This window comes from Listeria cornellensis FSL F6-0969 (assembly GCF_000525855.1).
Classification (GTDB): domain Bacteria; phylum Bacillota; class Bacilli; order Lactobacillales; family Listeriaceae; genus Listeria_A; species Listeria_A cornellensis.
Genome location: NZ_AODE01000047.1, coordinates 1 through 55892 on the forward strand (window position 1 = coordinate 1; position 55892 = coordinate 55892).

Annotated in this window: 47 protein-coding genes and 8 pseudogenes; 48 read left to right on the forward strand and 7 right to left on the reverse strand. The window is 40.2% G+C overall.

Translation table 11 applies throughout. The annotated features are described in order from the left end of the window. Positions 1-165: 165 nt before the first annotated feature. The 5 genes from xylA (at position 166) to PCORN_RS15695 (ending at position 6744) form a co-directional block, all read left to right on the forward strand. The gene (gene xylA, locus PCORN_RS15675; RefSeq protein ID WP_036082326.1) at positions 166-1479 is read left to right on the forward strand and encodes a xylose isomerase; all 1314 of its coding nucleotides are present in this window, start codon (positions 166-168) and stop codon (positions 1477-1479) included. Positions 1480-1497: 18 nt separating this feature from the next. Further along, entirely contained in the window at positions 1498-3000 is a 1503-nt protein-coding gene (gene xylB / locus PCORN_RS15680) for a xylulokinase (RefSeq protein ID WP_036082328.1), read from the forward strand. A 204-nt stretch (positions 3001-3204) separates the two neighbouring features. Next, positions 3205-5481, forward strand: a complete 2277-nt coding sequence (locus PCORN_RS15685) for a glycosyl hydrolase family 18 protein (protein ID WP_051999550.1) — start codon at positions 3205-3207, stop codon at positions 5479-5481. A 96-nt stretch (positions 5482-5577) separates the two neighbouring features. Further along, the gene (locus tag PCORN_RS15690) at positions 5578-5964 is read left to right on the forward strand and encodes a hypothetical protein (RefSeq protein ID WP_036082330.1); all 387 of its coding nucleotides are present in this window, start codon (positions 5578-5580) and stop codon (positions 5962-5964) included. A gap of 45 nt (positions 5965-6009) precedes the next feature. Further along, the gene (locus tag PCORN_RS15695; RefSeq protein ID WP_036082332.1) at positions 6010-6744 is read left to right on the forward strand and encodes a class I SAM-dependent methyltransferase; all 735 of its coding nucleotides are present in this window, start codon (positions 6010-6012) and stop codon (positions 6742-6744) included. Between the two features lie 4 nt (positions 6745-6748). Here PCORN_RS15695 and PCORN_RS15700 read toward each other — a convergent pair whose 3' ends face one another. Beyond that, positions 6749-7669 (reverse strand): helix-turn-helix transcriptional regulator, encoded by a 921-nt coding sequence (locus tag PCORN_RS15700; RefSeq protein ID WP_036082333.1) that lies wholly within the window; start codon positions 7667-7669, stop codon positions 6749-6751. A 104-nt stretch (positions 7670-7773) separates the two neighbouring features. Between PCORN_RS15700 and PCORN_RS15705 the strand changes: the two genes are divergently transcribed. Then, positions 7774-8193, forward strand: coding sequence for an effector binding domain-containing protein (locus PCORN_RS15705; protein WP_036082334.1), 420 nt, complete (start codon positions 7774-7776; stop codon positions 8191-8193). A 97-nt stretch (positions 8194-8290) separates the two neighbouring features. On the opposite strand, the gene PCORN_RS15710 is transcribed toward PCORN_RS15705, so the two are convergent. The 3 genes and pseudogenes from PCORN_RS15710 to PCORN_RS15720 form a co-directional block, all read right to left on the reverse strand. Then, positions 8291-9130, reverse strand: a complete 840-nt coding sequence (locus tag PCORN_RS15710) for a DUF3307 domain-containing protein (protein WP_036082335.1) — start codon at positions 9128-9130, stop codon at positions 8291-8293. Then, the gene (locus PCORN_RS15715) at positions 9123-9941 is read right to left on the reverse strand and encodes a hypothetical protein (RefSeq protein ID WP_036082336.1); all 819 of its coding nucleotides are present in this window, start codon (positions 9939-9941) and stop codon (positions 9123-9125) included. The genes PCORN_RS15710 and PCORN_RS15715 overlap by 8 nt, the downstream gene beginning before the upstream one ends. Positions 9942-10128: 187 nt before the next feature. Further along, a pseudogene (locus PCORN_RS15720) lies at positions 10129-10740 on the reverse strand (lytic polysaccharide monooxygenase). Between the two features lie 572 nt (positions 10741-11312). On the opposite strand from PCORN_RS15720, the gene qoxA reads away from it, so the two are divergent. The 19 genes and pseudogenes from qoxA (at position 11313) to PCORN_RS15820 (ending at position 26908) form a co-directional block, all read left to right on the forward strand. Beyond that, on the forward strand, positions 11313-12413 hold the full coding sequence (qoxA, locus tag PCORN_RS15725; protein ID WP_036082391.1) for a cytochrome aa3 quinol oxidase subunit II: 1101 nt from the start codon (positions 11313-11315) through the stop codon (positions 12411-12413). Next, positions 12401-14411, forward strand: a pseudogene (gene qoxB, locus PCORN_RS15730) (cytochrome aa3 quinol oxidase subunit I). Before qoxA ends, qoxB begins: the two are co-directional and overlap by 13 nt. Beyond that, entirely contained in the window at positions 14399-15010 is a 612-nt protein-coding gene (qoxC, locus tag PCORN_RS15740) for a cytochrome aa3 quinol oxidase subunit III (RefSeq protein WP_036060961.1), read from the forward strand. The pseudogene qoxB and the gene qoxC overlap by 13 nt, the downstream one beginning before the upstream one ends. Before the next feature lies 1 nt (position 15011). Next, complete coding sequence (gene qoxD, locus PCORN_RS15745) at positions 15012-15341, forward strand: cytochrome aa3 quinol oxidase subunit IV (RefSeq protein WP_036082339.1); 330 nt, start codon at positions 15012-15014, stop codon at positions 15339-15341. Positions 15342-15770: 429 nt separating this feature from the next. Further along, entirely contained in the window at positions 15771-16202 is a 432-nt protein-coding gene (locus PCORN_RS15750) for a VanZ family protein (protein ID WP_036082341.1), read from the forward strand. A 150-nt stretch (positions 16203-16352) separates the two neighbouring features. Further along, a complete protein-coding gene (locus tag PCORN_RS15755; RefSeq protein WP_036082343.1) occupies positions 16353-16664 on the forward strand; it encodes an ArsR/SmtB family transcription factor in 312 nt (103 codons plus the stop codon). Continuing rightward, positions 16661-17596, forward strand: a complete 936-nt coding sequence (locus PCORN_RS15760) for an ABC transporter ATP-binding protein (RefSeq protein ID WP_036082345.1) — start codon at positions 16661-16663, stop codon at positions 17594-17596. The genes PCORN_RS15755 and PCORN_RS15760 overlap by 4 nt, the downstream gene beginning before the upstream one ends. Beyond that, positions 17589-18359: an ABC transporter permease gene (locus PCORN_RS15765; protein ID WP_036082346.1), complete on the forward strand. Its 771-nt coding sequence runs from the start codon at positions 17589-17591 to the stop codon at positions 18357-18359. The genes PCORN_RS15760 and PCORN_RS15765 overlap by 8 nt, the downstream gene beginning before the upstream one ends. Before the next feature lie 292 nt (positions 18360-18651). After that, a complete protein-coding gene (locus tag PCORN_RS15770) occupies positions 18652-19428 on the forward strand; it encodes an LD-carboxypeptidase (protein ID WP_159102623.1) in 777 nt (258 codons plus the stop codon). A 394-nt stretch (positions 19429-19822) separates the two neighbouring features. Further along, a complete protein-coding gene (locus PCORN_RS15775; protein WP_036082347.1) occupies positions 19823-20386 on the forward strand; it encodes a YdeI/OmpD-associated family protein in 564 nt (187 codons plus the stop codon). Between the two features lie 15 nt (positions 20387-20401). After that, positions 20402-20704 (forward strand): hypothetical protein, encoded by a 303-nt coding sequence (locus PCORN_RS15780; protein WP_036082348.1) that lies wholly within the window; start codon positions 20402-20404, stop codon positions 20702-20704. 961 nt (positions 20705-21665) lie between these two features. Beyond that, entirely contained in the window at positions 21666-21908 is a 243-nt protein-coding gene (locus PCORN_RS15785) for an AbrB/MazE/SpoVT family DNA-binding domain-containing protein (protein ID WP_036082349.1), read from the forward strand. After that, positions 21902-22306, forward strand: a complete 405-nt coding sequence (locus PCORN_RS15790; RefSeq protein WP_077913948.1) for a type II toxin-antitoxin system PemK/MazF family toxin — start codon at positions 21902-21904, stop codon at positions 22304-22306. Before PCORN_RS15785 ends, PCORN_RS15790 begins: the two co-directional genes overlap by 7 nt. Positions 22307-22616: 310 nt before the next feature. Continuing rightward, positions 22617-23726 (forward strand): nitric oxide synthase oxygenase, encoded by a 1110-nt coding sequence (locus tag PCORN_RS15795; protein ID WP_036082350.1) that lies wholly within the window; start codon positions 22617-22619, stop codon positions 23724-23726. 104 nt (positions 23727-23830) lie between these two features. Next, positions 23831-24169: a hypothetical protein gene (locus PCORN_RS15800; protein WP_036067100.1), complete on the forward strand. Its 339-nt coding sequence runs from the start codon at positions 23831-23833 to the stop codon at positions 24167-24169. A 179-nt stretch (positions 24170-24348) separates the two neighbouring features. After that, complete coding sequence (locus PCORN_RS15805; protein ID WP_036082352.1) at positions 24349-25005, forward strand: DedA family protein; 657 nt, start codon at positions 24349-24351, stop codon at positions 25003-25005. A 458-nt stretch (positions 25006-25463) separates the two neighbouring features. Next, a complete protein-coding gene (locus tag PCORN_RS15810) occupies positions 25464-25931 on the forward strand; it encodes a helix-turn-helix domain-containing protein (RefSeq protein WP_036082353.1) in 468 nt (155 codons plus the stop codon). Further along, positions 25909-26343: a hypothetical protein gene (locus PCORN_RS15815; protein ID WP_036082355.1), complete on the forward strand. Its 435-nt coding sequence runs from the start codon at positions 25909-25911 to the stop codon at positions 26341-26343. The genes PCORN_RS15810 and PCORN_RS15815 overlap by 23 nt, the downstream gene beginning before the upstream one ends. A gap of 13 nt (positions 26344-26356) precedes the next feature. Further along, positions 26357-26908: a hypothetical protein gene (locus PCORN_RS15820; protein WP_036082357.1), complete on the forward strand. Its 552-nt coding sequence runs from the start codon at positions 26357-26359 to the stop codon at positions 26906-26908. A gap of 84 nt (positions 26909-26992) precedes the next feature. On the opposite strand, the pseudogene PCORN_RS18770 reads toward PCORN_RS15820, so the two are convergent. The 3 pseudogenes from PCORN_RS18770 to PCORN_RS15825 all read right to left on the reverse strand — a co-directional run. Further along, positions 26993-27214: pseudogene (locus tag PCORN_RS18770) on the reverse strand (IS3 family transposase); the annotation flags it as partial. A gap of 83 nt (positions 27215-27297) precedes the next feature. Then, positions 27298-27483, reverse strand: a pseudogene (locus PCORN_RS21440) (IS3 family transposase). 728 nt (positions 27484-28211) lie between these two features. Beyond that, positions 28212-28610: pseudogene (locus PCORN_RS15825) on the reverse strand (transposase); the annotation flags it as partial. A gap of 622 nt (positions 28611-29232) precedes the next feature. On the opposite strand from PCORN_RS15825, the gene PCORN_RS15835 reads away from it, so the two are divergent. The 23 genes and pseudogenes from PCORN_RS15835 to PCORN_RS15945 form a co-directional block, all read left to right on the forward strand. Further along, positions 29233-29880 carry a Crp/Fnr family transcriptional regulator gene (locus PCORN_RS15835; protein WP_036082361.1) on the forward strand — a complete coding sequence of 216 codons (648 nt, stop codon included), beginning with the start codon at positions 29233-29235 and terminating at the stop codon, positions 29878-29880. A gap of 249 nt (positions 29881-30129) precedes the next feature. After that, on the forward strand, positions 30130-30987 hold the full coding sequence (locus PCORN_RS15840) for an Ig-like domain-containing protein (RefSeq protein WP_036082364.1): 858 nt from the start codon (positions 30130-30132) through the stop codon (positions 30985-30987). A gap of 136 nt (positions 30988-31123) precedes the next feature. Continuing rightward, a complete protein-coding gene (locus PCORN_RS17655; protein WP_051999552.1) occupies positions 31124-33322 on the forward strand; it encodes an Ig-like domain-containing protein in 2199 nt (732 codons plus the stop codon). A 13-nt stretch (positions 33323-33335) separates the two neighbouring features. Then, complete coding sequence (locus PCORN_RS19755; protein ID WP_277620226.1) at positions 33336-39719, forward strand: Ig-like domain-containing protein; 6384 nt, start codon at positions 33336-33338, stop codon at positions 39717-39719. A gap of 258 nt (positions 39720-39977) precedes the next feature. Further along, positions 39978-40565, forward strand: coding sequence for a nucleoside-diphosphate sugar epimerase/dehydratase (locus PCORN_RS20985; RefSeq protein WP_051999554.1), 588 nt, complete (start codon positions 39978-39980; stop codon positions 40563-40565). Between the two features lie 10 nt (positions 40566-40575). Then, a pseudogene (locus PCORN_RS17670) lies at positions 40576-41409 on the forward strand (polysaccharide biosynthesis protein); the annotation flags it as partial. Then, positions 41406-42587, forward strand: a complete 1182-nt coding sequence (locus PCORN_RS15870) for a glycosyltransferase (protein ID WP_036082365.1) — start codon at positions 41406-41408, stop codon at positions 42585-42587. The pseudogene PCORN_RS17670 and the gene PCORN_RS15870, both read left to right, overlap by 4 nt. Positions 42588-42599: 12 nt before the next feature. Then, positions 42600-43620: pseudogene (locus tag PCORN_RS15875) on the forward strand (NAD-dependent epimerase). Next, positions 43621-44904, forward strand: a complete 1284-nt coding sequence (locus tag PCORN_RS15880) for a nucleotide sugar dehydrogenase (RefSeq protein ID WP_036082367.1) — start codon at positions 43621-43623, stop codon at positions 44902-44904. Between the two features lie 2 nt (positions 44905-44906). Further along, complete coding sequence (locus PCORN_RS15885) at positions 44907-45323, forward strand: glycosyltransferase (RefSeq protein WP_036082368.1); 417 nt, start codon at positions 44907-44909, stop codon at positions 45321-45323. A 13-nt stretch (positions 45324-45336) separates the two neighbouring features. Next, positions 45337-46023, forward strand: a complete 687-nt coding sequence (locus PCORN_RS19115; protein WP_206537459.1) for a glycosyltransferase — start codon at positions 45337-45339, stop codon at positions 46021-46023. Positions 46024-46038: 15 nt separating this feature from the next. Continuing rightward, a complete protein-coding gene (locus PCORN_RS19120) occupies positions 46039-46635 on the forward strand; it encodes a sugar transferase (RefSeq protein ID WP_277620225.1) in 597 nt (198 codons plus the stop codon). Between the two features lie 16 nt (positions 46636-46651). Next, positions 46652-47810, forward strand: a pseudogene (locus PCORN_RS15895) (DegT/DnrJ/EryC1/StrS family aminotransferase). Then, positions 47807-48211: a hypothetical protein gene (locus PCORN_RS15900; RefSeq protein WP_036082369.1), complete on the forward strand. Its 405-nt coding sequence runs from the start codon at positions 47807-47809 to the stop codon at positions 48209-48211. Before PCORN_RS15895 ends, PCORN_RS15900 begins: the two are co-directional and overlap by 4 nt. A gap of 46 nt (positions 48212-48257) precedes the next feature. Then, positions 48258-49211: a hypothetical protein gene (locus PCORN_RS15905; RefSeq protein ID WP_149024393.1), complete on the forward strand. Its 954-nt coding sequence runs from the start codon at positions 48258-48260 to the stop codon at positions 49209-49211. A 159-nt stretch (positions 49212-49370) separates the two neighbouring features. After that, positions 49371-49676, forward strand: coding sequence for a hypothetical protein (locus tag PCORN_RS15910; RefSeq protein ID WP_149024394.1), 306 nt, complete (start codon positions 49371-49373; stop codon positions 49674-49676). Further along, positions 49654-50511 (forward strand): MATE family efflux transporter, encoded by an 858-nt coding sequence (locus PCORN_RS15915; protein WP_149024395.1) that lies wholly within the window; start codon positions 49654-49656, stop codon positions 50509-50511. Before PCORN_RS15910 ends, PCORN_RS15915 begins: the two co-directional genes overlap by 23 nt. A gap of 23 nt (positions 50512-50534) precedes the next feature. Beyond that, a complete protein-coding gene (locus PCORN_RS15920) occupies positions 50535-51266 on the forward strand; it encodes a YveK family protein (RefSeq protein ID WP_159102626.1) in 732 nt (243 codons plus the stop codon). After that, the gene (locus tag PCORN_RS15925; RefSeq protein ID WP_036082378.1) at positions 51263-51946 is read left to right on the forward strand and encodes a CpsD/CapB family tyrosine-protein kinase; all 684 of its coding nucleotides are present in this window, start codon (positions 51263-51265) and stop codon (positions 51944-51946) included. Before PCORN_RS15920 ends, PCORN_RS15925 begins: the two co-directional genes overlap by 4 nt. Before the next feature lie 21 nt (positions 51947-51967). Next, complete coding sequence (locus PCORN_RS15930; RefSeq protein WP_036082380.1) at positions 51968-52618, forward strand: acetyltransferase; 651 nt, start codon at positions 51968-51970, stop codon at positions 52616-52618. Positions 52619-52781: 163 nt separating this feature from the next. Beyond that, complete coding sequence (locus PCORN_RS15935; RefSeq protein WP_036082382.1) at positions 52782-54368, forward strand: immunoglobulin-like domain-containing protein; 1587 nt, start codon at positions 52782-52784, stop codon at positions 54366-54368. Positions 54369-54525: 157 nt separating this feature from the next. After that, positions 54526-55239: a WxL domain-containing protein gene (locus PCORN_RS15940; RefSeq protein WP_036082384.1), complete on the forward strand. Its 714-nt coding sequence runs from the start codon at positions 54526-54528 to the stop codon at positions 55237-55239. Positions 55240-55323: 84 nt separating this feature from the next. Further along, a partial coding sequence (locus PCORN_RS15945; protein WP_036082386.1) for a DUF916 domain-containing protein occupies positions 55324-55892 on the forward strand: 569 nt, incomplete at its 3' end.

Consider the following 55892-nt stretch of genomic DNA (forward strand, 5'->3'; position numbering starts at 1 on the left):
ACCAAAACTACGAGCAACCCTGCCCGTAAGTTTTTAATTTACGAAAAAAACTAAATGAAAACCGCTTTACAAACGAACTCAAAAAAGGTATGATATCTGTATAGTTAGTTCGATGCACAAACTAATTAAAATCAGCGTGTTAATTTTATGAGGAGGCTATATATTATGAGTTATTTTCCACAAGTAGAGAAGATTCAATTTGAAGGTAAGGAAACGAAAAATCGGTTTGCGTTTCGTCATTATAAGGCGGATGAGGTTGTACTCGGGAAGCCGATGAAGGAGCATTTGCGTTTTGCTGTGGCGTATTGGCACACAATGACTCAAGATGGTAGTGATCCGTTTGGAATGCCTACGAATGAGCGTACTTGGATTGGCACAACGGAGATGGATACGGCTAAAAATCGTGTCGAGGCGTTTTTTGAAATCCTTGAAAAACTGGGTGTGGAGTATTTCTGTTTCCACGATATCGATGTGGCTCCAGCTGGTAATTCGATTGAGGAGTTTATGAATAATCTGGATGAAATTACGGATTTGATTAAAGTGAAAATGGATCAGACGGGTATCAAATTGCTTTGGAATACGGCGAATATGTTCTCTCATCCGCGTTTTAATAATGGTGCGGGTTCGACGAATGATCCGGAAGTGTTCGCTTATGCGGCGGCGCAAGTGAAGAAGGGTCTGGATATTTCTAAGAAACTGGGCGGCGCGAACTATGTATTCTGGGGCGGCCGTGAGGGTTATGAGACGCTTTTAAATACGGATATGAAATTCGAACAGGATAATATTGCGCGTTTATTCAAAATGGCGATTGCTTATGGTGAGAAAATTGGTCACAAACCGCAATTCCTTATTGAGCCGAAACCGAAAGAGCCTTCAAAACATCAATATGATTTTGATGCAGCGACAACGATGGCGTTCATTAAGAATTATGGCTTAGAGGGTGACTTTAAGCTGAACTTGGAGGCGAATCACGCGACGCTTGCTGGGCATACTTTTGAGCATGAATTGCGTGTGGCTCGTGATTATGATGCATTGGGTTCGATTGATGCGAACCAAGGGGATATGTTGCTTGGTTGGGATACGGATGAGTTTCCAACGAACGTGATGGATGTGACGCTGGCGATGTATGAAATTTTGCAAAATGGTGGTATTGCTCCGGGTGGTATTAATTTTGATGCGAAGGTTCGTCGTTCTTCTTTTGCAATGGAAGACTTGATACTTGCGCACATCGCGGGGATGGATACGTTTGCTCGCGGGCTGAAAGTGGCTGCGAAATTGATCGAGGACAAGTTTATTTCTGATTTGCTTGCTGAGCGTTATGGTAAGTGGACGAATACGGAGATTGGGAAGTCCATTTTGGCTGGGAAAGAGGATTTGGAGTCGCTTTCTAGCTATGCGTATAAACATGGTGACACGATTAAACTGGAATCGAGCCATATCGAATATGTGAAATCTGTTTTGAATGATTACGTATTTTAAGCGAAGGAGTTTAGACTGATGGGCTATGTATTAGGTATTGATCTTGGAACGAGTTCGTTAAAAGGAATCGTCATGGATAAGGCAGGGCAAGTGATTGCGGAGGCGTCGGCGGAGTATGAGATTGATTCTCCGGCGCCTGGCTTTTCTGAGCAGCATCCGGAATATTGGGTGGTTGCTTGTGAAGAGGTGTTGACGCGGCTGAATATTGAAGTGGCGGATTTTAACGCGGAGCTTGAGGCTATCAGTTTTTCTGGGCAGATGCATTCGCTGGTGACGCTTGGCGATGAGGATGCGATTGTTTATCCGGCGATTTTGTGGAATGATGTGCGGACGACGAAGCAATGTGCGCAAATTATGGCGGATTTCGGCGATTCGATGATTGAAATTACGAAGAACATTGTGCTGGAAGGCTTTACGTTGCCAAAAATTTTATGGTTACAGCAGAATAAACCGGAAGTCTGGGAAAAAGTTCGGAAAATTATGTTGCCAAAGGATTATTTGGCGTTCGTTTTGACGGGAAATATGCATTGTGAGTATTCGGATGCTGCGGGAACGTCGTTATTCGATATTGAAAAGCAGGATTGGTCGGCGGAAATTTGCGGGAAGTTTGGAGTTGATATGGCTATTTTGCCGGATGTTGTGTCCTCGATGACGCAAGTTGGTGTGGTGAAAGCGAGTTATGCCAAGCGATTCGGCTTGAAACAGGAAGTGAAGGTATTTGCTGGTGGCGCAGATAATGCGTGTGCTGCACTCGGAGCGGGTGCGGTAAATGAGGACTATGCGCTCGTTTCGTTAGGTACCAGTGGTGTTTTTAGTTCGTTTGAGGCGAAAATATCGAATTATGAAGGAAAGCTGCATTTCTTTAATCATGTGATTCCGGATGCGAATTATTCGATGGGCGTGACGCTTGCCGCGGGAAACTCGTTGAACTGGTTTAAGAACACGTTTGGCAAGGGCCTCAGTTTTGCGGAGTTGTTGGCGGACGTTTATACGGTTGCGCCGGGCAGCGAAGGTCTGCTGTTTACGCCATATATTGTTGGTGAGCGGACGCCGCATATTGATTCGAAAATTCGTGGTAGTTTTGTCGGGATTGATACGCGCCATGAACTGAAGCATTTTGCGCGCGCGGTGCTTGAGGGTATCACGTTTAGCCTGAAGGATGCGCAGATATTGATGGAAGAGGCTAAAAATAAGAAGTTTAAGCAGATTATCAGTGTTGGTGGCGGTGCTAAAAATGCTGATTGGATGCAGATGCAGGCGGATATTTTCAATGCGGAAATAATTCGTTTAGAGGTGGAACAGGGGCCGGGCGTTGGTGCGTGTATGCTGGCGGCTGTCGGTAATGGCTGGTTTGCGGATTTTGAGGCTTGCCGTGATGTCTTTGTACATTATAAGGATGCGACTTTTACCCCTCGTGCGGAAAACGTGGAAAAATACGAAAAACTGTATGAGATTTATACGCAGGTTTATCCGGCTACGAAGAATATTTGTGGTGCGTTGACGGATTTGCAAGAGGTTTGAGAATAGGGACAGATGAGAGTGGTGTGAGTGCTCTCGTTTGTTCTTTTTTATTTTGGATGTAAATTTCTGATTAGATATGATATGATGGAAGAGATTGGGGATGTGATTTTAGTCGTTTTTATGTAAGCGTTTTACGTGTTGGCTAACCACATAAAAAAATGGTGTTTACTTGGGATAATTACAAACAGAGTGGGAGGAAGAAGAATGAAAAAGGGAAGAAAACGGGTTTTTGGAAGTTTGGTAGTAGTTTTGCTTGGTTTATCACTTGTTTTATCAGGGCTGCTAGGTTCGCCGAAAGTGACTGCCGCTGAGTCGAAATCGCCGTATCGGAATGTGATGTATTACGGGGATTGGTCGATTACGGAATCGGAGGGTAAGTTTTATCCGAAAGATATTCCGGCGGACAAGTTGACGCATTTGAATTTCGCGTTTATGGATTTTGATAGCGCGGGAAATTTGGAGTTTACGGATAAGGATGCTGCGGTGAGTGCGGCTGTTGGGCAGAAGGCTGCGATGGGCGGTATTTTGAATGCGCTTCAGGACTTGCGTGCGGCGAATCCGAATTTGAAAATTGGTGTTTCGTTAGGTGGTTGGTCGAAGTCGGGAGATTTTTCGGTGATGGCGGCTGATGATACGGCGCGTGCGAATTTTGTGGAGAATGTGTTGAAGTTTGTGAAATATACGAATATGGATTTCGTGGATGTGGATTGGGAGTATCCGAATTCGCCGCGGGATGGTGATTTGTTGGATAATAAGGAGGATGAAGGGACGCCGAATGCGGGGCCTGCGGATAAGGAGAATTATGTGAAATTGCTGCAGGATTTGCGGACAGGGCTTGATGCGCAGGGCAAAACGCTGAACCGGACGTACGAGTTGTCGGTGGCTTTGCCGGCTTCGCAGTGGACGATGAGCCAAGGGATTGATGTGGCGCGCGTTTTCGATATTATTGATTTTGGGAACATGATGACGTACGATATGCATGGGGCTTGGGATGGTGTCACAGGGCATCAGACGGCGCTTTATGATAATCCGAATGATCCGTATGCGAGCTATGGGTTATCGATTGATGGTGTGACGAAGTATCTGAAGAGTAAGGGTGTGCCATCGGAGAAAATTGTTGTTGGCGCAGCGTTTTATACTCGTGGATGGGATACGGTTGCGGAAGGGCCGAATGCGAGTCAGCCGGGCTTATTTCAGCCAGTGGAGCGCACGAATAAAAATGCGGATGGTTCCACGAGTAATGGCGCGGACAATGAGAAGCCGCTTGTTGCTGGGGACGGCGGAACGGTTGGCGGAATTTGGGCATATCGCAGTATTGATACGTTGAAAGCGGTGACGCCGGGCTTGACGGAATATTGGGATGATGCGGCTAAGGCGCCGTATTTGTATAGTCGGGAAACGGGTGCATTTTTCACATATGATAATGTGCGTTCGGTGACGGCTAAGGCGAACTATGTGAAGGATAATGGCTTGGGCGGAATGATTTCGTGGATGCAATCGCAGGATAAACCGACGACTTCGGCGAAACGTGAGGAACTGACAACCGCGATTAAAACCGGGATGTTTGGAACTGGAAAATTGGTCGGAAACGTGTTGCCATATCAGGATTTAGCGATTGAAATGACAGTGACGCCGTACACGAATGATGGTACGGGGTATGAAATTACGATTTTGAATAAAGAGGTTGCGAACGAGACGAGTGATGTTTTGAAAGCAACGGAAAAGGCGGCTGAAACGATTAAGTTACCGAGACTTTACATTCCAATTCGGGATGGGGAGAAGTTGATTGCTGCGGATGATAAAACAGGCATTGTGAAATCGGCAAATGGCTATACGACCGTGGATTTGGCTTCTTCGGATGCGCGACTTATTTCGCAAGGTGAGAGCTACAAGTTCCGCTTGAAATCGAACGTGACGCCGACGGATTTGAAAACGGTAACTTTGGCGCAGCGGATGACGGCTTCGGGTCAGGAATTAGGCCAACAGCTGGTTTATGAAGGTGCGGAAGTTCCAGCGAAAGTTGAGGATATTGCCGCGCCAAGTGTGCCAAGTAATTTGCGCGTGACGAAAGTGACTGGTGATGGAGTTGTTCTGAATTGGGCGGTTTCTAAGGATAACGTCGGGGTGACGGGCTATAAAGTGTATCGTGATGGTAAAGAAATCGCGACGGTTACAAAACCGACTTATACGGATAAAAACGTGACGCCTGGCGAGTCTTATAGTTATAAAATTAAGGCGTTTGATGCGGCGGGAAATATTTCGGCGGATAGCAATAAGGTGACGGCGAAAATACCGGTCAGCACGACGCCAAATAAAGGAACAGACAAAGCGCCAGTTGCCAATCCGGTAGTGCAAACTGATACAAAGACACCAGAAAAAACGGGCAATTTACCACAAACTGGCGATACATTCCCGCTTGGTTTAGTTTTGCTTGGAAGTATGCTTGCCGGGACGACTGTAGTTTATTTAAGAAGACGTTAATGAAATAATGAAAATAGGCATGATATGACGCATTTGAGGATGGTTCGTGAATGTATCTGGCATGCCTATTTTCTTTTGTGAGGTAGGAGGCGGAAAATGAAAAATAGTATGATAGTGGCGATTATGTTTTCATTGGTTTTGATGTTGGGCTGTCAGAAAGCGGATGATGTGGTGAGGGAGGAGGTTTCGGCCAATCCGACGGCGGAGGAGCTTTTGAAGGAAAATCGGGATTTGGATATTTTTCAATGGGATGGTGTTATTTATCAGGCGGATATTGATTGGGTCGATGCATTGGAGCCGACGAAAAAGGAGCAAATTGGTGAGATTAGGCGTACTTTTTCAGAGGTGAAAGGTTTCGGCAATGGGGATGCTACACGCTTATCTGCGGGTGCTGAAATTTTTAATGTGAATGGGCGCGGTGATGTGCTGATTGTGGATGTCGGCGGGGAAACGAAGAATTATTTGGCGCTTATCGAGGGCTAGATTTTTTTGTTATACTATGTACATAAATGAAAGAGGTGTATGAAAATGAAAGAAAATAAATATGATAATCCTGCTTTTTTTGAGCAGTATAGTAAGATGAATCGCTCTGTTGCTGGCTTGAAGGGTGCTGGGGAATGGCATGAGTTTCAGAAAATGATGCCTGATTTCGCGGGGAAGCGGGTGCTTGATCTCGGATGTGGCTTTGGTTGGCATTGCCTTTATGCGGTTGAAAATGGCGCGGAATCTGCGGTTGGTGTAGATATATCGGAAAATATGCTCGCGGAAGCACGTAGGAAAACGGATTCGCCTAAAATTACGTATATTCGGGAGGCATTGGAGGATATCGATTTCCCAGCTGGGAGTTTTGATGTGGTGATTAGTTCGTTGGCGCTGCATTATATTGAGTCGTTTCAGGCGATTTGTGAGAAGGTGAATCAGAGTTTGACGCCGGGTGGTGTTTTTGTGTTTTCTGTGGAACATCCGGTTTTTACGGCGCAAGGCACGCAAGATTGGTATTATGACGCGGATGGAAATAAATTGCATTGGCCGGTGGATCGGTATTTCACGGAAGGTTTGCGGACGGCGAATTTTCTTGGGGAAGATGTCACGAAATACCACAAAACGTTGACGACTTATGTGAATTCGCTGCTTGAAACGGGTTTTGAGTTGATGCGTTTGGTGGAGCCAGAGCCTGATGCGGCAATGTTGGCGAGTCACCCGGATATGCCTGATGAGTTGCGCCGACCGATGATGTTACTCGTTTCGGCGCGGAAAAAGTAGCCGTTTATGTGTATTTATCTTGAATTGCCTTCAAATATGCGACGAAACCATCGTAAAAATCACCATGTTTGCGGACGGTGACGTGTGTGCCTAATTGCAACAGAAAGCGGTAGCCAGCTTCGTGATTTGGCAAGGTCACTTTTGCTGAAAAATGGGATTCGTCCAGTGGTTCTATTGTTGTGACTCCGAAGCGCAGGGCGATTTGTTCGCGGGCTATTTTGTCGACGATTAGACTTACTTCCTTCATCTCGAATGGTGGTTGTATCGCGGATGAGCGGAATGGTTTCAGTACAAATGGGCGCGATTCAAATGTTTCGGCGGATACTTCTAATTCGAGGACTCGCGATAACTTGAATGTGCGGAAGTCTTCGCGCTCTATGCTATACCCCTGTAAGTACCATGATCGATTGCGAAAAAGTAAATGGTACGGTTCGACTTTTCGCGTGGTTTGGTTGCCATCGCGATCAATATAGGTCAGGGCTACCAATTGTTGCTTTTTAATCGCTAAATGTAGCTGTTCCACGTTCTCGTTAAATTCTTGTTTCATCGCCAAATTCGAAAAATCCAGTGAAATGGACGTGGCGGGAAGCTCGTTTTCATGACCGAGCATGTTTTTCATTTTTTGCAGTGTTTTTTTAATATCGCTAGAGGATAAAAGTTGTTCAAAACCGCTTAAACCAGTGATGATTGCGGTTAGGTCCTCGACGGTGAGCAGTTTCTTATCTACTTTATAAGTAGGCATAATACCGATTCCGCCTTTTACGCCAGGCATCGTATAAATCGGGATATTCGCCATAGAAAGCGAGTCGATATCGCGATAAATGGTCCGTTTCGTCACTTCGAACATCGCCGCCATTTCAGAAGCGCTGACAAGTTCGCGTTGAAGAAGTAACATAATAATTCCGATGAGCCGCTCAATTTTCATAATTTTTTTCTCCTTAAAATCGGAATGATGACATACATCTGTCAGCATTCGCGTGTTATAGTTACATCATAACAAATTTACAGTAACTTTTGGAGGGAAATAGAATGGCATTTGAAATTGTAAAATTAGATAAAGAAGTTTTTTCTGGAAGTAGAGTTGAGATTCCGGCATTTAATCCACAAGAAGGTTTCGCGGTTATGAGCGGTGTGAAAGAGACGGCAATAGCGGATTTCGCGAAAACAGCGGAAGATTTTGTTGGTATTAATGCGAACATCGATGGCGTGCAAACCTACCTAGTAGCAAAAACTGGCACGGATAACGGCGATACATCATTCGAAATTACAGAAGGTCAATACGCTAAATTCGTAACGAAAGAAACAGAGCGCACAGCAATCGACCAGTTCATTGGCCAATCATACGGCGAGGTAATGAACAGCGAAACAATTGGCGTTGCAGGTACATTTAATTTAGAGGACTTGCGTGAAGCAGATTTCACGTTGTACATCCCAGTTGTAGCTAAATAATATAAAAATGGAGCCCCGCAAAGCAGCGTGAAAAACTGTTTTGTGAGAGCTCCTTTTTTTGTTGTTTATTGTGTATGGGTGCAAATAAATACAACGCTTACAAATGTAAAATATAAATAAAGACAAGAGAAATTAACACACCGAATATCATGCTCAGGAAGTTACCAATTAAATAATATTCCGCAAAAGTTCGATTGTTTTCCAGTTCTTTGAAACGAGCTAATGTTTTCAGGGCAATGATGATTGGAATTGCTGAATAGATTTGTAATACCATGAAAATGAGTAACAGCAAGCGTTCCAAGCCACCGATATATCGCCCAGCTTTCAATTCTTTATTAGATACGACTGGTATTTCCTGGTTTTTTGTTAAAATTATTTTACCATTTTGTTTCGTGACCGATATCGATTTCCTTTCCAAGTTGAACCCAGGCATTAGCACCTCGAGTATGTATGGAATCAAATAGCCGACAAAATAAACAATGATGATAACAAGTGAGGCCAGTGCGCAGAATTTTGAATAGTTGTTTAACTGTGTGGGAAGCAGTGTGGCCTGTTCGCCTAAAACTAGCCATACTGCGATATAAATTGTGGTAATGTGCAGGATTTGGTCGATAATATAGGTGAATAAATGAACAAAATTGGTATCACGAAATCGCTTTTCTACTGGAGCTTTTGCTAAATCAATGATGAAATGAACGATTGTGATTCCTAAAACCATGAGTAGTAGCGCCCAAAAACTGATTTTGCTATCAAACCAACAGAAATACACAACAATAGCAAGTAAGTCCAGACAGAAATGCGTGAAGACGTGCCATCCCAACTGCCGCATTTTATGATAGGAGAAGTGCTCTTTTTTGACGCTAGCCATTTTGTCCGTTTGCAGCACGAAATCGGCTAGAAAGTGGCACAGGAGTAGTGGGAAAAGCAGATTATCCATGACTAGCGCCTCCCATCATTTTTTGCAAATCGGCTAAGTAGGCTACGATATCCAATCGAATTTTTTTGTATAGAAAGTAGTCGGAATTCGCAATAAGAACGCTGATTCGGGAGGAAATATCGGCCTTACTGAGAGCGCCATAACCGAGCGCTGTGCCGATTTCAATGTTGCTATAATCAGGATAACTATCTTTTATGCGAAAAAGGTCGCGCTGTTTGTCACTTTTAATCAGCTTCTCAAAAGCAAGAAAGAACATCGCGTTAACCGCATTACCAAACGACCTGGGCTCCGCGATACAGTAGAATTTAAATGGCTGCTTATCGAAAAAATAGTCCTCATCATTGTTAATTGCGCTAGGCCTTTGATTTTGCTGTGATTTCATGATTTTTTTGGCTCGTTCAGAAGCTTCAATCGCATTAATGATGCTAGTCCCATTGACAATATTGATGTTCTTTAGATCTTCGGCAGCTGGTGTATCGATATAGCCAATCCCAACTCCAAAGTAGAAATTAAGCTTTTCATCCACGACGGCTGGAATCGCGCTAAAATGAGCCTTGAAATGGCCTGAATAATACAACGTTAGACAATGGATGTAAATATCTGGTAACAACTGAAAATCAGAGACGCCCCCAACAATTGCATCGCCATCTTTAATTGTAAATGGCGTCAACAACTGTTCTTGATAAGTCGTATTAATGCTGTCCGCGATATATGTGAGTATTTTTGTCCCGTAATGTAGTGTAGAAAAGACGTGCCGGCTGCGACTGATATCGATATACATATAGATAGCCTCGAATTTTAACGATTCCACTAAAAAAGACCTCCTTTTATATAATGATAACTATATATTAGCATGTTTATATAATGATTACTATATATTTTGTGAGATTCTTTTTTACGAAATTGCATAATAAAAAGCCTCAAACCAGAAGCATAGCGGATAGCAAAAAATTTTGCCAAGCACTGCTAGCTTTTAATTTGAGGCTGTATTTAATGGTTTATTGCAACGTCATTGTTCCATTATTAATCAAGTTCACATCGACTGCTTGATAGAAGGCATTCCCAGTATCCGCGATTTCCCAAACGCCAAGCACAACATAATAACCGTTACGGTCAGTTGGAAGTGGCACTTGATGGTTCACAGTTGTAGAAGTAGGAACCTCGTTATGCGCATCAATCGTAGTTAGCAATTCTAGGTCACCACGAGTCAATGGACTATTTGGATTCCAGCCTTTTTTTCGTAATGTAATATTTGTATTCTTTCGTTCTATGAAGCGCAGTAAGCGTCCAAGTGAAATTGTTTTGTCCACCTAAAAGGTCCACGTGGTGCCAACGATCAGGAGTTTGTGCATCCATTTCTGGAAACTTGCCTCCGCCCGCGATGGTACCGTCAGAAGGTCCGCCAAGTGGGAAATTTCCTGTTGCTTCAACACTTTGCGGCTCCCATTGAACCGCGCCAGCATTTTGGTTAATCCCCAATTTCGCCAAATATGCCCGACTTTCTGGTTTTGAAATGTAACCATGTGCTGATGCCCCCGGCGCAAAAGTCGCGAACAACAATGCAAACGCCACCAAAAAATAAAAACTGATTTACCCAAGAACTTCTTCATCTAATTTAACACCCCTCGATTTTTTTTGAGCCATCTTCCACACTCGATATCTTGTTTACCCATCGGATTTAGAAACGAATCGTAAATATGTGAAAATGAAGCAATGTGCGCATGGACTAGACCAATTTTTGTTTTTGGTAGTAGATACAAAGAGCTGAATCACTGATAAGAAAGCGCTTTTCCGGATAATTCGAGTAGGCAATTTGGTTCTAATTGTGACATTCCAAACAAGCCGAAATGGGCGCCCTCCTCATGCCCATTTCAAGAGACATTACTAACAAGGAATCATTTTTAAGAGAGAGATATGCTCATATAGTAACGCTTAATATTGTGAAAAAAAATAACTTGTCTCGATGCTTTGAATATACATACCAAATAAGCTATAATAGTATACGAGTATGCACATGCAGTTTCAAATTCATAATTTCACGAATCGAAACTTTGTGATATTGTGAGAAATCTACACTATCTAGTTGGCTATATTTCATTATATTATCAATTAGGGGAGTCAGGTTGTATTTTTGCGCAAAAATACACAGCAACAAACATCAAAAGGAAAGAAGGGGATTCGGGTGTCAAAAATGCTTAAGTCATTGTTACTTACAGTATCGCTGGTCTTTGTTGGACTTCTTAGCGGCTGTGGTGATTTGACGGTACTAGATCCAAAAGGTCCAGTAGCGCAAAGTCAAAGCGATCTAATCATTTATTCGATTATTTTCATGCTTATCATTGTACTCACGATCTTCGTGTTATTCGTTATCATGATTACGAAATATCGCGAGAGAAAAGATCATTCCAACTACGAACCAAACATGCACGGTAGTACGAAATTAGAAATTTTATGGACGTTGATTCCGGTTGCAATCGTTATTGCATTAGCTATTCCAACAGTGCAAACGATTTACGCGAACGAAAAAGCGCCAGAGGTTACGTCACACAAGGATCCAATTGTTATTTATGCGACTAGCGCAAACTGGAAATGGTTCTTTAGTTATCCAGATCAGTCGATTGAAACTGTAAACTATGTACATATTCCAACTGATCGACCGGTGTTATTCAAGCTTACAGCGGCAGACTCGATGACGAGTTTCTGGGTACCACAACTTGGTGGACAGAAGTACGCGATGAGTGGCATGACGATGGATTTGTATTTGCAAGCGGACGAAACAGGTACGTTTAAAGGCCGTAACTCGAACTTTAACGGAGAGGGTTTTGCTGGACAAGTATTTGATGTTGTCGCACAAAAACCAGCCGATTTCGAAAAATGGGCGCTGAAAACGAAAGCAGATTCACCGACTTTATCGCAAGACCGCTATGATAAATTATTATTACCAGGCAACGTGAAACCACAATCTTATGCAGGCACACATATGGCGTTTGTTGATCCGGCCGCAGATCCAGAGTACGTTTTCTATGCGTACAAACGTTTCGGCTTTGAACTAACAAATCCACATAATCCAAATGCAAAAGATACAAGAACGAAAGAGCCGATTTTGCCAGCACGTCCGATGACGATTACGAACCCGCGTTTTGAGCAAATGGACATGAAACCAATGATTATTCCAAATGGTACTGGTTACAAGAAAGATAAGCATTACGATGAAGAAATGGAAAAAATGGGTAAAGAAATTAAAACCGATGAGGCAACAGATCACGATCAATCGGGAAACTAAAAAAGGGGGTATTTCAACATGAGTTAGATGAATTTATCATCACCGGCGACCCGCTGATTTTAGGAGCCCAAATTTCGATCGCTCTTGTCAGCATTGGTATCGTCGTGTTACTAACTTATACAAAGAAATGGAAGTGGCTATTCACGGAATGGATCGCTTCTGTTGACCACAAACGCCTTGGGATCATGTATCTCTTGGCAGCAGTACTAATGTTTTTCCGTGGTGGGGTCGATGCACTCATGATTCGTACCCAACTTGCAATGCCGGGGATGGAGTTCCTAGACGCCCAGCATTACAATGAGGTATTTACGACTCACGGAACTATTATGATTTTATTTATGGCGATGCCGTTCGTTATTGGTTTAATGAACATCGTTGTGCCGCTTCAAATCGGGGCGCGTGACGTAGCATTCCCATTCTTGAACAACTTGAGTTTTTGGACATTCTTTATGGGGGCAATGTTATTCAATATTTCCTTCGTAATCGGTGGTAGCCCAGCAGCTGGTTGGACAAACTACGCACCGCTCGCCGAGGAATTTAGTCCAGGTTATGGGATTAACTTCTACTTACTCGGAGTCCAGATTGCCGGTATTGGTACACTGATGACCGGGATTAACTTCATGGTCACGATTCTACGTATGCGAACGAAAGGCATGACACTTATGAAAATGCCAATGTTCACGTGGACGTCGCTGATTACGTGTTTAATTATCGTATTCGCGTTCCCAGTACTTACTGTGGCGCTAGCTTTAATGACGTTTGACCGCCTATTTGGGACGGCATTCTTCACACTCGCAAATGGTGGGATTCCGATGATGTGGGCCAACCTGTTCTGGGTTTGGGGGCATCCGGAAGTATATATCGTTATTTTGCCGGCATTCGGTATTTTCTCCGAGATTATTTCAACCTTCTCGAAGAAAAAACTATTTGGTTACCCAGCAATGGTAGCAGCGGTTGTTGTTATTTCCTTGCTAAGTTTCCTAGTTTGGGTCCATCACTTCTTTACAATGGGCTCCGGGGCAGCAGTTAACTCGTTCTTCTCCATTACGACGATGATGATTGCGATACCGACCGGAATCAAGATATTCAACTGGCTCTTTACCATGTACAAAGGGCGAATATCCTTCACCACACCGATGCTTTGGTCACTGGCTTTCATACCGAACTTTGTTATTGGTGGGGTTACAGGGGTTATGCTTGCGATGGCAGCAGCCGATTATCAATATCACAACACGTATTTCCTAGTATCGCATTTCCATTACGTACTAATCGCCGGAACTGTATTCTCCTGTTTTGCAGGCTTGATTTACTGGTATCCAAAAATGGTCGGTTATCGTTTGAATGAAAAAATTGGTAAGTGGTTCTTCTGGGTATTTGTGATTGGATTTAACGTATGTTTCTTCCCACAATATTTCCTAGGGCTTGATGGTATGCCACGTCGTATTAGCACGTATGTGGAAGGCGATGGCTGGGGTACATTGAACTTGATTTCATCTATTGGTGCGTTCCTAATGGGAGCAGCATTCCTAATTCTTTGTTGGAATATCGTTTACAGTTACAAACACTCTAAACGCGAAACAACCGGTGATCCGTGGGATGCGCGTACGCTTGAGTGGGCAACTTCTTCTGCTGTACCGCCAAAATATAACTTCGCTAAATTACCAGAATGGAACGATTTGGATGATTTCTGGGAGAAAAAAACAACGCGGCGAAACGTATAATGACGACAAAGAGTACAAACACATTCACATGCCAAACAATACATTACTCGGTTTCGTGATGTCCGTGTTCTTCTTTATCGCTGGCTTCGGACTGGTTTTCTATTGGTACTGGCTTGGTTTACTTGGCGGCCTTGGTGTGCTTGCCTGTCTTGCCTACCGTTCGTTCAAGAAAGACGACGGCTACCATGTGGAAGTACCTGAAATCGTGGCTACCGAGGAACAAGCAGCACGTGAATTTAAAACTGGCATAAAGGAGGGTAACCCATGGAACCTATAAAAGAAAATTCCAGCCTTCCGTTAGAATATCAATCGGAGCAAGGTCGTTTAAACATTTTAGGCTTCTGGATTTTCCTAGGCGCCGAGATTGCGTTATTCGGTACATTGTTCGCAACTTATTTTGTAATGTTCAGTGGTGGCTCAAATGCGGGTCACCCACCGTCCGAAATGTTCGAGTTACCGCTCGTTCTGATTATGACCTTCCTACTTTTAACGAGTAGTTTTACGTGTGGTCTTGCTATAGGTGAGATGCGCAAAGGTAACGTCAAGCGCCTGATGATTTATTCGATTATCACGCTACTTCTAGGTGCAGGATTCGTAGGTTTTGAGATTTATGAGTTCGCACATTACGTATCAGAAGGAGTTACGCTGAAAGTAGGCTCTTATTGGTCCGCGTTCTTCGTTTTACTGGGCACCCATGGTCTCCACGTAACGATTGGTTTATTCTGGATTGCGTTTATCCTGATTCAAATAAAAATGCGTGGCTTAACACCACAAGCAGCATCAAAAGTATTCATTTCAAGCCTTTATTGGCATTTCCTAGACGTTGTGTGGATTTTCATCTTCACAGGTGTCTATCTGTTAGGGATGGTGAATTAATATGGCGAAAAATAAAGCGAACACGGCACACGCTGAAGAAGGCATTCCGTGGAAACATATCGTTGGTTTTGCCCTATCGATCGCGTTAACATTGCTAGCTGTCTGGGTTGTCTTCGAATCTACGCTAAGTAAATCTGTAATCATTACGGTTATCTTTATCTTCGCGTTCATTCAAGCAGCATTGCAACTACTAATGTTCATGCACATGACGGAAGGTCAAAATGGACGTATCCAAGTCGGTAATATTCTTTTTGCAGCTTTCATTGCGATTGTTATTGTTATGGGATCTTACTGGGTTATGGAAATTGGTCACATGAACCACCTCCTCTAAAGTTCAGCGGGCCGACAAACGCTCATCTGCGTCGTTAAAGATTCCGTTCCGGTGCTCACGTATAAATATACGCTCCGCTCCGGTACTCGTCTTTGCCTAGCATCTAAGCATTTGTCGACCCGCTGAAGGTTTGGTGGGTTGCTTCTGGGCTTTTTAAAGAACAAATTTTAGACCTTTGGGATGGTGATTTTTTGCTGTTCTGGAGGTTTTTTTTAATCGCTGGATTTTTTCTACCCAAAAAATGGTAATGTGGTAGTAGATAAAAGTTTATATTGACTAAGTTTAATTTAAAGGAGCACTCAGCATGGATATAACATATGATCCGTTTCTAATCATCATCCTAGCAATTGCTATACTGATTGTGATGGTAATAACGTTATCATTTTTTTAAAGGGAAAGCCATTTGATAAGTATTATGTTGCAACTGTGTTGTTTGGAGTTTATTTCGTATTTTTAATTAAATTCATCATTTTTCCATTTACTATATTTAATAACCTTCTAGATGCTGGGAATTATGTAATAACAGATTACATAAATATTATACCGTTTAATCAATTGATGGGTGCCTCTACAGCAGATTGGTTACAGGTTTTTGGGAATTTAGTACTACTGCTGCCTCTTGGTATTTATATAAGCGTTATGAAGCCAGGTATAGCTTTAGGTAGGATGGTGTGCATAGGGTTACTGATTTCAATCTTGATTGAATCCGTGCAGTTATTCTTGGATATTATATTTATCTATCCAAATCATTTTATGGATATCACGGATATTATTTTTAATGTAAGTGGATTTATATTAGGCTATCTTATTAGTCGTACAGCACTTGTTAAAAATATCTATCCTATAGATAAATTAGATTAGCCCGTATTTAAATAAGCTCTTTATTCTTAGTTAGGAATAAAGAGCTTATTTTTTAATTACAAGTTTACTTGGAGGTTTTTTATTCTTGACATTACATTCATGGTAATCTATATTCAACATAGGTGAGTATTTATGTATGGGAGGGTAGAGATGGATTATGTGAGGACTTCGTTGGTGCTTAAGGCTATGGCTGATCCGAATCGGATGAAGATTATTGATTTGCTTTCGTCTGGGAGTTTGTGTGGGTGTGATGTGTTGGAGCATTTTGATTTTACGCAGCCGACGCTTTCTCATCATATGAAGGCTTTGGAGAAAGCTGGGATTGTTTCGGTGACGAAGAAAAGTCAGTGGCATTATTATACGTTACGAGAGGATTTTGTGAAGGACTTTATGGGGTCTATGACGAAATTGCTTTCTAATGATGGACAGAATGATATGAATAAGGAGATAGTTATTAAATGACATATGCACTTGAAATAACGGGCTTGAAAAAAGTTTATGCGACGGGCGTTGAGGCGCTGCGTGGGATTGATTTGACGGTTGAAGAAGGGGATTTTTATGCCTTGTTGGGGCCAAATGGTGCCGGGAAATCGACGACAATTGGGATTATTACGTCGCTTGTTAATAAGACATCGGGAAAAGTGAAGGTTTTTGATTATGATATTGATACGGATTTAGTGCGAGCGAAACAGCAGATTGGCTTGGTGCCGCAAGAGTTTAACTTTAATCCGTTTGAGACGGTTCAGCAAATTGTTGTGAATCAGGCGGGTTATTATGGGGTTGCTCGGAAAGAGGCGTTGAAACGGAGCGAGACGTATTTGAAACAATCGGGTCTCTGGGAAAAGCGTGATGTGCGTGCGCGGATGCTTTCTGGCGGGATGAAGCGCAGATTGATGATTGCGCGTGCTTTGATGCATGAGCCGCGTTTGCTTATTTTGGATGAACCGACTGCGGGTGTGGATATTGAGCTTAGACGTGAGATGTGGGATTATTTGAGGGAGTTGAACATAGGCGGCACAACAATTATTTTGACAACGCATTATCTGGAAGAGGCGGAAATGCTTTGCCGCAATATCGGGATTATTCAGTCGGGTGAGTTGATTGAAAATACGAGTATGAAAACTCTTTTAGGGAAACTGCAGTTTGAGACGTTTATTTTTGATCTAGCGCCTTTTGATAAAAAACCTGAGATTACGGGTTATAATAGTTGTTTGGAGGATGACCAAACGCTTTCTGTGGAAGTGGAACGTGATCAAGGCGTGAATGAGTTGTTTGAGCAGCTCACTAAGCAGGGAATACAAGTTCTTTCGATGCGGAATAAATCGAATCGATTGGAAGAATTATTTTTGAAAATCACAGATGAGACACATCAAGTGGAGGGGAAACATGTTTAATCTTTATTTTACAGCCTTAAAAAGCTTAGCAGCCAAGGAAACGAATCGCTATATGCGTATTTGGATTCAAACTTTAGTACCACCAGTGATTACGACATCGCTATATTTTGTTATTTTTGGAAATCTGATCGGTGGGCGAATCGGGCAGGTCGGCGGATTTTCTTATATGGAATTTATCGTACCAGGACTTATTATGATGTCTGTTATTACTAGTTCTTATTCCAATGTGTCTTCCTCGTTCTTCTCGCAGAAGTTCCAGAAAAATATTGAGGAGTTATTGATTGCCCCGGTACCGACACATGTTATTATTTGGGGCTTTGTCCTCGGTGGAATTGGCAGAAGTATTCTAGTCGGAGCGCTTGTCACGGTGGTTTCGCTATTTTTCGTACCACTTGCTGTTCATTCGTGGCTACTAGTCGTCATTACGCTACTTATGACAGCCATTTTATTCTCGTTAGCGGGGTTATTGAACGGAATTTTCGCGCAGTCTTTTGATGATGTATCGATAATACCGACGTTCGTTTTGCAGCCATTGACGTATCTTGGTGGTGTATTTTACGCGATTTCGATGTTACCTCCATTTTGGCAAGCCGTTTCAAAAGTTAATCCGATTGTGTATATGATTTCCGGATTTAGGTTCGGCTTTCTCGGAAAAACGGATATTTCGGTCTTGTGGTCTATGGCGATTTTGATTCTGTTTATCGTGGTGCTTTATGCGATTTGTTGGTATCTGATTGAAAAAGGTCGCGGGTTGAGAAGTTAAATATAAAAAGGACAAGACAGGGAGAAACACCGAAGAAATTCTGGAATTATACAAGAAACTACTTTCTTAACAAAAATTTCACATTTTCATCTTAGAAAATTCATGATTGTCCTGTAATATAGGTTTTGTAGACAACAACAATTACTTTTTAACTCCCTTTTAGAGTAATTGCATTGTTTCTCACCTTTTTTCATACCTCTCTTAAAAACACCGATGCTGGACTAACCAGGCGTCGGTGTTTTTGCGTACATACTTGTGATAAACTAAGAAGAGAGGAATGGAGGCGAGGAAAATGCTACAATTAGGTGACACAATTGGCTTAATCGCCTGTTCCAATGGTCGTGATCCAGAACGAGAGGGAGATATCGCTCACGTAGAGGAGCTACTTTTCACCAATTTTGCAATGAAAAGTGAACGTGCGGCGACAATTTTTCGGACAGAAAAGAATCTTGCAAGCGGTGGCCCCGAGGAGCGTGCAGAAGCATTGATGCAACTGTATCAAAATCCCGAAATTAAGGCAATATTTGATATTTCCGGTGGAGATTTAGCCAATGAAATCCTGCCATATTTAGATTTCAAGCAAATTCAGGCGGCTAATAAACCATTTATCGGATACAGCGATTTGACCGTTATCCAGAATGCTATTTATGCAAAAACGGGCATTGGAGGCTATAACTATCAGCTGCTTCACCTTGCGAGTGATAATGCCGAGCGACAATTGGAGCAGTTTAAAAATAGTTTTATAGAGGTGAATAATCAGGAAATCCCATATAAAATCTTGATGGATAATGGGAATATTGGTGGCGAAATTATTGGTGGCAATATTCGTTGTTTCTTAAAGCTTGCTGGCACAGATTACATGCCGAATTTTCAAGGTAAAGTGGTTGTCCTAGAAGCGCTCAGTGGGGATGTTGCTAAAATAAGAACCTACCTCGCCCAATTAGATCAAATTGGCGTTTTTCAGGCAGCGAATGGCGTTATTTTGGGGCAGTTTACAGAAATGCAAGCGAAGCATTTAGCGCCGACAGTTGAAGACTTAACACGGTGCTACATAAAAAAAATACAATAAATTTCTGCTGAAAACAGACATGATAGGCCATCATACCAGCGCCGAACCATTTCCAATCGGATTTCCATTAAAAAAATAAATTCTAATAAAACTCTCATGAAACCCCCGCAAGAATTTCATCAAAGCCCTGTAATATAGAGAATGTAAACAAGGACAGCAATTAGGTTTCCCCCCTTTTTCCTAATTGCGACATTCCTTAACAAACTCCCTTTTTTGAACCAGCTTCCCCGGCTGGTTTTTTTGTTGGGGGCGTTTGAACGAAGAGAATTACGCCCCCAATATAAGAGCGAACAAAGTGAGCTGTTAATCCGTCCAAGACTGTTATGAACAAAGAGAATCTCCCATTTTGCACGAAACAATAATTATGCGATAATAAAAACAGGAGGGGATTTCGATGGAGATAGATAACCAAGTACACGCGACAAATCGCAATGAGTGGAGAAAATGGCTAGAAGAAAATGCCGAGACCGATAAATACTGCTGGCTAGTCTTATCACGAAAACAAAATGAATTTACATATATCGACGCAGTAGAAGAAGCTCTGTGTTTCGGCTGGATTGATAGCACAAAAAAAGGCTTGGACGAGCAACATATTGCGCAACGGTTCTCCCATCGCGTTCCAAAAAGCAATTGGACAGAATTAAACAAAGAGCGCGCACGCCGGATGAAGAAGCTCGGACTGATGACTGTGCATGGTGAACGCGTATTACCAGATTTAGAGGCAGAATTTGAAATACTTGAGGAGATTTTAGAAGCAATAAACGAAGACGCAGCGCTCGCGGCAAATTTTGCGGAGCTACCAGATTTATACGTTCGAATTAAACTCGATAACATCCAATCCGTCAAGAAAGAGCGCGCGTTGTATGATAAGCGATTAGCGACATTTTTTGAGAAGACGGAAAAAGGCGAACTGTACGGAAAGTGGAATGATGAAGGCCGGCTAATCGATTACGAATGATGGGAGGAAGCAAGAATGGCATTAGAAATCAATATCATCAACAAATCACTAAATAAATTAACACAAAAAGCTTTCATATACGTAGAAGGGCAGCAGAATACCCTAGACATGAAGCGACTTAAAAGCGATGAAACCGATCAAATAAAGATTCCGACAACAACGACCGATCTCGCTAAAAACATCATGCTTTCCTACCTAAATACAGACAGCGCGATAATCAACACAAAAATTGGCCAAGTCACAAGTCTCACGCAGACGATGCAATTAGACATTATTGAAATAACACCACAAGGGACGATTCGATACAAAATACAGTGAAAAATGAAAGTTTCATGAAATTCTCATAGAAATCCCTGCAAACTTTCATTGAAGAACTGTAGTATAGAGAATGTAAACAAGGACGGCAATTAGTTTTACCCCCCTTTTTCTAATTGCGCGAATCCTTTACAACTCCCTTTTTTGAACCAGCTTCCCCAGCTGGTTCTTTTTGGTTTGCCCATGCTGGGCAAACCAAAAAGCTTGAATGAACAAGCCTTTAAATTTTTTTAATACTGCTGTACTCTCTGTACTCGATGGTTTTTCTTAGCCTCCCAATTTAAAATTATTGCTTGATAATCCACGTCACTAAGGTTATCAGCAATATCATTTTTATTTTGTATAAAAAGGAGATGTATCCCAAGCACTTAGCGTTTGCAGCCATTCCTCTAAAAGATATAAGGAATATGTAATTAATCAGTAAGAGGTAAGGGCAAAAGCGTCGCTGAGTAACAAATAACGAGACTGGGATAAACTCAAGATAAAGTAAAAATCGTCTCATTTTTTTTGGGGTAAGACGAAAAATTTTGCTTTACACAAATCGAGCGAAAGCGTTTGTATTCAGGGGATTTGATGGAAGCCGGAGAGCTGCGCATACTGTGTATGTGATGACTGAAAGCAGGGAGGAAGTAGTTTTTCCGACCATGCGAGAAGTTATGCGTTAGAAGAACCGGAAGTCCACCGAACTCCCTGAATGCGAGCGCTCTTCGCCGATTTATCTGGGTTATGTCCCAGCCTTGTTATTTTTATTATCGTGCCCCGCGCGGCATGAAGTGCACGTACTGTTTGTAAGTTTGTACTATATACAGTTCAGCCATAATGTCTTGTGTTAACATAGCGGACCTTTTTCTGAATCGATTTATTTTATATCCTAAATGGCCAAATAGTAGTTAGCTCTCCGAAAGTATATACATTGTAGATACTTTATGTTATAATAAGGTTATTAAAGAAGGAGGTAATTTCTATGACTACAGTTAGTATTAAAAAGTGGGGAAACAGTAAAGCTGTTCGTCTCCCAAATAATATTTTAAACGCATTAAATATCCATGAGAATGATAACCTTTATATTGAAGTGGTTGATAATCAAATGATTCTTACCAAGACGGTTGCAGATTTGACTATCGAAGATTTATTCAAAGATTACCAAGGTGAGCCTTTCCAATCTGAATTACAAGAATTTGAACCAATCGGTGACGAAAAATGGTAAAACAAGGAGAAATCATCAAGATCAACCTAAATCCTAAGCAAGGGCATGAACAACAGAGTTATAGGCCCTATATTTGTCTGAGCCATCGTCTAGTAAGCGAATATGCAAATATCGCCGTCTTTGCCCCTATAAGTAACACCCAACGATTATATCCGCTTTACGTACTACTAACTGATACGGAAACAACGGGGAAAGTATTGCTAGATCAACTGGTCACAATTGATTATAATGCTCGCCAATATAGTTATGTAGAAACAGTATCTGACCATTTGCTAACTAAGCTGTTAGAATCTGTGAAAGTTATTTTCCAAAAGAATACGCCCCAAAAAATAATCTGCTCTAACATTTGGTATAGAGCCATAAAAAGAGGAGACCAGGACAAAAGGGTCGCTGAGTAACAAATAACACTAAGAAATCTGAAATTAGATTCCTTAGTGTTATTTTTATTATCATGGCACGCGCGGCATGCCAACTTATGTAATGTATACTGATCAATCTTGGTAAGTAGTCTTCTCGTAACGTTTTCCATAGATATAAGCTTTTTCTAAAGGTAAAGGTATGAAAATAAATATATTTTTAAGAGTATATCAAAATATTCTGACGAAAAGCCCTGTTTTTTCATTTTTATTGGATGATAGTGCAATGTTGTTGTGATAAATAGTATGTTAAAATAAATATATAATCAAGATTCAGGAGGAGTCCGTGAAAATGTCAGTGAATACCGAAGAAGCCATCGAATTTCTAACTAAGTCCTATGCGGAATTGAAAAAAGACGCGACAGAGCTCCAAAATCGAATGGATACTATCGCGCAAACCGGTACATACGCGCATACACTTGAAGAACTAACCATCGGCGCAAAAATGGCGTGGCGTAACAGTAACCGTTGTGTCGGCAGGTTGTTCTGGGATCGCATTCAAGTCATTGATGCCCGCGAAGCTGCGACTGTGGCGGAAATCCAAGAAGCGCTGTTCACGCATATCGAAAAAGCAACGAACGGCGGACAAATCAGGCCTTTCATCACGATTTTCAAGCCGGGTAACGAAGGTCCGCGGATTTGGAATCACCAGCTAATTCGCTATGCAGGATACGCGTCAGAACAAGGCATCATCGGCGACCCAGCATCGGTCTCCTTCACAGAAGTCTGCGAAAAGCTCGGCTGGCGTGGGGCTCGCACAGCGTTTGATATTTTACCGCTTGTTATCCAAGAGAATGCGGACGCTGCGCCAATCGTCATCGAAATCCCACCTGAACTCGTGCTTGAAGTCCCAATTTCGCATCCGGATTTTCCACAAATCGCCGAGCTTGGCTTGCGCTGGTACGCCGTCCCGATTATCTCCGAAATGAAGCTCGAAATCGGTGGTATCACGTATCAAGCCGCGCCGTTCAACGGTTGGTATATGGAAACCGAGATCGGCGCGCGGAATTTCGCGGATGAAGGGCGTTACAATAAGCTCGCCGTCATCGCCGAAAAAATCGGACTAAACACGAAACGCCTCGACTCTCTATGGAAGGATCGCGCTTTAGTCGAACTCAACGTCGCTGTCATCGATTCCTATCATAAAGCCAAAGTCCAAATTGTCGATCACCATACCGCGGCCCGCCAATTTGGCCAGTTTGAAACCAACGAACAAGCGGCAGGTCGCGAAGTCACCGGTGAATGGGCGTGGCTTATCCCGCCAGTTTCGCCAGCGACGACGCACATGTTCCACAGGCGCTACCCAAACAAGATCGTCAAACCGAATTTTTTCTATCAAGAATCACCATTTGAACGCACTGAAATAACCCCAGTAAGACGCGGCGGCTGTCCGTTTCATTGAGTTGCCAAACCGTGTGTAAAAATGGTAACATAGAAGTATCCAGAGGTTTGCGTTAGCTTATGCGCGAAAACGGATAAATATGTTTATCGAATGGAGTTTTTACGATGAATTTTGCGAAAACATTGGGGATTATTGGAGCATTGCTCGCGATGGGGCTTAGCCTAACCGTTATTTCGGTCGATAGCATTGCACGTATTTTGGAAGAGGATTCATTAGTATTCACGATTCTTAATTTCATAGCACTGGGTATGTCATTCGTCGGCTTGTTCGGCGCCATTATCATGAACAAAGCACCGCTAAAAGGCGGCGTCATGCTAATCGCTTCGGCCGTAGCCTGCACAATGAGCGTATCCATGATGTTCTTACTCCCAATTGTATTGCTTTGTGTAGCGGGTTTAATCAGCCTAAGCACAGCAGACGATCTTTCAGAAGCGCAAGCATAATCAAAAAAGCAAAATCCGCGTTTGCACTCAGAAATTTTGAGTGGGCGCGGATTTTGTTTTTTATTAAGTTTATGTAAATAAGTCTGTGGTATGATATAGTATGAACAATAAATATGTTACAATAGAAGCTAACTGTGGACAAATAGATAGCAGAATTTGAATTAGGACGTGATAGATTCGTGGATATTATTCAAGCGATGATCAGCTTTATCATCCATATAGACCAACATCTTGTTGAAATTATCAATACATTTGGCGTTTGGACGTATGTCATTATTTTCTTAATTATATTTATAGAAACGGGACTTGTTATTTTCCCATTCTTGCCAGGAGATTCTTTGCTATTTGCAGCGGGGGCCTTGGCAGTATTACCAGGGTCAGAGCTCAATATTATCGTTCTCCTCATCGTATTGTGGGTAGCCGCAGTACTGGGCGACACCGTCAACTACCATATCGGTAAAAAAGTCGGTACTTCGATTCCGCCAGACAGCTGGCTCGGTAAATTCATCAACCAAGAAAAAATGGACAAAGCCGAAGCGTTCTTCAACAAGCATGGCGGCAAAACAATCTTCATCGCCCGTTTCATGCCATTCATCCGTACTTTCGCGCCATTCGTAGCCGGTGCAAGTCGCATGAATTACCGCTATTTCTTGAATTACAACCTACTAGGCGCAACAGTCTGGGTACTTCTTTGTACGATGGCAGGCTATTTCTTCGGGAATATTCCTATTGTGAAAGAGAACTTCTCGCTTGTTGTATTAGGCATTATTTTCGTATCGATTTTACCGATGATTTTCTCGTTTATTAAGAGTAAAATGGATGCGAAAAAAAGCTAAATAATGATATTAAAAAATAGTAGGTGAGGCCAGGTACAATGGTACCTATAGAATGGACACTTCAAAAAAAGAAGTGCATTCTGTAGGTATTTTTTGTATACTTAAATAAAGCAATAGCTCCACCAGAAAGGAAGGAACCGTGAGAATAGTTTTTTACTCATGATGCCTTCCTTTCTAGCGTAATTATGAAATGCGCTATACTATGAATTGGCGCATATCGCGCTTTCCCACTACCTTAACAAGGATAGCAAACTTTTGAAAAATTGAAATTATCTTCGGTGAAAATAAATTTAGGAAAATGAACTTATTTTTATTATATGTAAACACAATATCATCATATTTAAAATTATTGCAGGAATATAATGAGATTTCTAATTGTGTATTGATCCTATCTTTGTTTCTCATTTTGAATATAGGGTATTTACCACAATACAACGACTCAGCATGGGGGGATCATTTTGAAAATTCTTTTAAATAAAAAGGAACTATTAGAGCTAGAAATTATTCATCTTTTACTCAACCAACCAACCTGGACAACAATGAAAGAAGCTGCAGAAAAATTAAGTATTTCAGAATCACAATTTTCAACTAGTTACCAAAATATTCTTCAACGCCCTATAAGCCAAAGGTTAGGTTTAACTTTACAACGAAATAAAGGTATTCGTATCAATCATAAAGATATTCGACTAGATTCAATCCTATTTGATTATATTTCTAACTCACTAACTTTCAAAATATTAGATAATGCCTTCCAGAAACAACTTAACATTCAACAGTTCTGTATAGAGAATCATATATCTGCTAGTCTTTTTTATAAGCATAATGCGTTCTTAAAAGATATTCTAAAGAAAAATCATCTCTATATAAATATTAGAACTATGCAAATTATGGGGGATGAGAAGTATGCGCGGGCTTTTTTTATTTAACGTGTATTGGATAACTTTCCAGAATGAAAATTGGCCTTTTTATAGCTTAAATGAACAGCAAATGGAGGCTAATGCGAACTTAATTAATAGTAGGACGTTGCTTGACTTGAACGCTTTAGAAGTTCAGCATCTCAAATTTCGGTTTGCAATTTATGCTCTTCGGATAAATAAAAAACATTATATGCCAAATATAGAAGAAAATATTATTCCGCCTCAAATTATAAAGCGTATTAATGAAAATTTTGAAGGCATATTTCATTGGCGAAGTAACGCGATTATGCAGGATGAAATAAAGGGAATAGCCTTAGCCAATGGTTTCTATCCTTTATCAACGAGCTTGTCTCAGGTGAAGATTCATGATGTCATAGAATGGCACAAAAAAAAATTATACGATTCCTTATCAACTATCTGAAAAATTTGTTCAGTTGTGTGCATATGACGGCATACTTAGTATTGATGAAAATATTTGGTCAGATCTTATCAAGGTACATACACTCGCTTATATGCTGCCAGATCTATACATTGACGACTATTTTCATGATAGAGCGGATATATATATATCTGCGCTACCAAATGTTTATTTGAAAGCAGAGTACTATATTGATATGGTTTATAAGGAGTTTAATCAATATAATCTAATAGATAAAAAACAACTTATATACTACTATAGTACGTTTTTGTTTACACTGTTAAATAACAATGTACCAAAACAGACAAATATCCTATATATTTCTAATAAAGACAGAGCTAGTACGACAGCTATGATGGTTATTTTAGAAAATTTAATATCTTATCCAGTACATGTATTCACAAATGTTGACGAAGATGTAGCAGATTTGATTATTTCAGATGTACCTATCCAGGATAAAACATCCACGCCTGCCTTTTTATTGAGTTACCCACCAAGGGACAGTGAAATTGCCATGATTAATCACTATATTAAAAGAAGCATATTTAGAATGGGTCCCCTTTTTTGAACAAAATTTATAAGTTGTTTCGTAGCTAAATATGTATCTCAGAATTTAGCCTGTTACGCTGTTGTTCCTCATGGATTTCGCGATGCGAAAACTAACTGGACTTTGATAATTAGGCGTACCGTGGAGCCGGATCTGATTCCGCCAATTCAAGTAATCAAAGAGCTGTACTTTCAGTTGTTCCAATGTTTGAAAATGATTAGGATACACAAATTCTTTTTTGAATGATTTGTAGGTACTCTCTGCGACGGCGTTGTCATAAGGACACCCTTTATCACTAAGGGAACGTTGGATATCAAAAGCATTGATATGCTACTTATAAGTAGGGGTGAAAAAAACCCCAAATTTATTTTATGTACTACACCCAAAAAGTTGGACCAAATTAATTAAACTTATTGGCTGGCCTGAAGACGGTATTCTACCGGACTCAAGCCAGCCAATTTTGATTTGATGCGTCGATGATTGTAGTAATCAATATACGTATCTATTGCTTGTTTTAATTACTGATAAGTCTGAAACACACACCCATAATACATCTCTTGCTTTAACAAACCAAAGAAATTTCCCTTACGGGACATACTTTGATAAACCCTGTTCTTCTTCAAAAGAGCTCCCCATTTTTTATGTTGATAGTGCGTGCTACCCTTGATCAGAATGGATAGTCACCCGCTAGGGTGCATGAATGCATGTTCCGAAGTTTCAAGTACAAAAGCCAAGTTTGGACGCTCATTCATTTGATAAGAAATAATCTCCCCGGTCGCCATATCCATAATTGGGTTTAGATATAGCTTTTGATCTTTGCCTACCTTAAATTCTGTAATATCCGTTGTTAATTTTTGATAGTATAAGGGCGTTTTGAAGCGGCAGCGAATTTTGTTTTTAGCAACAGCGCCAACTTTTCCTTTATAAGCCTGATGTTTCTTTCTAGATTTCCGAGTGTATTTTGTACATAGAATCCCTAATTTGCGTGTTATTTTTAGTATTTTTTTTGTAATTTACCACGATACCACGTTTTCGTAATGACAAGCCTATACGAAGATGCCCATAGCCTTGATTATTTTCCTCATAAATAGACTGAATGACTCTCTCTAAATCACTATCGGGTGCTGGGATATCTAATCGTTTTTGCCAATACATATACGTAGACTTAGGCATACCGTGATTTTCAAAAGTAGCGTCAATCGGAATGTTTGTCGAAGCTCCCGGATGATTCGAGCTTGGATCTTAGCAGATGGCTCGGAATATTTCCCCCAGAAGCTCGGAGCTTTTTTATGAATGCTAGCTCCGCTCGTAATACCTCATTTTCCTATTCTAACTGTTGTTCCCGTGTCATCTCTTTCGTTTTTACTTTCTTTGGTTTATGAGTCAATGAAGGGCGCCCTTTGGTCTCGAAAGTGCATATGCACCCTCTTCCAGTAGTTTTTTTCTTCCATGTAGAGATTAATACATAATCTGGAATTTGAAAATGGTTGGCTGTTTCTTGAAGAGAAGCACCCGTCGTTTTCATAAAGTGTAATACATCTAGTTTCATTTGAACAGTATAAACACGATTCTTTTTCTTGATGAATGCTTTTTGGCCAAAGGCCAGATACTGATTTCTCCATTTGCGTAGTTGGCTTCTATTACATATGTCATATCTATTCGCTAGAAACTCAAAGCTTTGTTTCCCTTTTAGATATTCTTGTACCACATGTACTTTAAATGTTTCATCATATTTTGCCTAGGTAGCATTGTATAGTTTTGTGCTTTTTTTTTCTGGTTTCAAAATAGAATACTAGAATAATTGAGAGAAATAAACCTGATACAATTATATTTGTTAGGAGAGGGTGTAACAAATGGAGTTATTTGATTGTTATTAATTATAATCAAATCTATGACAGAAATGTGACAGAATAATGATGTGGAATGCTCTTCTTATCGGAAAAAACTTTAATTTACTTGGTTTAGAGGGCATCAATACGAGTACCTTAGCAAAAAAAACTGATAAATACACAAAAGTAAAAAAAAAAACTGAATTTCCTCCGAAGAGAATTTTAGTTTTGAAATTAATCTGTATAGTTGAATGTATAGTTGAATCAATTTCATAACATAGCTTTTATTTTTGCAGGAATAATAACCCATTTCATTTCAGAATAGCGCAGACAAAGAGATTTGAAAACCTGACAGTAGTTGTTTTTTGGTATTTACATGAGTGGCATGGGGAGGCAACCTCTTTTGACATTCTGAAGTTCATTGTGCCGCAACGCTTTTGAACTATGAAATTGGTTCAGTTATAAAAGTAATATAAAAAACGAGGTGGATGATAATAAACTGGAGCGTTTTTTTTAATGCAAAATGAATACTTGGCAAATCGGTATATAAAAAGCAAAGTATATGCCCCTGATGAAATTTTGTATCCTAAAGTCGAAGGAGCGGATGATTTATTTTTATTGAAAACGGGCCTCGCGGTTTTGGAAATAAATAATAATGACGTGTGGGTAGCTACAATGATAATAGGTGCTAATGAAATAATAGGTCCATCTCTTATTTATGATAAGGACTTTGAATTTGAGTACCGGATACAAGCACTAGAGCAGTGTGAGTTTTTACTTGTTGATAGAGAGTATCTCATAGACCATATGTATGTTAATCCCAAAGTGTTTATAACGCTATTGGAGCAGTCAGTACAACAGGAGTACCTGTTTATTAGTCTATATAATAAGAAAAATCAATCGCTAGCAAATCGACTCATAGATCTCGTTGTACGTTGGGAAGAAAAATTTGATTTATCGCGAAATGGACGAGAAATTGAACTGCCGTTAACTGTGAATCAAAAAGTATTAGCACAATTTCTCAGAGCAAGCCATTCACGGTTAAATGAGCTATTAAGGGGTTGGGAACGAGAAGGCATTTTGATTCAGCGGAATGCAAAGGGATTAGTATTTGACAAGGAAAAGTTGTACTCTATGCAAGCACAAGGTTTATCAATCGTTTGAAACATGGGTGAATCATCTTACTTGCACTTATAATATTACTGGAAAATTCAAATGATATTCTTTTTAAGGGAGGCGGTTGATGAAATTAGATTGTGCAGCAAATTGGGATTTGAAAAATATATTGAATAAGGAAAGAGGAAAATGACAATATGAACAAGAAGAAAAATATTTTAAATAAAACAAAAAAAATGGGCTCATACAGCCTTAATAGGTTCTATCATCACTGCAAATATCGTATCTCCATTAAGTGTGCAAGGTAGTGAGTTAACTTCGGATGATTTAGAAAAAAATAATCAACAATCGCCGGCAAGTGTGCAAGGTAATGAGTTAATTTCGGATGATTTAGAAAAAGATAATCAACAATCGCCGACAAGTGTGCAAGATAGTGAGTTAATTTCGGATGATTTAGAAAAAAATAATCAACAATCGCCGGCGGAAATTCCAGGAAAACGAGAGTTTATAGGTGGTCCAGCTATGGGTCTATTTAGGTCTATTGATCTCATATATGATGGAGATACTCAGATTGTAATTGCTGCTGGACGTCCATTTCCAGTTGGCACTGGAGCAACAGCTAGCGTTGGTGGAGAAAGTATAGGTGGTGGTTCTATTACATTCGCTACAACCACAGCTACAGCCTATACAGTATTTTTTAACAGGCCAGTGAGGGGCGGAGAAAGAATAACATTTAGGGGAAACGGTGAGGAAACAACTAGAACAGTACGTGGAGAATCGCGCCCTGTAAATATGGCTAAAACTACCATTAATGGAGTTACTACGTCTTCAACTACTGTAAGTGGGACGGGAGAGCCCAATAGATCTGTAACAGTTACCAATTCGTATGGTACCACAATAGCTACTGGAACAGTTGGTTCTGACGGTAAATACTCACTTCCAATTGCTAAACAGCTTGTAAATGTAGTGGTGTATGCAAAGGTAGTGAAACCGGGTTATGGTGAATCTACAGCGAACACTACTGTTACAGCTGCTGGCGGCGGCGGCGTTGGTAGCTTTCAACCACTCATAATTGATGCAGTAACAGCAGATTCAGTCACGATAACTGGATACGGAGAGCCTAACTTTTCGCTGGTTTTTTTCGGCAAAGGGTAATATTCTTGCAACTGGGACTATACCTGCAAGTGGTAGATATTCTGTCACTATTCCTAAACAGACGGCTGGTACAGTTATAGAAGGCACGGAGTATGATCGGACTAATAGTGCTAGAAAGAATACGACGACAACCATAGTGAAAGCAGGCGTTGATAACTTTAAACCACTTACAATTGATACAGTAACGGCAGATTCAACCGTGATAACTGGATCCGGAGAGCCTAACTTTTTGCTAGCGTTTGCGGTAAATGGTAAGACTATTGCAACTGGGTCTGTACTTTCAAGTGGTAGATATTCTATCACTATTCCTAGACAAGAGGCTGGTGCAGTTATAGATGGTATAGAGCATGACGCGCACAATATAAATAGAATGTATATCACGGAAACCATAGTGCAGCCAGGTAATATGGCAAAAACAACTATCGATGAGTTGACAACAGATTCTAATACCGTTAGTGGAACAGGTGAGCCAGGTGGAATTATCACGATTACAAATGGATTTACAACAATTGCTTCTGGAGTAATTCAACCTGACGGTAGCTATCAATTCCCAATCCTACCACAACCAGCAGGCAGTACGGTAGTAGCAACTGTAATCGCAGATGGCAAATTTGAAACAGCTTTTACAATAGTGAAAGATAATACTATCGTTCAGACTACCATTAATGGCGTAACTCAGTTAGATACTCGAGTTACTGGTACGGGAGAGCCAAATGGAAATATTGAGCTGAGAAATGGTGGAACACTTATTGCTAGTGGAAAGGTGGATATAAACGGGAACTATGACTTACCGATTTCTAAACAATCCGCAGGATCTGTTATTACAGCAACTGTAACAAAATTGGCGAATGGTAAGACATCTAGTGCTAGTACAACTGTTATTGCTAATGAAGTATCAGCACCAGTTATAACGGCTCCGACTATTTATGATGTAGATACGCAAGTTAGTGGGACTTCTACAGCTGATAAGATTTTTGTCTATAATCAATCTGGATTGAAAATTGGCGAAGCTATTGTGGTAGGGGGGAGATTCACAATTGAATTTCCGAAACAACAAGCAGGTCAAACACTTTACTTTACAGCGGTAGATAAAGAAGGTAATCATAGTGATTTCACTACTAGACTTGTAGAAAAGGCAACCATTGAAATTACACGCGCTAAAAAAATAGGAATCGTCGGTAATACCGAGCAGTTAAACGTAACGACAAACCCACCAGGGCTTCCAGTTGTATGGACTTCATCTAACCCAGCGGTAGCGAGCGTTAGTACAACGGGACTTGTCACTTACAAATCAGCAGGAACAGCGACAATTTCAGCAACAATTTCGAGTGGTACAGCAGCGACTGTTCAGGTCGATGTATCTAAAGTAGCTGGTCCAGAGATAACAACACCAGTATATGATACGACGACAGAAGTAACTGGAACAGCTCCAGCACCAGGTAAAGTGAATGCGTATGTAGACGGTGAAAAAATAGGTTCTGCCACGGTGAATCCAGATGGCACGTTTACTGTTACTTTCCCAGAACAGGGCGTAGGATCTGTCATCGAGTTTAAAGCAGAAACGCCGAACGGTTATGAAAGCGACCCAACAAAAGAGACAGTCAAAGCAACAACGATTAAAATAAATGAAAAAATTACGAGTGGCTTTGTAGGTAAAACAGAAACATTAACTGCAACAACGACGCCAAAAGATGCAAAAGTAACGTGGTCATCTTCTAAATCTAGTGTCGCTACAGTGAATACTACAACAGGTGTAGTTACATTTAAGGCAGCTGGGACGGTAGATATAATCGCCAAACTTGCTAACGGAAAATCGGCAAAAGTGACGATTACTGTTATTGGGACGCCAGAAGTGACGACGCCAATCTATGATCTTACAACAGAAGTAACAGGAACAGGAACGCCCGAATCCACAGTTGTTGCATATGTAGACGGCGAGGAAATTGGAAGAACTGTAACGGACGATGATGGTGATTTTACCATTATATTCCCAGCTCAAGAAGCAGGATCGGACATTCAGTTTGTAGCAGAAGATGCAAATGGTGTATCTGGTAATCCATCTACTGTGGAAGTTCTTGCATCCACGATTAAAATTAATGAAACTGGCAAGACTGGTTTCGTTGGTGATACACAACAATTAACTGTGACAACAACTCCAGTTAATCAAGCAGCGACATGGAAATCATCTAATGTTTCAGTAGCAAGCGTGAACTCGAAGACTGGACTTGTTACGTTTAAAGCGGTTGGATCAGTTACAATTACAGCGACACTGAAGAGTGGGGCGACTGCAACAACAACGATTAAAGTAACCAAAAAAAGTATTAGACACACCTGAGATTACAACACCAATCTACGATGATTCAACAGAGGCATCAGGAACAGCGTCAGCGCCAGGAACGGTTGTTGCTAAAGATGAAGATGGTAATATCATCGGAGAAGCAGAAGTAAATCCAGATGGTAGCTTTACTATCGAGTTTCCAAAGCAAGACCCAGGTTCAGTCATTGAATTTATTGTGGAAGATGCGAAAGGGAATGAAAGTAACCCAGTCGAGGTAGAAGTCATTGCTTCCACAGTTAAAATTAATGAGCGCGTGACATCTGGTTATGTAGGAGATAAGAAACAACTAACCACAACAACGACACCGAAAGATCAAAAAGCAACATGGACAACATCGAATAGTAAAGTAGCAACGGTTGATTCGAAAACTGGACTTGTTACGTATACTGGTGTGGGATCTGTACGAGTTACAGCAACCCTTGCGAATGGTAAAACAGATAGCATTACAATCAATGTGACCTATGAAGTCCTTCATGTTGATGCACCAGTAATTACAACAAACCCAATTTATGATATCACAACAAAAGTGACAGGAACATCTACGGCTGATAGAGTCGTCGCTTACGTATTTGGTTTACCAGTTGGAACAGCGGAAGTCGTAGACGGGAAGTTCACAATGGATATTCTGGAGCAAGTTGCAGGACAGAATATCAATTTTGTGGCACAAGATAATAAAGAAAACGTCAGTACCCCTGTTAATATGAAGGTTGTAGCGTCCGATGTCAAAATTAATGAAGACGTAACGGAAGGATATTTAAAAGAAACGCAACAACTAACAGCGACGACAACACCAGCAGGACAAGCTGTTACATGGTCTTCCTCTAAATCAAGCGTTGCAACTGTAAATGCAGCAGGGCTTGTGACGTATAAAGGTGTAGGAAGTGTCACGATAAAGGCGACATTAGCTAACGGTTCTTCTGCTCAAGTTGTTATTCAAGTAACAAGTAAAGTTGTCGAAAAACCAGAAATGACAACACCGATTTATGATGATTCCACAGAAGCATCAGGAACAGCGCCGTATCCAGGAAAAGTTATCGTCAAAGATCCAAATGGTAACGTCCTTGGAGAAACGGAAGTAAATCCAGATGGTAGCTTTACGGTGGAGTTTCCGAAACAAGACCCAGGAACGAAACTTGAATTCGTAGCCGAAGATGAAAGAGGCAACGAGAGTGACCCAATCGAAGTGAATGTACAAGAAACAACCATTAAAATCAATGAGACGTTAGCAAGTAGCTTCGTAGGTAAAACAGCAAATCTTACAGCGAAGACAACACCTGCCAACGCGGTAGTGATATGGACATCTTCTAATACAAACACGGCAACAGTGAACAAAACAACGGGTGTCGCAACGTTTAAAGCAGAAGGTTCTGTAACGATTACAGCAACACTTGCAAATGGTAAGAAAGACACCATCACAATCACTGTGAAAAGTGGACCAAAAGTAACGACGCCAATCTACGATACAACAACAGAAGCGTCAGGGACAGCGCCAACACCAGGAACTGTTACAGCATACGTTGGTGGAAAACCAGTTGGAACAGCAACAGTGGGTACGGACGGGAAGTTTACCATGTTATTCCCAGCGCAAAAAGCAGATGACGTGATTGAATTTGTAGCGAAAGATGCGAATGGAAATGAAAGTATGCCAACAGCAGCTACAGTAGCAACAGCGAAGGTGAAAATTAATGAAAATATTACAGCAGGATTTGTACAAGATACGCAGACGTTAACTGCGACAACAACACCAGCGGGCTTGGATGTAGCATGGTCTACATCGAATGACAAAGTAGCGAAAGTAGATGCTAAAACAGGTCTTGTTACGTATGTTAGTCCTGGTAACGTTAGTATTACAGTAACTATGAAGAATGGGCAAACTGATACAATCAATATCACCGTTACGAACGAAATTTTAGCTGTCAATCAACCGGTGCTTACCACATCGCCAGTTTATGATGTGACAACGACAATCGAAGGAACAGCGAAAGAAAATGGTCAATCGAAAGCTACAATGGTTACAGCGTACGCATTTGGACTTCCTATCGGAACAGCAAGTGTAGGTACGGATGGCAAGTTCAGCATGACAATCCCAACGCAAATGGCTGGGAACATGATTAATTTTGTAGCACAAGATAAGCGAGGCAATCTGAGCTTACCAGTGAATGTTATCGTTGTACAATCGTTTGTAAAAATTAATGAGAACCCAGGCAGTGGTTTTGTTAGTGATACAGCGCAATTGACAACATCTTCGACACCAGTTGGTTTACCAGTAGCTTGGAGCACATCAGATGCCAGCATTGCGACAGTGAACGAAACGGGACTTGTAGAGTATAAAAAAGCAGGGACAGTTGTTGTGAAAGCAACACTAGCTAATGGTTCATTTTCACAAGTCATTATTCAAGTAGCGAAAAAGGTAATTGAAGCACCGAAAGTAACAACACCAATCTATGATGATTCCACAGAAGCATCAGGAACAGCGCCGGCACCAGGAAAAGTTATCGCGAAAGATAAAGATGGCAATATACTTGGAGAAGCAACGGTGAATCCAGATGGCACGTTCACAGTAGAATTTCCTAAGCAAGATCCAGGAACGACGATTAATTTCGTAGCACAAGATGAAAAAGGTAACGAGAGTAACCCAATAAGTGTGAATGTTATAGCTTCGACAGTCACTATCAACGAAAAAGTAACAACAGGAAAAGTTGGCGCCACGCAAAGTTTAACAGCAACAACGACACCAGCAGGGCAAGCCGTTACATGGTCGACTTCGGATGCAGCTGTTGCAACGGTTAATGCAACAACAGGCCTTGTGACATACAAAAAGGCTGGATCGGTAACGATCACGGTAAAACTTGCCAATGGTAAATCAGATACTATCACGATTACTGTGACAAGCGTACAAATTGATATGCCAACACTAGAAACAAACCCAATTTTTGATGTATCTAGAGAGGTTGTTGGAACTGTAGCTAAACCAGCAAATAAAGTAGTCGCTTATCTAAACGGTTACGCGGTTGGAACAGCAACGGTAGACAGCAATGGGAAATTTATAATGACTATCCCAGGCATCATGGCTAACCAAGAGATTTCTTTTGTAGCTGAGGATGGTAAAGGTAATTTCAGTACACCACTACCAGTAAATATCACAGCTGCTACTGTTACTATTGATCAAACAAGAGCAATTCTTAATGCATATGTTGGTGATACGAAGCAACTAACTGTAACGACAAATCCAGTAGGACAACCAGTTTATTGGACATCAGACGATGAAACTGTTGCTACCGTTGATTCAAATGGACTTGTTACATTTGTTGGAGTAGGAAAAGTTTATATTACAGCAACGCTAGTAAATAGCCATACAGCGACCTCTACAGCTATTTTTAACGTCACGAAAAAAGTACTTGAAAAACCTGTGATTGATCAACCAATTTATGATACAACAACTGAATTGGAAGGAAAAGCACCGTACCCAGGTAAAGTCGTTGTGAAGGATGAAGATGGCAATACAATCGGTGAAACTGAAGTCAATCCAGATGGTAGCTTTACGGTTACATTCCCAGAACAAGAAGAAGGGAAAAAAGTAGAGTTCATCACAGAAGATGATAAAGGTAATACAAGTAAACCAGAAGTAATCACAGTACAAGCAACAGCAGTCATGATTGCAAAAGATATAGCACCAGCATTTGTTGGTAATGAACAACAATTAACTGCAACAACAACACCAGTAGGTCAAGAAGTAACGTGGTCTGTATCAAACAAAAACTTAGCGACAATTGATGCTAAAACAGGTGTAATCACGTATAAAGGTGTTGGATTAGTTAAGGTAACTGCAAAACTTGCAAATGGTAAAACAGATAATGTAACTATCAATATTACTAACAAAGTTATTGGAAAACCAATTATTGATCAACCTATCTATGATACAACAACAGAGGTAGAAGGTAAGGCGCCATATCCAGGTAAAGTTATCGTTAAAGATGAAGATGGTAACCAAATTGGAGAAGCAACTGTTGATCCAGATGGTAGTTTCACTATCACATTCCCAGCTCAAAAACCAGGAGCTGTAATTGAATTTACAACAGAAGATGCCGCTGGAAACACAAGTGACCCAGTGGAATCAGAAGTAAAAGCATCAGACATTAAGATTAATGAAAATATCAGCAAAGGTTTAGTTGGCGGTACAGAACAATTAACAGCAACAACGACACCAGTAGGTCAAAAAGTAACATGGTCTTCATCCGATACTACAAAAGCAACAGTTAATGCGACAACAGGAGCGGTAGTATACAAAGCAGCAGGCAAAGTGAACATTACTGCAAAACTTGCAAATGGTACATCAAAATCAGTAACAATCACGATTTCAGATTACCCACAGCCAAAACTTAATCCAGTGACGATTACGGATACGGTTGTTGAAGGAAAAGTGGATGTAAGTAATTACGATGTGAAACAAATTTTGTTATTGGTAAATAATGTTAACAAAACTGTTGCATCTGTTAATGCAGATGGTACATTCTCTGCACCAATAGGCAACCAACCAAAAGGAGCTGTAATTGAGGCTCGCTATAAAGATCAGTCTGGTAACTATTTAACAGCCGCGAAATATGTTGGTAAGACAACAGTTGTCAATGTAAATGAAGTAGATGCTATTACAGTAAATACTGTGACGACACTTAATAAAGTAGTAACAGGTCAAGCGAAGGATAAGCCGAACCAATCGGTACGCTTATTCGTAGATGGTCAACAAAAACGTACAGCAACAACAGATGCAAATGGTAACTACAATTTCAAATCAGGTTATTTGAAAGAGGGCGCACTTGTTGAGGTTAAGCTATATGAGAAAAATGTTGTTACAGCCACTGCTACAACCAATGTTATAGTTGACACCGAAGCGATGTCTCTAGAAGGCGTAACAACCTTTAGCCGCCTCATTACAGGTAAAGGAACAGAGAATGTGCAATTCCGTCTTAGCATCAATGGCGTTTCACGATCTGTGAAAACAAGTGATGAAAATGGAATTTATGTATTCAACATTGCTAATCAACCAGTAGGAACAGAAATCAAAGTAGAAATGAAATCTGCGGGTACGTATTCTGTTTGGAAAGAAACAACAGTTACAGAGGGTATTGTAGATCCATCGAGCTTGACTCTTGATGAATCAGAATCTGGTGCACGAACAGTAACAGGTGTTACCGAAGAAGCTGATACAACTGTACGTCTAAGTATCAATGGTGCTACAAAGAGCACTCAGCAATCAGACCCTACAACCGGTGATTTCACGTTTAATACGGCGGCACTTAAAGTTGGAGATGTTGTTAAAGTAGACATGAAAGTAAATGGTATTTATGCAGTGTCACAAGAATTTACAGTGAAAGATTCTAGCGGTGAAAACGGTGGCGAAAATTCAGCGAATGACTTTACTATCGATGCAATGAGCGATATAGATAAAGTAGTCACTGGTGTAACGAATACGCCAAATTCTCAAGTTCGTATTAGCCTAAATGGTGCAACAAAAACAATTAGAACTTCAGATGCAGAAGGAAAATATTCTTATTCAATTGGTAAAGTTAACGAAGGCGATGTAGTGAAAGTGGAATTACGCGTTAACGGCGCCTATAGCAATTCGAAAGAAATAACAGTAACAAAAGCACCTGATTTATCTAGTGAATTGACAGTTAATCCTGTTGCAGCATCAGATAAAAAAATAACTGGTAGCACGTTAAAACCTAATACACAAATTCGTATTAGTATTAACGGTGTGACAAAAATAAATATAACAACAAATGCTACTGGTCAGTTCACTTACAACAATAGTAAATTAGCTGTAGGAGACATCGTTAAAGTAGAAATGAAGGTAGAAGGTGTGTTCGCAGTAGCTAAAGAAGTGACTGTATCAGCTGGGGCAAGTCTTGATACGATTGCAATCAATGATATGAATGCAACTCAGACGGTTATGACAGGTAAAGCTAGCCAACCTAATGCCCGTATTCGGATTAGTCTTAACGGTGTTACAAAAAATAATATCACTTCCGACAAGGATGGTAATTTCACATACAGTATTGGCAAAGTGAAATTAGGCGATATTATTAAAGTAGAGTTGCAAATGAATGGTGTTTATACTGTTTCCGCAACAACAACAGTCAAAAAAGCGCCACTAACAGAAAACGATTTGACTGTAAATCCGATCCTTGTTACAGATAAAAAAGTGACAATTAAAACGGTAGCTAATACACAAATTCGTATTAGTCTAAATGGCGCAACAAAAACAACACCTACAACAGACAGCAACGGCGATTACACATATAACAACGCCAAGTTAGTAGCTGGAGATATCATCAAAGTAGAAGTAAAGGAAGACGGAGTATACACGATTAGCAAAACAGTAGTCGTGCAGTAGTAAGAGCAAATAGGTGGCACTAGTCCGTGAGAGTTGGACTAGTGCCGCTAGTTATGAAATCAATACTATTATATTTACATAAATTTTAAGATTTTTCTAGATTGAAATCAGAGAAGTCGATTATTTTGAATCCGTAAATATCATATAATTATATTTGTTAAAGGGGTTCGCGAAACGTCAAAAACAGTATATAGAACCTCCTTATAGCAAAAAAATGATAGTCCACATGACGTAATTTTAAATGAATGGGATGGTTAAATGAGTATTAACAAACATAAATTACTTAAAAAAGTTCTAATTATTGGGGCTGGAGTCGCTGGAATTGTTGCTGCTAAAAAGTTAAGCGAACAACCAGAGAAGTTTGCAATCGTTGCATTTTTAGATGATGACCCAATAAAGCAACAACTTAGAATTATCGATATCCCTATAGTTGGAGATATAGAAAATTTGGAGACGTGTATTAAGGATGAAAACATTGATTTAGTCGTGCTCGCAATACCGTCACTTGGAGCAACTAAGAAGATAGCTATAATGGAAAAATGCAAAGAAACGGCGACTAACATTCGCGTTGTTACAGGCGTTAATGACATTACTTTCGGAAATCTCACAGAGGCGAATGTGAGTATGGAGAAATTGCTTGGACGCACACCGGTTCAATTAAACGAAGAACAAGTTGCTGAAAAAATTGAAGGTACTATTGTTATGGTAACTGGTGCAGGCGGTTCTATCGGTTCTGAAATTTGTCGTCAAATCTGTGCACATCGGCCAAAGCAGTTGATAGTTTTAGGGCATGGTGAAAATAGTATTTATGGGATTCATATGGAGCTTTTAAAAAACGTTTGGTAAGAGCGTTGTCGTAAGGCCAATCATTGCGGATATTCAAGATGAAATTCGGATAAATGAGGTCATGAGAGAATATATGCCGACTCATGTATATCATGCCGCGGCGCATAAACACGTGCCACTCATGGAATTAAATCCTATGGAAGCTGTGAAAAATAATATTATTGGGACGAAAAACGTGGTTACAGCCGCGGCAAATTACGGCGTTGAAAATTTTGTGTTGGTGTCGTCGGATAAAGCAGTTAATCCCCAAAATATCATGGGGGCAACTAAGCGAATTGCTGAAATGGTTGTTCAAATGGTAGCGGCAGAAACAAATAGAAATTTTTCAGTAGTTCGTTTTGGAAATGTGCTGGGAAGTCGGGGCAGTGTTATCCCTCTTTTTAAAGAACAGATTAAACAAGGTGGTCCAGTAACAGTTACCCACCCAGATATGACGCGTTATTTTATGACTATACCAGAAGCGGCAGGACTTGTGATTCAAGCCGGAAGCTTAGAAAATGGCAGTAAAATTTATGTGCTTGATATGGGAGAACCAATAAAAATCACAACACTTGCAGAGAATTTAATTACGATGTCAGGGTTCACACTTCAAGAAATTAATATCGAGTTTACTGGTATTAGACAGGGAGATAAACTGTATGAGGAGTTAATGGATGACGAAGAAATATACCCAGAACAAGTAATCCCGAAAATTCATATTGGGAAACCTAGAGTATTTTCCAATAGTAAAGTGAGTGATTTCATCAATGATTGCCATTCTATGTCTGAAAATTCTTTGACTCGAAACATCTACGGAATTGTGGGCGTCACGAAATTGACTGGAAATGAGGTCCTTTCTAGATGAAAACTATTTTTGCTCATGATCATCGCTTTTATAGAAGTGCGGATGGTAAGGAGATTTTATCTAAAAATGCTTTTGATTCTTCTTTATGGGAGCGTTATTTGGAACATACAGATGAATTAGAGGTCATTGCACGGATTTTTAGTTTCCCAGAAGATGCTAAGCGTGTAGAGATGACTACTTCAAATCACTCTCAGGTAACGTTTCAACATATAAAAGAGACCCATACTTGGAAAAATATATTTCCAGTAAATCGGGCCCAAAAGCAAATCGAGCAACGTGTCGCAAAAGCAGATGCTGTGATTGCAAGGTTACCGTCACGAATAGGCTCTATGGCAATCAAGGCGGCCAAAAAGCAAGGGAAACATTATATGGTGGAAGTAGTGGGAGATCCGATGGAAAGCTACCGTCATCACGGGTCAAAGGTGCTGAAATATATGGCAACTCATGCAGGTGGGAAAATGAGAAAAGATGTGGCTGAGGCAACGCATGTACTCTACGTCACGCAAAAAGATTTACAAAGAAAATACCCGACATGTGGAGAGCGCGCAGCAGCATCGAATGTGGAGATTGAAAGCATCGATTTGGAAGTATACGAGAAAAGAAAACGGAAAATAAAGATACAAGATGTTTCAAAAACTGTGCAAATAGGTATGATTGGAACGCTCACAACAGACTATAAAGGTATCGATACGGCGATGGATGCAATTGGTAAATTAAAACAGCAAAATCGAGATGTGACACTATATATCCTTGGACCTGGGGATGCTAGTAAATGGTTGCATTACGCTGAGAAAGTAGGCGTAACTGAAAACAGTGTATTCTGTGGCATATTACCTAGTGGAAAAGCAATTTTTGATTGGATAGATAAAATGGATATTTATATTCAACCAAGTAAAACAGAGGGAGTTCCGCGTGCCTTGATTGAAGCTATGTCAAGAGGCTGTCCAGCGGTCGGTTCAAGTGCAGGAGGGATTCCAGAATTATTGTCCCCTAATATGATTCATATGATTGGAGATAGCGCAGATCTGGCACGGAAAATCGATAGCCTAATCGTGAGTAGGAGTAAACAGTTGCAAGAAGCTCGTAAGAATCTCCAAACGGCAGCGAAATATACAAAACCGATTTTACAAAAACAGCGAGCAGATTTATATCACTCTTTTTTCAAAACTCTACAGTAAAGGAATGGAATTATGACCTTAAAAATAGTAGTAACGGGCGCGGCTGGATTTATTGGATTCCACGTGAGTAAACGTTTATTAAAAGAAGGCTACACAGTGATAGGGATTGATAATATCAATGATTACTATGATGTGAATTTAAAAAAAGGCGCGTTTAGAGCAACTTAAAAATCCGAATTTTTCTTTCTACAAAGTTGGACTAGAAAATAAAATTTTAATTCATAATATTTTCGAAGATGAAAAACCGAAAATTGTAATAAATTTAGCGGCACAAGCAGGCGTAAGATACAGTATTGAGAATCCTGACGCCTACATTCAGTCTAATATAGTTGGTTTTATGAATATAATTGAGAGTTGCAGACAACACGGTGTGGAGCAGTTAATCTATGCGTCAAGTAGTTCGGTTTATGGTGCGAATCAAGCGATGCCCTTTTCCCCACATGACAGCACGGAACATCCATTATCACTGTACGCGGCGACGAAAAAAAGCAATGAACTGATTGCCCACACATACAGTCACTTATTTGGATTGAAAACTACGGGCTTGAGATTCTTCACGGTGTACGGCCCATGGGGAAGACCAGACATGGCGCTGTTCCAATTCGCAGATGCCATCATTAATGATAAACCGATTCAAGTGTTTAATAATGGTGACATGTTACGTGATTTTACGTTTGTCGATGATGTGGTGGAATCAATTTATCGCTTAACTCAGACCGAGCCAACATCGAACGTAAGCTGGGATGCGTTACAACCAGATCCTGCAACAAGTAAGGCGCCTTATCGAGTTTATAATATCGGCAATCATAGTCCGGTCAGTTTGATGGATTACATTGGAACACTTGAAAAATTGATTGGTAAAGAGGCCGAAAAAATATTATTACCTATGCAAGCTGGTGATGTTCAAAAGACGCATGCAGATGTTACAGATCTGATTCGAGATATCGACTTTAAACCGAATACGACCATTGAGCAAGGAATAAAGGCTTTTGTTGATTGGTACATTAAATATAATAAAGGAGTTTTGAAATAGATGGAAGAAAAAAGAATAGCAGTGGTTGGTCTAGGTTATGTTGGGCTTCCAGTAGCCGTTGAATTTGAAAAACAATATCCTGTTTTAGGATTTGATATATCAGAAGCACGTATTAATGAATTGCATAATGGATACGATCGCACGAGAGAAGTGTCGAAAGAAGCGTTAGAACAAGGGCATATTACGTTCACGTCGGATGCGACTAAACTTTCTAATTATCCGTTTATTATTGTAGCGGTTCCAACACCCATTGATGATAGCAACAAACCAGACTTAACGGCGCTACGAAAAGCTTCTGAAACAGTTGGCAGACACATGTCAAAGGATTCTATCGTTGTGTTTGAATCTACTGTATATCCAGGCGCAACAGAAGAAGAATGCATCCCCGTCTTAGAATCAGTTTCAGGCATGAAGGAAGGAGTCGATTTCTTTGTAGGATATTCACCCGAACGCATTAACCCTGGCGATAAAATCCATACCTTCCGCACGATTAAAAAAATAGTATCCGCGAATCATCCAGATGTTCTTGAAACAATCGCGCAAACATACGGTAAAGTAGTAGACGCAGGAATACATGCCGTTGATTCCATCAAAGTCGCCGAAGCTGCAAAGGTGATTGAGAACACACAACGTGATTTGAATATCGGACTTATGAACGAACTATCTATGCTATTCAAAATATTGGGAATTGACACACATAAAGTTTTAGAAGCAGCAGGGACAAAATGGAATTTCTTGAATTTCAGTCCAGGTCTTGTTGGTGGACACTGTATTGGTGTAGATCCATACTACCTCACACATAAAGCAGAAAGTGTAGGCTATACGCCAAAAATTATTTTAGCAGGGCGCCAAGTGAATGACAGTGTCAGTAAATTTATTGTGGCAGATGTTGTGAAAGAAATGATTCGTCGAGGTATTGATTTAAAAAAAGCTAAAATTACAATTCTTGGACTAACTTTTAAAGAGAATGTGCCAGATTTACGAAACTCCAAGGTCTTCGATATGATTGAGGAATTACAACAGTATGATTTAGATATACAGGTGTCTGATCCACTTGCTGATGACGCTGAGGTAGCCAGTGATTATGGGCTCGTATTGACTCCTTATACAGAATTGAGACCAGCAGAATTAGTTATTTTAGCAGTAGCGCATGATGAATGGAAAGAGATTTTACCCGACAAAAATTATTTATTAACAAAAGAAAAACAAACGCTATTTGTTGATCTAAAACGGATGTTTAACCAACAAGAATTACCTGAAAATATTGGTTATTGGGGGTTGTAATAGTGAAACCGAAGTTATTGTATGTCTTGACAGCATCTCGTAGCATCAAGCTTTTGGATGGGCAGTTAGAATATATGGCGGAATGTGGATATGACGTGCATCTTATAGCAGCAAATGGCCCTGAAGTGGCAGACTTACCAAAACATATTCATTTTCACCCTCTTGCTATGGAACGAGATATAGCGATTCGAAAAGATATACGTGCTTTTTTCCAAATGTTGAAATTGATGCGACAAGTAAAGCCGAGTGTCATAAATTATAGCACTCCTAAAGCTTCCTTACTAGCTTCCATAGTTGCAAAAATATGTGGTGTTCCTAAACGAATTTACACATTGCGAGGTTTGCGATTAGAGACGATGACAGGTATAAAAAAAAAGGATGCTACTATATTTCGAAAAGTTGGTTTGTCGTTTCTCTAATGAAATCATTTGTGTGAGTCCGAGCCTTCTAGAGAAAGCGAGTGAACTAAAATTAACTAAGCCTGCTAAACTGCATTGTATTGGATCAGGTAGTAGTAACGGTATCAATACAGATAAATTTCAACATGTAGCAAGCAAAGAAATGTCAGTTCTACCTATTGATTCGAAAGACCAAGTTATTGGTTATGTAGGGCGTTTAACGAAAGATAAGGGAATAGATGATTTAGTAGAAGCTTTCTTATTATTAAAAGAAACATTCCCAATGTTGAAATTACTTCTGGTTGGCCGTTTAGATAAAGATCATGGATTAAGAGCGAATACGATGATTAAAATTAAAATGCATCAGGATATTATTCTGCTGAATTTCCAAAAAGAGGTTGCCCCTTTTTATAAAAAAATCCAGGTTTTTGTGTTCCCAACGCATCGAGAAGGATTTGGAAATGTAGCGATGGAAGCGGCTTATAGTGGCTTACCAGTGGTTGCCACGAATGTGACGGGAGCTAAGGATACGGTGGTTCACGGAGAGACGGGTCTGCTAACAGAGGCTAGGAACCCCGAAGAGTTAGAAAGAGCTATTGCTAGCTTGCTGCATAATCCTGAGAAGGCTAGTAAAATGGGCATCGAAGGAAAACGGCGAGTGGAGGTAGAATTTAAGCGCGAAAATGTATGGCAAGGCATCCTTGCGATGTATGAACTCTAGAATAGGAGCGATTTTGTGAAAAAATATGTAGATATTCTTATTGCTATCATACTCATGATGATATGTTCTCCCCTATTTGTGGTTATCAGCTTAGGCATTATATTTATCAATGGTGGACCGATTATTTTTAAGCAAATACGTGTAGGCAAAGATGAAAAATTATTTACTATCTATAAATTTTGTACGATGAATCAAAAATTGGATAAAAATGGAGAATTATTGCCGGATGGAGAGCGTCTTAAATGGTTTGGAAGGTTATTAAGAAACCTAAGTTTAGATGAATTGCCACAACTTTGGAATATTGTAAAAGGGAATATGGCGTTTATTGGGCCAAGACCTTTACGGGATTCTTATTTGGAGCTTTATTCCGAAGAACAACGGAAGAGACATGACGTCAAACCTGGTATCACAGGGTGGGCGCAAGTAAATGGTCGGAATGCCATTAGTTGGGAAGAAAAATTCCGTTTAGACATATACTATACACAACATAAAAATTGGAGACTAGACTTGAAAATTTTATGGTTAACGGTCCAAAAAGTACTATTAATTAAAGGCATCAGCGAAGCAGGACAAGCAACAGTGCAAAAATTTCAGGGAACTAAGTTAAACTAGGAAAGTGAGGTAGGGAATGCGTATACCACTGAGTATTCCGCATATGAGCGGGAACGAAATAAGCTATATCGAAGAAGCGCTGAGCTCGAATTGGGTAGCGCCACTTGGTCCCAATGTGGATGAGATGGAAAGGCTAGCACGCTTATATACTGGTTCAAAGGCAGCTCTCGCAACAAATTCAGGGACAGCTGCGATTCATCTTTCCTTGGCGGCTCTTGATATCGGGATTGGAGATATTGTTTTTTGTCAAAGTTTTACCTTCGCAGCATCAGCCAATCCAATTTTGTATCAAGGCGCGGTACCCGTATTTATAGATTCAGAGCCTGAAACATGGAATATGTCACCACAAGCTTTATCGCGCGCGTTAGAAAAAGCCGCTCGGAAAAAGACTTTGCCAAAAGCAATCATTGTCGTACATTTGTATGGTCAATGCGCGAAAATGGACGAGCTTATGGCGCTGGCAGATCAATATGATATCCCTCTTATCGAGGACGCAGCCGAGTCATTAGGTTCTACTTACAAAGGAAAGCCTTCTGGCACAATGGGAAAGGCAGGCATATTTTCGTTTAATGGAAATAAAATTATTACGACGTCCGGCGGCGGAATGCTTATTTCGGATGATGAAGCATTTATAGAAAAAGCGCGTAAGCTATCCACGCAAGCCAAAGAAGTGGCGCCTTACTACCTGCATAATCGTGTTGGTTTTAATTACCGAATGAGTAATGTTGCTGCCGGAGTCGGTATCGCCCAATTCGAAGTACTAAAAAATCGTATTCAAAAAAAAACGTGAGATTTTCCACTTTTATCAGCAACAGTTAGCGAATGAACCAAGTGTCCAGTTACATCAAGAAGTATCGGGTTCTTACAACAATTATTGGTTAAGCACTTTGACGCTGGAGGTAAATCCAATGGATATTATGCAAGAGATGAACAAGCAGGGCATCGAAACACGGTTGCTATGGAACCCGATGCACTGTCAGCCATGTTTCGCAGACTATGATTTTTACGCACATACAGAAGGAGTGCCAGCCATCTCAGAACAGCTATTCCAAAGCGGACTGTGTCTCCCATCAACGACGAGCCTCACCGACGTAGAGCTCAGTCAAGTAGTACAAACGCTAACCACTATTATTTCTGGGATTACAAAACAAAAAATGGAACCAATAATGCAATGAGATTAGGAAATCAGACAAAATTAGTAAGTCTATATCATTGGTTCACTTATCTCTGCTGTTTTATTAGCTTTTTCACTGTGATATTTAGGACGAAAGCGCAGGGCTATGAGTTTTTAGCCTTATTACCGCTAGCATACACGATCTGCTACTGGGTTGTTTTTTCCAAATCACTCAACATTGAGTTACGTGTGTTTAATGTCATATTCATCGTTATGCAAGGATTACGGTTTGTTATCATGCCGATATTTCTTGTGAGCGTGCAGTACTACGGTGGAAGATCCCCAGTGGCACCATTACCAAGCTCCATTGAAACGGCTATTTGGTTAATGGTGTATGAATTAATTATTTTAACGCTGGTCATTTTCTTCCTAGATCAAAAGTATCAAAAAAAAGACGGTTGAAGCGAGGCCACTCCTGAAAAACTCGAACTACATGATGTACGGTCTTATGCTTATACTAGTTATCGTTAGTCTACTAGCATTTCCAAGTGTGATCAAGAAAATTGGCTTCTTTGTTCCAGGAACAGCTGGATCGCTGGAAAATACTTCGACGATCGCGACCCTAATTAGCTTTCTATTCCTAGTAGCCAAGCAAATCCTGTTTTTGTTGCTGACATGGCTTTGCTATATCAAATACCAAGATACAAGCAAAATAAAATATGTCTACCTAGCATGTTTATTATTATTTCTCAACATTGGGACATTTATCGGTACGAACCGCGCGGATATAGTTATCACCTCCATCGCATCACTTCTTACGTTCAGACTTCTATTTCCAGCCTTTTTTAAACGTGTATTGCTTAGTACGGCCATTATTATTCCAGTCATGCTAACGGCAATAGCCTCTTTCCGCAAAATTTCTTCCATATCAGAAGGGGCTAGCAAGTTAGTCGATTACACTGATAAAATGCAGGTCTATCTAGCAGGCCCATATAATGTGGCGATTGCACTGGAAGCAAAAGATCTTTTTCCAGAAGCAGGAAATCTAAGCGTGCTGTTCTATGATATTTTTCGACCCATGTTGGGTGTAGGCTCACTGATCTCCGATTGGTCAATCAACTATTCTTCCATCTATTTCAACGAGCGTTATTTTTTCTCCGATCACATGACACAGATCATCCCCATGATTGGGCAAGGAAATTTATTTTTTGGTCTTATTTTTGCCCCAGTAATTGGCGTACTTGTCATCGTGTTTGCTTACTATCTACAAGATAAAATAAAACAGACGCAACAACTAGAAGTTTACTATATACTCACCTATGCTTGTGCCAGATTGGGTATGATGCCAGGGCAAAATATTACTATCCTCATCAATGACTTAAGTTTTAGCCTCATTCTATTCTTGATGTTTTACTTCTTGAATAAACATGTCCGATTTCGACCCGTAAACTATCAAAAATAGAGGAGAAATAATGCATGAAGATCTTAAAAAAAAGTGTTGTCCAGTCCATATGGTATGACATTGTTCAAAAAAATTATCATCATTCTTACGGGATTACTGTCTATCGTTTTCATGACCCGTTACCTGGGGCCCACACTGAAAGGTGAATATGCAGTTTATATGAATGCAGTCAATATTGGTGTGTCGGTTCTGAATATGGGAATTTCGCTTGTTTACGTGAACTATAAGCGGCGGGAAACAAGTGTGCGTCAGTTCGAAATGACATTTATTGCGCTATCATTGGTTCAATATGTGATCTTTATCGCTATCGCTCTGCTCATGTATCTCGTCGGACAACCTATCGATTACATCATGATTATGGTTTTGATTGCGCTTAACGTCCTCGGTCTCCAAGTGACACAGATCAATTTAGTAGAAAATATCAAAAAAAAATACCGTAATCGTGATTTCAACCGCCATTTCTAATATGGTTTTGACGGTGATTGTATACTTTATTGCACCATCATATGTGTTTATCGCTCTACTCGTGTATGCCATGAAAAATATCGTGCCAATCATTATGACACTCATGGCTATTCGTAACACAGAACGAGTAGATGACCAACGACAACGAAAAAGCATCAAGTTTAGCGAATGGCCTAAAATCATGAAACAAGGTTTTCTACCCATGTTAGTTACGTGTCTCATCGCCTTAAATTACCGCATGGACATCTTATTCCTAGAGTGGTTCCATGTCGCCGCATTTGATGTAGGTATGTATAGTACAGGGGTTCAGCTCGCCGAATATGCTTGGATGCTACCCGATATTTTCAAAGACGTCATGATGAATAAAAATGCTAAAAAAGATGCCATCGCTAGCCTGACTTTTTCCATTAGAATGGCGATGACACTCGTACTTTTATTTATCCTTTTCATGGCCATATTCGGCAAGTATATCATTATTTTCCTTTTTGGAAACGCATTTGCAGACGCGTACCTCACTACATTACTCATGTTTCTGGCAGTGCCGTTCATTATCTACTCTAAAATTATAGGCACCCTGTTTATCGCACAAGGGAAAATGGGCTTTTACCTAGTAACGCTTATTATCAGTGTCCTCGTCAATGCGGGGCTCAATATCCTCTTGATTCCATGTTGGGGAATCATTGGTGCTGCGGTTGCATCGATCCTATCCTATACTATTTGCGGTATGATGTGCGTGCTTTGGTTTAAAAGGAAATATATGTTACGTTGGACAACCTTATTTATTATCACCAAGAGCGACTACAAAAAAATACGAACATTTTTAAATGGAGAATGAAGCAAGTGAGAGGAGATAATTTTTTGACAAATCATACAACTATCATTTCAATTGTAGAGATATTAGAGATCATCAAGAAGAATATGTGGATTATTCTGACAATTTTCGCAGTGAGTTTTGGAGCCATGTTTTCCTTGGTAAACTATGTATTAAAACCAGAATACAGGGCAACTACGCAAATATTAGTGGTGCAAAATACTGAAAAAGAAGAGGCCAATCTTCAAAATTCGGAAGTACAGGCGAATTTGCAAATGATTAACACATACAGCTCAATGCTAAGAAGCCCGCTTGTATTAAATGAAGTAAGTCATAAATTTAACGATCAATATTCCGTGGGAAGACTAAAGGATGAAATAGTTGTGGCTAACGATCAGAATTCACAAATTTTAAATATTCACGTGGAGGATAAAAATCAAGCGGTAGCGGTAGCAATTGCGAATCAGGTCGCCCGCTCCTTTAAAGAGAAATTACCTGAAGTGATGACGGATAAGACGGTCACGATCATGTCTACGGCAGAAATGTCAGAGCAGACACAACCTGTATTTCCTAATAAACCGTTAATGTACCTGCTCTCCATTGTTATTGGAGCTATACTTTCTATCCTCATCTGCTTTATTAAAAAAATGATGGATACAACCATTAAAACAGAAGAGCAAATAGTAGAGAAACTCAATCTCGTCGTTTTAGGCATGATATCGAATATACCGAATAGCCAAACCAATACTGATGGAGGCTTCAAAAATGAAAAAAAATGAAAAAAATGAAAAAAGATAGTAAAAGAAAATTGATTACCGTTGCCAATCCAACTTCGATGATTTCAGAAGAGTTTACATCTATCAAAACAAATATCGAATTCGCATCCATTCAAACTGAAAAAAAGGTGTTAATGGTGACCTCGGCTGAACCAGATGTAGGGAAGTCATTAATTGTTTCTAATTTAGCCGTTGTATACGCGAAACAAAACAAACGGACACTACTCATCGATCTGGATTTAAGAAAGCCTGTACAGCATCACATGTTTCATTTTGGAAGAGCGAAAGGTATTACGGGATTGTTGTTAAATGAGGCTTGCGATTCACGAGAAGCCATCCGACCGACCGAAGTGCCAGGTTTAGATCTACTACCAGCAGGGGTTATTCCGCCGAATCCGACGACCATCCTAAATTCCAATGCTTTGCTAGATATGGTTAAAAAATATAGAGACCAGTATGATCAAATCATTATTGATGCACCACCCGTACTAGTGGCATCAGATGCCCAGCTTATCGCAAGGTTTACAGACGGTATTATTTTTGTGATTAAGAGCGGAAGTTCTGAGTATAAAAAAGTAGAGAAAGCTATTGATTTGTTACATCGGACAGGCAACGAAATAATTGGGACCGTACTAAACAGACCCTCTATTGAAGCTGAAAAAGCGTACTACACGTATAAATAAAAAGATACAGGAGATGATGAGATGTTGAAAGAACTAGTGGTAATTGGAGATGGCAGCGTCACTAAAATGGTGCGAGAGATTATTGCACTTCAAAAAGAATACCAAATTATCGCGATTTTGGATGATAGCTTGAAAGAAGCGTATGTTGCAGAAGATGGTATCTATTTTGGACCGCTAGCGAATAGCCGTTTTGTGGCATCAGGTTCCTATTTTTTCATTGCAGTAGGGAATAACGAGGCGCGTCAGAAGATTTTTAAGCAATTAAATAAAGGACAAGAGCAATTTCCTAACATGATTCATCCAGCAGCGCTTATTTCTCCAAACGCCAAAATTGGGTATGGTAATTTTATTATGGCGGGAGCAATTATCAATGTAGATGCATGCGTAGGTAATCAAACCATTGTCAATTCGGCCAGTATCATTGGACATGATGCGGTATTGGGGGACTTCACGCAAGTTTCACCAGGCGTCGTGATTACTGGGTATGTACAATTGGAAAATGGAGCATATATCGGGGCAAATGCGACGGTGTTGCCGGATGTTGTTGTTTCTCTATGGGCCATAGTCGGCGCAGGTTCTACGGTCGTTAATGATGTAGACGAATATACTGTTGTTGTTGGGACTCCAGCAAAATATTTAAAGCAACGAGATAGTCAGCTACAAATGAATTAGTAGAATATACATTGTTTGCGTTGGGAGCATTAAGGTGACTAAAAAACATCTATTCCAAATTTATTTTTCATGAATATAAAGTGAGAATTTGAGTTTGTTTATATATAGTTAAGGTCTAGAAATATTTGAGGTCAAAAAAAACAAGTTAGAAGGGAAGAAAAACATGAAAAAGAAGTTAAGAAATTGGGGGCTTACTTTTCTTGTCATTTTTTTGATGAGTTCACAGTCCGTATCACCACTTGTAGCTAAAGCAGAGAACAGTGGGATGGAGGCGAATAGCAAACCGGTAATAACTGCAGAAAATAGGGTTATTACAAAAAATGAGAATTTCCAGCCACTTATGGGTATTAGTGCTTTTGATGAAGAGGATGGAGATATCACAGAACGTATTGAAGTCGTTAGCAACAATGTGAATATCGCAATCCCAGGTGTATACTCAGTTTTATACAGAGTTACTGATTCGACTGGGTTGGTTGGGACTAAACTAGCCACTATTACAGTAGTAGCTGCAACGAATCATAAGCCGATTATTCATGCGCAAAATCAAATCGTAGAGGCTGGGAAAACATTTAATACTTTGGACAATGTGACGGTTATGGATGAGGAAGACGGAGATATTACCCACCGACTTACAGTTTTAAGTAGTAATGTTAATACAGAGATACCAGGCGTTTACTCTGTACTGTATAGTGTTACTGATTTTGGCGGGGCTAAAAGTACGGAGCAAATTACGGTAACGGTAGTCGAAGCTAGCGATCAAAAACCAATATTGTATGCGCAAGACCAGATAGTACATCAAAACACCTCTTTTAACGCATTAAAAGGTGTGACCGCTTATGATAAAGAAGATGGCGATTTGACTGGAAAAATTGTAGTACTGAGTAATAATGTCAATACAGATAAACTCGGTGTTTATGAAGTGCTTTATATGGTCACAGATTCAAAGGGGGCGCAGACTTCCAAATGGATTAGTGTTACGGTTCAAGGCGCTACGAATCAAAAACCGATTATTTACGCACAGAATCAAACGGTGGAACAAAATGCCCAGTTTGATGTAATGAATAACGTTACGGCTATCGATTTAGAGGACGGCAATATGACAGCAAGGATTACTGTTCAGCAAAACACAGTAAATACGGAGGTTTTGGGTACATATATGGTTGTTTATACAGTTGTAGATTCTCAAAATGAGTCTACCACTAAGAACGTTTGGATAACGGTTATACCTAAAATTGTTTCAACGACAATCGAACGAGTGATGGATACGGATACCAGTGTGTCGGGAACCGGAGAAGCAGGAGAGTCTATCGAAATCAGAAGTGGAACAGTAGTTATTGCAAATGGTCAGGTGGGTAGTGATGGATACTATCATTTTGTAATTGAGAAACAACCAGAAGGGGCGATTATTAAAGCAATCGTTACCAAATTATCAACTGGACAGACATCTCATGCCAGCACGCGTGTGGAGAAATTTATTCTTATTGATAAGCCAAGTATTGGAACAAATCCAGTGTACGATGTGACAACGCAAGTAACAGGATTCGCTCAAAGTCCAGCAAGAAAAGTGAGGGCTCATTGGAATGGTTTTATTATTGGGGAAGCAACAGTTGACGATAACGGTAGTTTTGTGATGGATATTCCTGCGTTAATGGCAAACCAAACGATTACTTTTATTGCCCAAGATAATCGTGGAAATAGTAGCGAACCGTATATTGTGATAATCAAAGCGGCAACAATAATGATTCATTGACATACATTTCCAAATTATTATTTTTTCTAAAAATCTTTTTTCAAACAAGGACAGTGAAAAATATATCTGCCGTATTCATAGTATTATAGATTTATCAGCTAGAGCAGTACGCGATACATTAAACACTGTACCCCAAATTTGAGAGGAGAAAAAATTTATGAATTTCAAAAAATTAGTAGTAATCACAACAATCACGGCAGGTGCACTATCTGCATTTACAGCAACAGCATCGGCAGCAGAATCAACAGGTACTTCGCAAGCGGGTATTAACTTCACTGAGGGAGTAGGACCTACATTTCCAGTCGACCCGAGTGACCCTACAAAACCACTTGATCCAAATGATCCATTAAATCCAACTGATCCAGAAACAGGTAATACTGGATCATTGACGTTAGATTATGTATCTTCTATGGATTTTGGTGAACAGGAGATTTCATCTTCAATAGAAACCTACTCATCCACATCGATACGCCCATTTATTCAGGTGACTGATCGTCGTGGCTCGGGTACAGGTTGGGCTGTTACAGCTAAAGCAAGCGAATTTAAGGATGAAGAGGGTAAAGCTTCATTAAAAGGGGCGGAAATCGCGCTTAAAAATGCTGAGATTAGTTCAGCTAGTCACACTGCGGCCAAACCTAGCTCAGAGCAATTAATTGAACTCTCAATGGATGGTGTAACGGAAGCAAAAGTTGTATCAGCAGGTGTTGATGAAGGTATGGGTACGTGGGTGAATCGTTGGTTCGGCGATACACCAGAAGAGGCTGGTTCTTTAAATGACAATGTACAACTGACTATTCCAGCTGGAAGTGCAACGGTTGGCGCGCATGAGGCAAAAGTAACGTGGACACTGACTGACGCTCCAGAAGCTTAATAGTAGACTCCTAGTAGATTCCAGAAAAGTGATATTTTGGGATCTACTATTTTTCATTTCAAATTAAAGTAAGGAGAGGTTTTAATGAAAAAAGCATTTTTAGTAATCAGCCTTATAATGTCTGTTGTAATGCTTGTATTGAACAGTGGGGACGGGATCGTAAATGCAGCAGAAGGTGATGTAGGGTACTCAGTCCAAGCCGTGATTCCAGAAAATCAAATAGATAAAGAGAAGACTTACTTTGATTTGCAAATGAAACCAGGACAACAACAAACCTTAGAGATAATAGTTCAGAATGGCGGAGCAGAAGAAATCGATGTAGCTCCGGTTATCAATTATGCATCAACAAATAAAAGTGGAATTATCGACTACTCACAAAAAAGCACAGAAAAGCGCGATAAAAGCTTGAAAACAGCTTTACCAGATATAGCTAAAATAAAAAATGGTGAAGAGATACTTACTGTACCAGCAAAGGGTTCTAAGAAAGTAGAAATAGAAGTAACAATGCCAGAAAAAAGCTATGATGGGATTATTTTAGGTGCAGTTCAATTTAAAAAGGTAGACAAGTCTAATGATGAATCTAAAAATGAAGGAATTTCTATCCAAAATGAATATTCTTACGTAGTAGGTGTTCGTTTATCAGAGACGAAGCA

Coding starts and splice junctions, on each gene's coding strand:
- PCORN_RS15705 (WP_036082334.1), top strand. CDS start 7,774: ATGGCATTTGAAATTGTAAAATTAGATAAAGAAGTTTTTTCTGGAAGT.
- PCORN_RS15815 (WP_036082355.1), top strand. CDS start 25,909: ATGCGCGGGCTTTTTTTATTTAACGTGTATTGGATAACTTTCCAGAAT.
- PCORN_RS15795 (WP_036082350.1), top strand. CDS start 22,617: ATGTCAGTGAATACCGAAGAAGCCATCGAATTTCTAACTAAGTCCTAT.
- PCORN_RS15905 (WP_149024393.1), top strand. CDS start 48,258: ATGCTTATACTAGTTATCGTTAGTCTACTAGCATTTCCAAGTGTGATC.
- qoxC (WP_036060961.1), top strand. CDS start 14,399: ATGGAACCTATAAAAGAAAATTCCAGCCTTCCGTTAGAATATCAATCG.
- PCORN_RS15700 (WP_036082333.1), bottom strand. CDS start 7,669: ATGAAAATTGAGCGGCTCATCGGAATTATTATGTTACTTCTTCAACGC.
- PCORN_RS15760 (WP_036082345.1), top strand. CDS start 16,661: ATGACATATGCACTTGAAATAACGGGCTTGAAAAAAGTTTATGCGACG.
- PCORN_RS20985 (WP_051999554.1), top strand. CDS start 39,978: ATGAGTATTAACAAACATAAATTACTTAAAAAAGTTCTAATTATTGGG.
- PCORN_RS15800 (WP_036067100.1), top strand. CDS start 23,831: ATGAATTTTGCGAAAACATTGGGGATTATTGGAGCATTGCTCGCGATG.
- PCORN_RS15780 (WP_036082348.1), top strand. CDS start 20,402: ATGGCATTAGAAATCAATATCATCAACAAATCACTAAATAAATTAACA.
- PCORN_RS15925 (WP_036082378.1), top strand. CDS start 51,263: ATGAAAAAAATGAAAAAAGATAGTAAAAGAAAATTGATTACCGTTGCC.
- PCORN_RS15930 (WP_036082380.1), top strand. CDS start 51,968: ATGTTGAAAGAACTAGTGGTAATTGGAGATGGCAGCGTCACTAAAATG.
- xylB (WP_036082328.1), top strand. CDS start 1,498: ATGGGCTATGTATTAGGTATTGATCTTGGAACGAGTTCGTTAAAAGGA.
- PCORN_RS15935 (WP_036082382.1), top strand. CDS start 52,782: ATGAAAAAGAAGTTAAGAAATTGGGGGCTTACTTTTCTTGTCATTTTT.
- PCORN_RS15870 (WP_036082365.1), top strand. CDS start 41,406: ATGAAAACTATTTTTGCTCATGATCATCGCTTTTATAGAAGTGCGGAT.
- PCORN_RS15940 (WP_036082384.1), top strand. CDS start 54,526: ATGAATTTCAAAAAATTAGTAGTAATCACAACAATCACGGCAGGTGCA.
- PCORN_RS15775 (WP_036082347.1), top strand. CDS start 19,823: ATGGAGATAGATAACCAAGTACACGCGACAAATCGCAATGAGTGGAGA.
- PCORN_RS15765 (WP_036082346.1), top strand. CDS start 17,589: ATGTTTAATCTTTATTTTACAGCCTTAAAAAGCTTAGCAGCCAAGGAA.
- PCORN_RS15785 (WP_036082349.1), top strand. CDS start 21,666: ATGACTACAGTTAGTATTAAAAAGTGGGGAAACAGTAAAGCTGTTCGT.
- PCORN_RS15755 (WP_036082343.1), top strand. CDS start 16,353: ATGGATTATGTGAGGACTTCGTTGGTGCTTAAGGCTATGGCTGATCCG.
- PCORN_RS15790 (WP_077913948.1), top strand. CDS start 21,902: ATGGTAAAACAAGGAGAAATCATCAAGATCAACCTAAATCCTAAGCAA.
- xylA (WP_036082326.1), top strand. CDS start 166: ATGAGTTATTTTCCACAAGTAGAGAAGATTCAATTTGAAGGTAAGGAA.
- PCORN_RS15685 (WP_051999550.1), top strand. CDS start 3,205: ATGAAAAAGGGAAGAAAACGGGTTTTTGGAAGTTTGGTAGTAGTTTTG.
- PCORN_RS15695 (WP_036082332.1), top strand. CDS start 6,010: ATGAAAGAAAATAAATATGATAATCCTGCTTTTTTTGAGCAGTATAGT.
- PCORN_RS15770 (WP_159102623.1), top strand. CDS start 18,652: ATGCTACAATTAGGTGACACAATTGGCTTAATCGCCTGTTCCAATGGT.
- PCORN_RS15900 (WP_036082369.1), top strand. CDS start 47,807: ATGAGATTAGGAAATCAGACAAAATTAGTAAGTCTATATCATTGGTTC.
- PCORN_RS15835 (WP_036082361.1), top strand. CDS start 29,233: ATGCAAAATGAATACTTGGCAAATCGGTATATAAAAAGCAAAGTATAT.
- PCORN_RS15880 (WP_036082367.1), top strand. CDS start 43,621: ATGGAAGAAAAAAGAATAGCAGTGGTTGGTCTAGGTTATGTTGGGCTT.
- PCORN_RS15710 (WP_036082335.1), bottom strand. CDS start 9,130: ATGGATAATCTGCTTTTCCCACTACTCCTGTGCCACTTTCTAGCCGAT.
- PCORN_RS15910 (WP_149024394.1), top strand. CDS start 49,371: ATGAATGCAGTCAATATTGGTGTGTCGGTTCTGAATATGGGAATTTCG.
- PCORN_RS15690 (WP_036082330.1), top strand. CDS start 5,578: ATGAAAAATAGTATGATAGTGGCGATTATGTTTTCATTGGTTTTGATG.
- qoxD (WP_036082339.1), top strand. CDS start 15,012: ATGGCGAAAAATAAAGCGAACACGGCACACGCTGAAGAAGGCATTCCG.